Annotated in this window: 56 protein-coding genes (1 of these 56 running past the window's edge); 30 read left to right on the forward strand and 26 right to left on the reverse strand. The window is 70.5% G+C overall.

Annotation, left to right across the window (positions count from 1 at the left end):
• Positions 1-102: 102 nt before the first annotated feature.
• Genes HFP15_RS00005 through HFP15_RS00015 form a run of 3 tightly spaced genes read right to left on the reverse strand, consistent with a single transcriptional unit; the run spans position 103 to position 3,346 of the window.
• Entirely contained in the window at positions 103-1,371 is a 1,269-nt protein-coding gene (locus HFP15_RS00005) for a helix-turn-helix domain-containing protein (RefSeq protein WP_312871320.1), read from the reverse strand.
• A gap of 53 nt (positions 1,372-1,424) precedes the next feature.
• On the reverse strand, positions 1,425-1,856 hold the full coding sequence (locus HFP15_RS00010; protein ID WP_168510016.1) for an OsmC family peroxiredoxin: 432 nt from the start codon (positions 1,854-1,856) through the stop codon (positions 1,425-1,427).
• A gap of 26 nt (positions 1,857-1,882) precedes the next feature.
• Complete coding sequence (locus tag HFP15_RS00015) at positions 1,883-3,346, reverse strand: AAA-type ATPase lid domain-containing protein (protein WP_312871322.1); 1,464 nt, start codon at positions 3,344-3,346, stop codon at positions 1,883-1,885.
• A gap of 167 nt (positions 3,347-3,513) precedes the next feature.
• Here HFP15_RS00015 and HFP15_RS00020 point away from each other — a divergent pair, with 167 nt between their 5' ends.
• From HFP15_RS00020 to HFP15_RS00030, 3 genes are read left to right on the forward strand one after another with little or no spacing between them, the layout of a single operon-like run.
• Positions 3,514-4,527: an amidohydrolase family protein gene (locus HFP15_RS00020; protein WP_168510018.1), complete on the forward strand. Its 1,014-nt coding sequence runs from the start codon at positions 3,514-3,516 to the stop codon at positions 4,525-4,527.
• Entirely contained in the window at positions 4,527-5,249 is a 723-nt protein-coding gene (locus tag HFP15_RS00025; RefSeq protein ID WP_168510020.1) for an iron-sulfur cluster assembly protein, read from the forward strand. Before HFP15_RS00020 ends, HFP15_RS00025 begins: the two co-directional genes overlap by 1 nt.
• Positions 5,246-6,271, forward strand: a complete 1,026-nt coding sequence (locus HFP15_RS00030; protein ID WP_168510022.1) for an NAD(P)-dependent alcohol dehydrogenase — start codon at positions 5,246-5,248, stop codon at positions 6,269-6,271. Before HFP15_RS00025 ends, HFP15_RS00030 begins: the two co-directional genes overlap by 4 nt.
• 75 nt (positions 6,272-6,346) lie before the next feature.
• On the opposite strand, the gene HFP15_RS00035 is transcribed toward HFP15_RS00030, so the two are convergent.
• Positions 6,347-7,147, reverse strand: coding sequence for a DUF1295 domain-containing protein (locus HFP15_RS00035; protein ID WP_168510024.1), 801 nt, complete (start codon positions 7,145-7,147; stop codon positions 6,347-6,349).
• Between the two features lie 38 nt (positions 7,148-7,185).
• Here HFP15_RS00035 and HFP15_RS00040 point away from each other — a divergent pair, with 38 nt between their 5' ends.
• The 4 genes from HFP15_RS00040 to HFP15_RS00055 all read left to right on the forward strand — a co-directional run bounded on the left by HFP15_RS00040 (position 7,186) and on the right by HFP15_RS00055 (position 10,089).
• The gene (locus HFP15_RS00040; protein WP_168510026.1) at positions 7,186-7,773 is read left to right on the forward strand and encodes a hypothetical protein; all 588 of its coding nucleotides are present in this window, start codon (positions 7,186-7,188) and stop codon (positions 7,771-7,773) included.
• Positions 7,774-7,787: 14 nt separating this feature from the next.
• Positions 7,788-8,588, forward strand: a complete 801-nt coding sequence (locus tag HFP15_RS00045; protein WP_168510028.1) for a class I SAM-dependent methyltransferase — start codon at positions 7,788-7,790, stop codon at positions 8,586-8,588.
• The gene (locus HFP15_RS00050; protein WP_168510029.1) at positions 8,585-9,781 is read left to right on the forward strand and encodes a hypothetical protein; all 1,197 of its coding nucleotides are present in this window, start codon (positions 8,585-8,587) and stop codon (positions 9,779-9,781) included. The genes HFP15_RS00045 and HFP15_RS00050 overlap by 4 nt, the downstream gene beginning before the upstream one ends.
• A gap of 101 nt (positions 9,782-9,882) precedes the next feature.
• Positions 9,883-10,089 (forward strand): hypothetical protein, encoded by a 207-nt coding sequence (locus tag HFP15_RS00055; RefSeq protein WP_168510031.1) that lies wholly within the window; start codon positions 9,883-9,885, stop codon positions 10,087-10,089.
• Here the strand turns inward: HFP15_RS00055 and HFP15_RS00060 are convergent.
• The 7 genes from HFP15_RS00060 to HFP15_RS00090 all read right to left on the reverse strand — a co-directional run bounded on the left by HFP15_RS00060 (position 10,086) and on the right by HFP15_RS00090 (position 16,271).
• On the reverse strand, positions 10,086-11,531 hold the full coding sequence (locus HFP15_RS00060; protein WP_168510033.1) for an MFS transporter: 1,446 nt from the start codon (positions 11,529-11,531) through the stop codon (positions 10,086-10,088). The two genes, HFP15_RS00055 and HFP15_RS00060, sit on opposite strands and share 4 nt — an antisense overlap.
• A gap of 102 nt (positions 11,532-11,633) precedes the next feature.
• Positions 11,634-12,269, reverse strand: coding sequence for an FMN-dependent NADH-azoreductase (locus HFP15_RS00065; RefSeq protein WP_210716574.1), 636 nt, complete (start codon positions 12,267-12,269; stop codon positions 11,634-11,636).
• A gap of 69 nt (positions 12,270-12,338) precedes the next feature.
• Positions 12,339-12,815 (reverse strand): YbaB/EbfC family nucleoid-associated protein, encoded by a 477-nt coding sequence (locus HFP15_RS00070; RefSeq protein ID WP_168511188.1) that lies wholly within the window; start codon positions 12,813-12,815, stop codon positions 12,339-12,341.
• A gap of 23 nt (positions 12,816-12,838) precedes the next feature.
• The gene (locus HFP15_RS00075; RefSeq protein ID WP_168510037.1) at positions 12,839-13,165 is read right to left on the reverse strand and encodes a type VII secretion target; all 327 of its coding nucleotides are present in this window, start codon (positions 13,163-13,165) and stop codon (positions 12,839-12,841) included.
• A 10-nt stretch (positions 13,166-13,175) separates the two neighbouring features.
• Positions 13,176-15,002: a PPE domain-containing protein gene (locus tag HFP15_RS43305; protein ID WP_312871326.1), complete on the reverse strand. Its 1,827-nt coding sequence runs from the start codon at positions 15,000-15,002 to the stop codon at positions 13,176-13,178.
• Between the two features lie 11 nt (positions 15,003-15,013).
• On the reverse strand, positions 15,014-15,412 hold the full coding sequence (locus HFP15_RS00085; RefSeq protein ID WP_168510039.1) for a hypothetical protein: 399 nt from the start codon (positions 15,410-15,412) through the stop codon (positions 15,014-15,016).
• 13 nt (positions 15,413-15,425) lie between these two features.
• Positions 15,426-16,271, reverse strand: a complete 846-nt coding sequence (locus HFP15_RS00090; protein ID WP_168510041.1) for an ESX secretion-associated protein EspG — start codon at positions 16,269-16,271, stop codon at positions 15,426-15,428.
• Positions 16,272-16,568: 297 nt separating this feature from the next.
• Between HFP15_RS00090 and HFP15_RS00095 the strand changes: the two genes are divergently transcribed.
• Both HFP15_RS00095 and HFP15_RS00100 read left to right on the forward strand, forming a co-directional pair.
• Positions 16,569-17,789, forward strand: a complete 1,221-nt coding sequence (locus HFP15_RS00095; protein WP_168510043.1) for an MFS transporter — start codon at positions 16,569-16,571, stop codon at positions 17,787-17,789.
• A gap of 9 nt (positions 17,790-17,798) precedes the next feature.
• On the forward strand, positions 17,799-18,404 hold the full coding sequence (locus tag HFP15_RS00100) for a YaaA family protein (RefSeq protein WP_168510045.1): 606 nt from the start codon (positions 17,799-17,801) through the stop codon (positions 18,402-18,404).
• Positions 18,405-18,406: 2 nt separating this feature from the next.
• Here the strand turns inward: HFP15_RS00100 and HFP15_RS00105 are convergent, their stop codons facing one another.
• Entirely contained in the window at positions 18,407-18,997 is a 591-nt protein-coding gene (locus HFP15_RS00105) for a TetR/AcrR family transcriptional regulator (RefSeq protein WP_168510047.1), read from the reverse strand.
• Positions 18,998-19,085: 88 nt separating this feature from the next.
• Between HFP15_RS00105 and HFP15_RS00110 the strand changes: the two genes are divergently transcribed.
• The 12 genes from HFP15_RS00110 (at position 19,086) to HFP15_RS00165 (ending at position 31,544) form a co-directional block, all read left to right on the forward strand.
• Positions 19,086-20,819 (forward strand): ABC transporter ATP-binding protein, encoded by a 1,734-nt coding sequence (locus HFP15_RS00110; protein WP_168510049.1) that lies wholly within the window; start codon positions 19,086-19,088, stop codon positions 20,817-20,819.
• Positions 20,820-20,884: 65 nt separating this feature from the next.
• Positions 20,885-22,735, forward strand: coding sequence for an ABC transporter ATP-binding protein (locus HFP15_RS00115; protein WP_168510051.1), 1,851 nt, complete (start codon positions 20,885-20,887; stop codon positions 22,733-22,735).
• Positions 22,736-22,872: 137 nt separating this feature from the next.
• Positions 22,873-23,820, forward strand: a complete 948-nt coding sequence (locus HFP15_RS00120; protein WP_312871327.1) for an acyl-CoA desaturase — start codon at positions 22,873-22,875, stop codon at positions 23,818-23,820.
• Between the two features lie 8 nt (positions 23,821-23,828).
• Positions 23,829-24,086: an acyl carrier protein gene (locus HFP15_RS43310; RefSeq protein WP_168510055.1), complete on the forward strand. Its 258-nt coding sequence runs from the start codon at positions 23,829-23,831 to the stop codon at positions 24,084-24,086.
• Positions 24,083-24,934, forward strand: a complete 852-nt coding sequence (locus HFP15_RS00130; RefSeq protein WP_168510057.1) for a class I SAM-dependent methyltransferase — start codon at positions 24,083-24,085, stop codon at positions 24,932-24,934. The genes HFP15_RS43310 and HFP15_RS00130 overlap by 4 nt, the downstream gene beginning before the upstream one ends.
• On the forward strand, positions 24,931-26,124 hold the full coding sequence (locus tag HFP15_RS00135) for a cytochrome P450 (RefSeq protein WP_246271240.1): 1,194 nt from the start codon (positions 24,931-24,933) through the stop codon (positions 26,122-26,124). Before HFP15_RS00130 ends, HFP15_RS00135 begins: the two co-directional genes overlap by 4 nt.
• Positions 26,121-26,795, forward strand: a complete 675-nt coding sequence (locus HFP15_RS00140; RefSeq protein WP_168510061.1) for a thioesterase II family protein — start codon at positions 26,121-26,123, stop codon at positions 26,793-26,795. Before HFP15_RS00135 ends, HFP15_RS00140 begins: the two co-directional genes overlap by 4 nt.
• Before the next feature lie 2 nt (positions 26,796-26,797).
• Positions 26,798-28,411, forward strand: coding sequence for a fatty acyl-AMP ligase (locus HFP15_RS00145; protein ID WP_312871328.1), 1,614 nt, complete (start codon positions 26,798-26,800; stop codon positions 28,409-28,411).
• Positions 28,412-28,422: 11 nt separating this feature from the next.
• The gene (locus HFP15_RS00150; RefSeq protein ID WP_168510065.1) at positions 28,423-28,851 is read left to right on the forward strand and encodes a PaaI family thioesterase; all 429 of its coding nucleotides are present in this window, start codon (positions 28,423-28,425) and stop codon (positions 28,849-28,851) included.
• A gap of 1 nt (position 28,852) precedes the next feature.
• Positions 28,853-30,064, forward strand: coding sequence for a cytochrome P450 (locus HFP15_RS00155; protein WP_168510067.1), 1,212 nt, complete (start codon positions 28,853-28,855; stop codon positions 30,062-30,064).
• The gene (locus HFP15_RS00160; RefSeq protein WP_168510069.1) at positions 30,051-30,833 is read left to right on the forward strand and encodes an alpha/beta fold hydrolase; all 783 of its coding nucleotides are present in this window, start codon (positions 30,051-30,053) and stop codon (positions 30,831-30,833) included. Before HFP15_RS00155 ends, HFP15_RS00160 begins: the two co-directional genes overlap by 14 nt.
• 60 nt (positions 30,834-30,893) lie before the next feature.
• Positions 30,894-31,544 carry a class I SAM-dependent methyltransferase gene (locus HFP15_RS00165; protein WP_246271241.1) on the forward strand — a complete coding sequence of 217 codons (651 nt, stop codon included), beginning with the start codon at positions 30,894-30,896 and terminating at the stop codon, positions 31,542-31,544.
• Positions 31,545-31,598: 54 nt separating this feature from the next.
• Here HFP15_RS00165 and HFP15_RS00170 read toward each other — a convergent pair whose 3' ends face one another.
• The 6 genes from HFP15_RS00170 to HFP15_RS00195 are packed head-to-tail and all read right to left on the reverse strand — an operon-like array spanning position 31,599 to position 36,968.
• A complete protein-coding gene (locus HFP15_RS00170; RefSeq protein ID WP_168510071.1) occupies positions 31,599-32,012 on the reverse strand; it encodes a GlcG/HbpS family heme-binding protein in 414 nt (137 codons plus the stop codon).
• Complete coding sequence (locus HFP15_RS00175; RefSeq protein WP_168510073.1) at positions 31,997-32,374, reverse strand: glycerol dehydratase reactivase beta/small subunit family protein; 378 nt, start codon at positions 32,372-32,374, stop codon at positions 31,997-31,999. Before HFP15_RS00175 ends, HFP15_RS00170 begins: the two co-directional genes overlap by 16 nt.
• Positions 32,365-34,173 (reverse strand): diol dehydratase reactivase subunit alpha, encoded by a 1,809-nt coding sequence (locus HFP15_RS00180; RefSeq protein ID WP_168510075.1) that lies wholly within the window; start codon positions 34,171-34,173, stop codon positions 32,365-32,367. The genes HFP15_RS00175 and HFP15_RS00180 overlap by 10 nt, the downstream gene beginning before the upstream one ends.
• A gap of 4 nt (positions 34,174-34,177) precedes the next feature.
• A complete protein-coding gene (locus HFP15_RS00185; protein ID WP_168510077.1) occupies positions 34,178-34,768 on the reverse strand; it encodes a propanediol/glycerol family dehydratase medium subunit in 591 nt (196 codons plus the stop codon).
• 11 nt (positions 34,769-34,779) lie between these two features.
• On the reverse strand, positions 34,780-36,462 hold the full coding sequence (locus tag HFP15_RS00190; protein WP_168510079.1) for a propanediol/glycerol family dehydratase large subunit: 1,683 nt from the start codon (positions 36,460-36,462) through the stop codon (positions 34,780-34,782).
• 20 nt (positions 36,463-36,482) lie between these two features.
• Positions 36,483-36,968, reverse strand: a complete 486-nt coding sequence (locus HFP15_RS00195; RefSeq protein WP_210716646.1) for a diol dehydratase small subunit — start codon at positions 36,966-36,968, stop codon at positions 36,483-36,485.
• A 101-nt stretch (positions 36,969-37,069) separates the two neighbouring features.
• Here HFP15_RS00195 and HFP15_RS00200 point away from each other — a divergent pair, with 101 nt between their 5' ends.
• The gene (locus HFP15_RS00200) at positions 37,070-37,981 is read left to right on the forward strand and encodes an MIP/aquaporin family protein (RefSeq protein ID WP_168510082.1); all 912 of its coding nucleotides are present in this window, start codon (positions 37,070-37,072) and stop codon (positions 37,979-37,981) included.
• Here HFP15_RS00200 and HFP15_RS00205 read toward each other — a convergent pair whose 3' ends face one another.
• Complete coding sequence (locus tag HFP15_RS00205; RefSeq protein WP_168510090.1) at positions 37,982-39,487, reverse strand: helix-turn-helix domain-containing protein; 1,506 nt, start codon at positions 39,485-39,487, stop codon at positions 37,982-37,984.
• Positions 39,488-39,697: 210 nt separating this feature from the next.
• On the opposite strand from HFP15_RS00205, the gene exaC reads away from it, so the two are divergent.
• From exaC to HFP15_RS00220, 4 genes are all read left to right on the forward strand, one after another.
• Positions 39,698-41,221, forward strand: coding sequence for an acetaldehyde dehydrogenase ExaC (exaC, locus tag HFP15_RS00210; RefSeq protein WP_168510092.1), 1,524 nt, complete (start codon positions 39,698-39,700; stop codon positions 41,219-41,221).
• A 3-nt stretch (positions 41,222-41,224) separates the two neighbouring features.
• Positions 41,225-41,599, forward strand: a complete 375-nt coding sequence (locus HFP15_RS42425) for a DUF779 domain-containing protein (protein ID WP_246271242.1) — start codon at positions 41,225-41,227, stop codon at positions 41,597-41,599.
• Between the two features lie 11 nt (positions 41,600-41,610).
• Entirely contained in the window at positions 41,611-43,488 is a 1,878-nt protein-coding gene (locus HFP15_RS00215) for a propionyl-CoA synthetase (RefSeq protein ID WP_312871330.1), read from the forward strand.
• A 186-nt stretch (positions 43,489-43,674) separates the two neighbouring features.
• Positions 43,675-44,472, forward strand: coding sequence for a formylglycine-generating enzyme family protein (locus HFP15_RS00220; RefSeq protein ID WP_168511196.1), 798 nt, complete (start codon positions 43,675-43,677; stop codon positions 44,470-44,472).
• On the opposite strand, the gene HFP15_RS00225 is transcribed toward HFP15_RS00220, so the two are convergent.
• On the reverse strand, positions 44,469-45,713 hold the full coding sequence (locus HFP15_RS00225; protein ID WP_168510096.1) for a cytochrome P450: 1,245 nt from the start codon (positions 45,711-45,713) through the stop codon (positions 44,469-44,471). The genes HFP15_RS00220 and HFP15_RS00225 overlap by 4 nt on opposite strands.
• Positions 45,710-46,222, reverse strand: a complete 513-nt coding sequence (locus tag HFP15_RS00230; RefSeq protein ID WP_168510098.1) for a hypothetical protein — start codon at positions 46,220-46,222, stop codon at positions 45,710-45,712. The genes HFP15_RS00225 and HFP15_RS00230 overlap by 4 nt, the downstream gene beginning before the upstream one ends.
• Positions 46,223-46,420: 198 nt before the next feature.
• Between HFP15_RS00230 and HFP15_RS00235 the strand changes: the two genes are divergently transcribed.
• Genes HFP15_RS00235 through HFP15_RS00250 form a run of 4 tightly spaced genes read left to right on the forward strand, consistent with a single transcriptional unit; the run spans position 46,421 to position 52,474 of the window.
• Positions 46,421-48,244 carry a peroxidase family protein gene (locus tag HFP15_RS00235; protein WP_168510100.1) on the forward strand — a complete coding sequence of 608 codons (1,824 nt, stop codon included), beginning with the start codon at positions 46,421-46,423 and terminating at the stop codon, positions 48,242-48,244.
• Positions 48,241-49,950 (forward strand): hypothetical protein, encoded by a 1,710-nt coding sequence (locus tag HFP15_RS00240; RefSeq protein ID WP_168510102.1) that lies wholly within the window; start codon positions 48,241-48,243, stop codon positions 49,948-49,950. Before HFP15_RS00235 ends, HFP15_RS00240 begins: the two co-directional genes overlap by 4 nt.
• A complete protein-coding gene (locus HFP15_RS00245) occupies positions 49,947-51,278 on the forward strand; it encodes a Dyp-type peroxidase (RefSeq protein WP_168510104.1) in 1,332 nt (443 codons plus the stop codon). The genes HFP15_RS00240 and HFP15_RS00245 overlap by 4 nt, the downstream gene beginning before the upstream one ends.
• The gene (locus tag HFP15_RS00250) at positions 51,275-52,474 is read left to right on the forward strand and encodes a catalase family protein (RefSeq protein WP_168510106.1); all 1,200 of its coding nucleotides are present in this window, start codon (positions 51,275-51,277) and stop codon (positions 52,472-52,474) included. Before HFP15_RS00245 ends, HFP15_RS00250 begins: the two co-directional genes overlap by 4 nt.
• Positions 52,475-52,514: 40 nt before the next feature.
• Here the strand turns inward: HFP15_RS00250 and HFP15_RS00255 are convergent, their stop codons facing one another.
• The 5 genes from HFP15_RS00255 to HFP15_RS00275 form a co-directional block, all read right to left on the reverse strand.
• The gene (locus tag HFP15_RS00255; RefSeq protein WP_168510108.1) at positions 52,515-53,354 is read right to left on the reverse strand and encodes an LLM class F420-dependent oxidoreductase; all 840 of its coding nucleotides are present in this window, start codon (positions 53,352-53,354) and stop codon (positions 52,515-52,517) included.
• A 64-nt stretch (positions 53,355-53,418) separates the two neighbouring features.
• Positions 53,419-54,609: an ROK family protein gene (locus HFP15_RS00260; protein ID WP_168510110.1), complete on the reverse strand. Its 1,191-nt coding sequence runs from the start codon at positions 54,607-54,609 to the stop codon at positions 53,419-53,421.
• A gap of 31 nt (positions 54,610-54,640) precedes the next feature.
• A complete protein-coding gene (gene xylA, locus HFP15_RS00265; protein ID WP_168510112.1) occupies positions 54,641-55,819 on the reverse strand; it encodes a xylose isomerase in 1,179 nt (392 codons plus the stop codon).
• A gap of 123 nt (positions 55,820-55,942) precedes the next feature.
• Positions 55,943-56,446 (reverse strand): flavin reductase family protein, encoded by a 504-nt coding sequence (locus HFP15_RS00270; protein WP_168510114.1) that lies wholly within the window; start codon positions 56,444-56,446, stop codon positions 55,943-55,945.
• Positions 56,443-56,684: the 3' portion of an EthD family reductase gene (locus HFP15_RS00275; protein ID WP_168510116.1), read on the reverse strand. Its footprint extends 67 nt past the window's final position; 242 of the gene's 309 nt are visible here — the last part of the coding sequence; its start codon lies beyond the right edge, outside the window; it ends in the stop codon at positions 56,443-56,445. Before HFP15_RS00275 ends, HFP15_RS00270 begins: the two co-directional genes overlap by 4 nt.

A 56,684-nucleotide genomic window follows, 5' to 3' on the forward strand; every position in this document is an offset into this window, starting at 1 on the left:
CGCGGTGCGGGCTGGGTTCGGGTGCAGTCGTGGTGCGGGAATGCCCGGTGCGGACGGAGGGCGAGCCGAACCGTGCCACCGCGGTACGCGCCGCGGGCGAAGTCAGCGCGAGGCCAGCACCGCGGGGGCGGTCGAGAAGGGCAGCAGGTCGGCCGGGTCGGCGGGGCGGCGCACGATGAGCTCGACCCGGTCGCTGAACCGGTACGGCCGGTGCTCGAGCACCCCGCCGAGATGACGTCGCAGCCGCGACATCTCGGCGCGCACCGTGACCGTGCGGCCCGCGTCGCCGAACAGGCCGCCGGCCAGTTCCGGCGCGCGGTATCCGGCGCGGTTCGAGGCGAGCAGGAACAGGATCTCGGCGTGCCGGGGGCTGAGCTTGTGCTCCCACTGCCCGCTCGCTCCGCTGACGTTCAGCGTCCACTGGGTGCGTTCGCGCAGGTCCAGCACCACTCGCGTGACCGGTGCGCCGTCGTCGGGGACCGGGCGCAGCAGCCAGCCGCCGGGCAGCGGCTCGGCGGTGCACGGTCCCACCGACGGCAGCCAGGTCTGCCCATCGGCGATGCGCTCGGGCACCAGCACCCGGTTGACCGGCGGCAACCCGGCGACGGCCGCGACCCAGCCGTGCGGATCGGTGACCAGCACCGGGCCGTCGATCCGGGCCAGCATCGGGCTGGCCACGGTGCGCAGCCGCTCCAGCTCCGCGTGATGCGCCGTGCGCAACTGGGCCTCGGCGAGCCTGGCGACCGCGTCGACCAGTGCGAGTGTGCTCGGATGGACGCTCGGCGCCGGGCCGCTCACGTCGATCGCGCCCAGCAGCGTGCCGTCCTTCGGGTCGTGCACCGGCGCCGCCGCACACGTCCACGCGTGGTGGGTGCGCACGTAGTGCTCGGCGGAATACACCTGCACCGGCTGCCGCACCACCAGCGCGGTGCCGATCGCGTTCGTGCCGACGGTGTCCTCGTCCCAGGACGCGCCCTCGACGAAACCGAGCCCGTCGGCGCGGCGCCGCACCGAGGCACTGCCGTCGCGCCACAGCACCCGGCCCTCGGCGTCGACCACGACCATGATGTGCGAGGCCTCGTCGGCGACGGAGACGAGGCCACCGCGCAGGACGGACAGCACGTCGGCGAGACCGGACGCGCGACGCCGCTGCTCGACCTCTTCGGCGGGCAGCGGTACGGCATCGCCGCCTCGATCGGGATCGACGCCGTGCCGCGCCACCCGGCCCCACGACTGCTCGATGACGGTGCGCGGGCGGGCGGGCGGCTGATCCCCGGACAACGCGGCCTCGTGCACGCGCGCGAGGATCCGCGCGTAACTGCGCGGATCCTCACCTACTCCCAGCGCGGGCTCCAGCGGTTCGAGGCGCACCAAGCTCCCTTGCCGTCACATCCTTGTGGGCCAGGACACATTCACGGTAACGCTCAGATCAGCGCCGCGTCGAGGGTGATCTCGGTGCCGGTGAGCGCGGCGGAGACCGGGCAGATCTGTTTCGCCTGCTCGGCGGCGGCGTTGAAGTCGGTCAGCTCGATTCCGGGCACGCTCGCGCGCACTGTGAGCAGGATCCCGGTGATCGCGAAACCCTCGCCGCGCTGACCGAAACTCACCTTCGCGTTCGTCTCGATCCGCTCCGGCGGGGTGCCCGCCTGGGTCAGTATCGCGGACAGCTGCATGCTGTAGCACGAGGAGTGCGCGGCCGCGATCAGCTCCTCCGGGCTGGTCAACCCGTCCGGTGCCTCGGCGCGCGCGGGCCAGGACACCGCGAACTGGGCCGCCTTCGACGATTCGAGGGTGACCGTGCCGGAACCGCTGGGCAGCGCGCCGGTCCAGGTCGTGGTGGCGATGCGATCGGTCATCTCGGGCTCCCTTCACTCATGTCGGATCACCGGCCGGGAAGCTTGATGCCGTACTGCGCGATCTTGCGGTACACGGTCGCGCGGCTCATCCCCAGCATCTGGGCGACCTGCGCGACCGTCACGCCCGGTTCGGTCAGGCAGCGCACGATCTCGTCGCGTTCGACGGCCTCGATCCTGGTCAGCCGGTGTCCTGGCCCAGTGAACACCTCGGGCGGCAGGTGCCGCATGTCGATCACGTCGGACCGTGCCGCCGCCTCGCGCACCACCCGGCGCAACTGCTTGGCGTTGCCCGGCCATTCGTACGCGGTCAGAGCGCGTGCGGCCTGCGCCGTGAACCGCACGTCGCGGCCGCGGCATTCGGCCGCGAAATGCTTCGCGAGCGGCAGGATGTCGTCGGGCCGGAACCGCAGCGCGGGCACCTCGACCACGGTCTCGACCAGCGTGCTCAGCTCTTCGGGGATCGAGGCGTAGTTCTCCGCCGTGATCACGAACGGCTGCATCCGCTCCGCGGTGGTGCGCACCGAGGTGAACTTGGCGGCCAGCTCGGCCGCCGCCCACGCGGGCAGTTCGTCCACCCCGGACACCACGACGCAGGTGTTCTCCTTGGCCAGCTCCGGGGTCCACAACGCGAGCCACGCGGCCGCGTCCTGAGGCGACGGCGGGCGGGCGTTGAGGATCCGCTCGCGGGTGCGGGCGGCCGAGCGCCGCGCCAGCGACACGAGCGCGGTCTTGCCCGCGCCCGCCTCGCCGACGACGCAGGTCACGCGGCCCTGTGCCAGCGCGGTGCCGGCCTCGCTCAGCGCGTCCCGCCAGCCACGTGACAGGGACAGGGCATTGCCGGGCAGCCGATCGGAGTAGACGCGGAACACCTCGCCACGCGGCTGGCGCGACGGGTTGCGGCCGTTCGCACGCGCCAGCATCAGCGCCGCGGTGTTGCCCGCCGCGGCCTGCGCGAGCGCCAGCAGCAGGTCCTGGGACGACCGCGACCAGGTGGTGAGGTTGACGCTGCCGATGAGCCGGTTGCTCGCCGGTTCCAGCACGGGCACGGCCGCGCAGGTGTAGCCCCACAGCCCGGAGCAGTAGTGTTCCTCGGCGCTGACCAGCGACGGAGCGCGGTCGGCGAGCGCGAGCCCGAGGCCGTTGGTACCGGCGTTGCGTTCGGAGTAGTAGAAACCCGGCGCGAGATGAACACGGTCGAGGGAGCGCAGGATGCTCGAATCGGCGCACAGCCGGCTGAGCACGAGGCCGTCACTGTCGGTGAGCATCAGGCTGACCGGCTCGTTCGCGAGGGTGGCGTGCAGACCCTGCAGCACTTCCTGGCCGCATTCATAGAACAGGGAGTCATGGTCGACCGCCCCGGTGAACACCGGTTCGACCTCGTCGGGCGAGACCCCGTACTGCGCGCTGCGCTGCCAGGACGCGGCCAGCCGCGGCGGCAGCACCGCCCGGTTTCCGCCGGTTGGCTGCTGTTCCTCCACTTCGACCTCCACTTCGGCGCCACGTTGCGTCGACCCAGACGAGGCTACCGCGCGCCTATAGCAGGTCCGGATCACCGCGTTGTCTCAAATTGAGACGCCGTGAGGCCGTGCGGGAGGGGTCTCGTTCCCTAGCTTCGTGCCAGAACGTGCCACGGTCGTCACGATCCGGAGGAGAACCTGTGTACACCAAAGACGGCGAGAACTACTTCATCGTCGATGCCCACGTCGCCCTGTGGGACGCGCGCCCGGAAAACCAGCGCAACATCCACGGCAAGCAGTTCATCGACTGCTTCTACGACTACCACCGCAACCTCAGCCCCGAGAGCGAGGTGTGGCCCTACGAGGACTACCTCTACCAGGGCGGCGAGCGGCTGATGAAGGACCTGTTCACCGACGGTTACGTCGATCACGCCATCTTCCAGCCCGCCTACCTCGGTGCCTTCTACAACAACGGGTTCGGGCAGACCGAGGAGGCCTTCGCGCTCGCGAGCAAGCACCCGGACAAGCTGACCTACAACCACAACTTCGATCCGCGCAACGGCGAGGAGGGCCTGCGGCAACTGCGCCGCGACGCCGAGCGCTTCGGTCTCAAGGGCGTCAAGCTCTACACGGCCGAATGGCAGGGCGACTCGCGCGGCTACAAGCTCGACGACCCGTGGGCATACCGGTACTTCGAGGCCTGCCAGGAACTGGGCATCCGCAACATCCACATCCACAAAGGACCGACGATCCGGCCGCTGGACCGGGACGCCTTCGACGTCGCCGACGTCGACAAGGTGGCCACCGACTTCACCGACCTGAACTTCGTGATCGAGCACTGCGGCCTGCCCCGGCTGGAGGACTTCTGCTGGATCGCCACGCAGGAGCCGAACGTGCACGCCGGTCTCGCGGTCGCGATCCCGTTCATCCACACCCGGCCGCGCTACTTCGCCCAGATCATCGGCGAACTGCTGTACTGGCTCGACGAGGACCGGATCCAGTTCTCCAGCGACTACGCGCTGTGGACGCCGCGCTGGCTGATCGAGCGGTTCGTGGACTTCCAGATCCCCGGCGACATGACCGAGTACGCGCCGCTGACCACCGCCCAGAAGAAGAAGATCCTCGGACTGAACGCGGCGAAGATGTACGACATCGAGGTGCCCGAGGCGCTGCGGCTGCCGGAGGTCGAGACGCGGGCTGTGTCGGTGGCGTGATGACGGATCTGCAGACAAGGGCGCGCGAAGCGCTCGGTACCGTCATCGATCCCGAACTGGACGAGCCGATCACCGACCTCGGTTTCGTGCGTTCGCTGGAGGTCGACGGGTCCACGGTGACCGTCCACCTGCGACTGCCGACGTCGTTCTGCTCGCCGAACTTCGCCTACCTCATGGCCTCCGATGCCAAGGACGCGCTCGCGCCGCTGGCCGAGCAGGTCACGGTGATGCTGGACGACCACCACGACTCCGAGCTCATCAACCGGGGCCTGGCCGCCGACGCCGGATATGTCGGGACGTTCGGGCACGAGGCCGAGACCAGCCTGGACGAACTGCGGCTCACCTTCCGGCGCAAGGCGCACACCGCGGCGATGGAACGGGTGCTGACCCAGATGTTGCGCCGGAACAAGGACCTGCCCGAGGAGGACCTGCACGACGTGACGCTGGGCGATCTGCCCGACGAGAAGTCCAGCCGCGCGCTGCTGCGGCGGCGCGAGGCACTGGGCCTGAGCACCGAACCGTCCGCGCCGGTGCTGGTCGACGACCACGGAAATCCCTATCCCCGCGAGGAGGTGCCGTTCCGGCTGCGGTTCGCCCGGTCGATCCGCATCTCGATGGACGGCAACGCCCACTGGTGCCGTGGCCTGCTGCGGACCCGCTACCCGGGTTCGGAGGCCGACCAGGCGCCGCGCAGCAACGATGTCAAGGAGAAAGCTTCATGAAGGCAGTCCAGGTCGTCGGCTATCACGAGAACCTCCGGCTCACCGAGGTGCCGCAACCCGAGGTGACCGGTCCGTTCGACGTGATCGTCAAGATCGGCGGGGCGGGGGTGTGCCGCACCGACATCCACATCCTCGAAGGACAGTGGGCGGAGAAGTCCGGCGTCACCCTGCCTTACACGATCGGGCACGAGAACGCGGGCTGGGTGCACGCCGTCGGCAGCGCCGTGACGAACGTGTCCGAAGGCGACAAGGTCATCGTGCACCCGCTCATCACGTGCGGGCTGTGCCGCGCCTGCCGGTTCGGCGACGACGTGCACTGCGAGAACAACCAGTTCCCCGGAATCGACACCGCGGGCGGGTACGCGGAGTACCTCAAGACCTCCGCCCGCAGCGTCGTGAAGATCGACGACGCGCTCGAACCGTCGGACGTCGCGGCGCTGGCCGACGCGGGGCTGACGGCCTACCACGCGGCGGCCAAGGCGGCGCGGCGGCTGCGGCCCGGCGACAAGGCCGTCGTGATCGGCGCGGGCGGCCTCGGGCACATCGGGATCCAGGTGCTCAAGGCGATCTCGGCCGCGGAGCTGATCGTGGTGGACCGCAACCCGGACGCGGTGAAGCTGGCCGTGTCCATCGGTGCGGACCACGGCGTGGTCGCCGATGGACGGCACGTGGAGGAGGTGCTGGAGCTGACCGGCGGGCACGGCGCCGAGGTCGTGGTCGACTTCGTCGGCGAGGGCGGCGCCACGTCCGAGGGCGTGCGGATGCTGCGGCGCGCGGGTGACTACCACGTCGTCGGTTACGGCGAGAACATCGACGTGCCGACCATCGACATCATCTCCACCGAGATCAACTTCGTCGGAAACCTCGTGGGCTCGTACAACGACCTGTGCGAGTTGATGGTGCTGGCCGCGCAGGGCAAGGTTCGCCTGCACACCAGCAAGTATCCGCTGGAGCGGTTCCAGGACGCGATCGACGACCTGGACGCCGGCCGGATCCGCGGCAGGGCGATCCTCACGCCGTAGCGACACGCCGTGGGGGATTCCCTCGTGGTGCCCTGCGCCGTGAGGGATCCCCCACGGACTCCGCTGGTGGCGTGATCATCGACGACTGAACCACGGGATCAGCATGGACGTCTCGCGCTGGTAGCCGGCGTACTCCGGATAGCGGCCGAGGCTGATGCTCTCGGTGAACCGGGTCGAGCCGATGAACAGCAGCGTGAGCAGCACCGGCCCGATGACCGTCCACTGGAGAACGGAACCCGCGGCCGCCACGCCGAAGAAGAACATCGCCCACCACTGGGCCTGTTCGAAGAAGAAGTTGGGGTGCCGCGAGTAGCGGAAGAGACCGGCGGTGAGGAAGCGGCGCTCCGGCTCGCGGCCCTCCGCGATCCGCGCCCGCTTCCACTGCTGGAAGTTCCACTGCTGCTGGTCGGCGACCGTCTCGCCGACCAGGAACGCCACAAACGCGACGGTGACCACCGCGTCCCAGATTCCGTAGGAGGACCGGTGGTTCAGTGCGGTCCAGGCGGGCAGCGTGATCAGCAGGAGCAGCAGGTTCTGGTAGAAGCTGATGAACAAAAAATTGAACACCTGGAACTGCCACGGCGCCATGCGGCCGCGCAGGACCGCCCACCGGTAGTCCTCGCCGCCGGGCGCGTACCCGCCCTTACGCGCGAAGTTGAACGTCAGCCTTGCGCCCCACAGCACGCCGAGCACGAGCATGACGTCCAGGCGCGCGTCGGCGAACCCGGCCGCGCCCGCGAAGATCGCGAGGTAGGCGATGGGCACGAGCGACCAGATCCGGTCCACCCAGCTGTACTCGCGCGTGGCCACCGAGGCCAGCCACGTCGCCGCCGTCACCCCGGCGAAGATCCACAGACACAGCACCAGCGCGCTCATGGATCGCACTCTAGAACCCAGGCGGTAGGTTCGGCCTCATGAACCCCACCCTGCGGTCGCTGCACGGAATCGCCGAGTTGCTGCTCGCCGGGCCGCAGTACCGGGCCAGCGGCACCGTCCGGCTCAAGGTCACCGGCGGCGGCTTCGGCACGACTCGGCAGCCGGAGTTGCGGCTCGACGGTGACCGGCTCGTCGCGGGGGAGCGGGTGGTCGCGCTGAACGGCCGGACCTACGCCGACGCGGCCTCCGCGGTGGGCATCGAGGCGGGCGCGCCCGACGGGCTGTACGCCGACGGCTCGGCCGCCGAGCCCGGCGAGACCATCGTGCTCGAACCGGAGATCACGGCCAGGGCGCTCAACGCCTTCGCACTGGGACAGCGGGCGCTGCCCGCCTTCGCACCGGGATGTGAACCCGTGCTGTGGCCCGAGCATTTCGACCTCGGCATCGTCCTCGGCGAAGTCAATTACGGCATCTCGCCCGGTGACTCCTACTCGCCCGAGCCCTACGCCTACGTCGGCCCGCACCGGCCCCGCGAGGGTGCTTTCTGGAACGCCCCGTTCGGTGCCGCGCGGCCGTTCGCCAGCGCCGAGGAGATCGTCGCGTTTTTCCGCGAAGCCCCGCTGTGAGCTATATTCGTCCGGTGCCGCCGCACGAATACAGCTACCCGGATCCCGGCGACCGGGTCACCCGATCCTTCATCGAGCGGCACGAACCATTCCCCGGATACTGGGCCGCCAGCGAAGGCCGCGCGCTCGAACTGCTCGGCGAACGGCTGACCGCGCCGCGCGCACGAACTCGTGCTCTCGACGCGGGCTGCGGCGACGGCCGCCTGCTGCCCTGGCTCGCCCGCTACGCCGCGCACGTCACCGCGGCCGACCCCGATCCGGACAGGCTGGCCCATGCCCGGGCGACCTCGCTTCCGGCGGACACCGAGATCGCGTTCCGGACGGCGTCGATGGCCGAGGTCCAGGGCGGACCGTACGACCTCGTGCTGTGCAGCCACATCGTGCAGCACATGCCGACCGGCGCGATCGAACCGGCGCTGCGCCACCTGCACGAGATCACCGCACCGGACGCGCTGCTCGTCATGTCCTACAGCCGCGCACCGGTCGGCGGCGGCGGCTACGTGCTGGAATGGCGCGAAAACGGCGAAATCCGGTACGAATCCGTCGACCGGCACCGCTTCGACGAGGCGCTCACGACCGGCGCGCGCACGGGTGTGCTGCCGGTGCGGCTGCTCGACCCCGAGGAGTTCGGCAAGGAGGTCGCGGCCACCGGCTGGAGCCCGGTCTGGGAGTGGACCTACCACGTGCTCGACGACTTCGGCGTGCTCGACTCCTACGCCGACCGCGACGACCTCGTCAACGGGCACCCGGCCCTGCGGCACCACCTCGGCCGCGACATCTTCACGCTGTGGCGCCGTGACGGGAGACGTGCGTGAGCGTTCCGCGCAAGGACGGCAAGCTGCTGCTGACTTTCGCGTGGGCGCTGACCCTGACCCGCACCGAATTCGACAATCTGACCGTGGCGGGCGACGAGACCGGACTGCTCGTCCCGCCGCCCGGTGAGTTCACCAGTGCCGAAAAGTTCTTCGGGCTCACCGGCATCCGGCGCACCGCCATCGTCGAAGACCTGTTCGAGATCGTGGCCGGCGGGCGCGTCCTGCCGACCCGGGTGGTGCTCGGCTGGCACGAACGGTACGAGGCGCTCACCGTGCTCGTCTCCGTCCGGATCGCCGAAACCGTCGTCACCGCCGACGAAATCGACCTGACCATCGCGGTGCTCCAGAGCTTTCAGGGACGTCCGGGCGGCAACGGTGACGGCGAGGTGCACGGCCGGTTCCGCGGCGAGCGGTACGCCTCCGCGCGTGACGCGCTGAGCGCCGCGATGACGGCCGTCAACCACGGGCCCCAGATCGAGCTGGTGCGATACGGCTGGTGCGCCGAACTGCGCGCCCACCACGGCGGTCCGGCCGCCGCGACGGCACGCGGCCTCGCGAAACCGTTGTACGGACTGGCCGAGGCCGACGAGGGCTGGCGGTTCGTGAACGAGGAGTGGGCCGCCACGAGGCTCGGGCAGCACTGGGGTTCGCGGGACTTCTTCGCCATCTACGCCACCGACAACGGCGCCCTGTGCATCAACAACAAGGGCGGCGACTATGTCGAGCACCAGCGTGCCTACACACAACGTCATCGCGGGCGCGTGGAGCCGTTCTTCGAACTGGACTCCGCGACCGCCGGACTGGACCACGGCGTGCTGTTCTTCGTCGAACGCGTCCTCATGCAACTCGCGCGAGCCGACCAGTGGCTGCGGCAGGCACGGCAGGTGATGCCCGGCAAACCGCGCCGCGTGCTGATCACCAGCGGGCAGTCGCTGCGCCGGTCGCTCAACGACGTGGTGCGGCTGCTGGATCTGCTGGTACCGCCCGAAATCGGGGCGCTGGAACGCAAACTCGAATCGTCGATGGGGCTGGAGCGGCTGATCAACCGGCTGGACCGGCAGGCCGAGGCGATCGACGAGGAGAGCAGGCACGTCTACCAGGTGCGGATGAACTTCCTCATCGCGATCCTGACGTTCGTGACCATCCTGCTCGCCGTGCTGCAGGTCGTGGTGCCGCTCGTTACCGGGAAATGAGCATGCTCTGTCTCAAAGTGAGACAGGCTACCGATTCCCGGCCAGCGCCGTGCTGTTCAGCGTCGTTCCCGGAAAGTGCCGATGCCCTCACACGGGACGCGGTGGGTGGGAAAGCGGGCGGGCCCGGCACGACGCCGGCGTCCACTGTGGCCGGTCTGGTGCGGGGCAGGCTCATCTTGTGGGTGGCCATACAGCTGGACTCCGGCTCGTCCGCGGTGCTGGTGCTGTATGTCGCGGTCGGTGCTTTCGGCATATGTGTCCAGGCGTCGTGGGCGCCGCTGTCGTTCACCGCCGAACGAACCGCCTAGCGGGCAACGGTCGTAGCCTTCTCCGGCACCGCGGGGGTGCGCATCGCACGCCCGCGGCGGCCGGGGATGAACGCGGTGACCGCCGCCGCGGCCACGCACGCCGCGCAGCCGATCACGAACGCGGTACGGAAACCCGCGAGGCTGGGCACCGAAACCGCCCCGAACGACGTCGTCATGTGCGCGAGCACCGTGCCGACCACGGCGCTGGAGGACGACGTGCCGATCGAGCGCATCAGCGCGTTCAGCCCGTTGGCCGCGGCGGTTTCGGTGTCGGGCACCGCGTCGATGATCAGCGCGGGCAGTGACGCGTACGCCAGGCCCACACCGGCGCCGGCGATCGCGGAGAACACCGCGAGCTGCCACGGCGCCTCCAGCAGCATCAGCCCGGCCGCGTAGCCGGCGCCGAGCACCAGCACACCGGACAGCAGCGACGTCTTCGGTCCGCGCCGCGCGATGATCCGGGCGCCGACCGGCGACACGAGCATCATCAACAGCCCGCTCGGCGCGACGCACAGCCCGGCCATCAGCATCGACTGGCCCAGCCCGTACCCCGTCGTGCTGCTGAGTTGCAACAACTGCGGCGGCACGAGCTGTGTGGCGTACAACGCGAACCCGACCAGGATCGAGGCGACGTTGGTGAGCAGCACCTGCGGCCGCGCCGTCGTACGCAGATCCACCAGCGGCTCGGCGATGCGCAGCTCGAACCAGCCCCACACCAGCAGCACGCCGGCGGCGGCGCCGAAGAACCCCAGTGTGCGGCCGCCGCCCCAGCCCCAGTCGCCGCCCTTGGAAATCCCGAGCAGCAGGCAGACCAGCCCCGCCGACAGCCCGATGGTGCCGGGAATGTCGAAGCGGCCCGGGGCCCGCACCGGCGACTCGGGCACCACGAGCAGCACCAGCAGCAGGCTCAGCCCGCCGAGCGCGGCCGCGCCGAAGAACAGCATGTGCCAGTCGAAGTGCTCCGCGACCAGCGCCGCGGCGGGCAGCGCGAGCGCGCCGCCGACGCCGAGCGAGGAACTCATCAGGCCCACCGCGGCGCCGAGGCGCTCCGGCGGCAGTTCGTCGCGCATGATGCTGATCCCCAGCGGGATGGCGCCGATCGCGAACCCCTGCAGACCGCGGCCGGCCATCATCGGCAGCAGCGCGGAGGAGAGCCCGCACACGACCGAGCCCACGATCATCAGGGACAGCGACAGCAGCAGCATCCGCCGCTTGCCGCACATGTCGCCGAGCCTGCCCAGCACCGGGGTGCCGACGGCGGCCGTGAGCAGGGTGATCGTGATGGCCCACGTGGCGTCCGAGCGGTTGGTGCGCAGCAGGGACGGCAGATCGGCCAGCAGCGGAACCATGAGCGTCTGCATCACCGCGACGACCACGCCCGCGAACGCGAGCACCGTGGTCAGCAGGCCGGTGCCGTGAGCTTTGGTACGGAACGCGCGCACCAAAACTCCTTCCGCCACCTAACTACTTGTCTGACAAAGGTAACGGCGGGAAGGACGTAATTCCAGGAACGTGACGAAAACCCTTGCCGGGAACAGGGCGGGCTAAAGCGCTCCGCTGAGCTTCCCGGCCAGCTCCCGTGCCTGCTCGTGAGCCGCGGCGAGGCTGTCGCGCGCCTTGCCTGCGAGCGGCGCCAGCGGCGGGAGACGTTCGGCCAGTGTCAGGTCGGCGACGAGGGCCGTGACGTCCATGCCCATCGAGACGCCGAGGATCTGCACGATAGGCGGCAGCGTGTGGTCCTTGCCCTCGTCCGGCGTGCCCGGCCCGTACTCCAGGCCGCGGCTGGAGAGCACGACCACCGGTTTCCCGGCCAGCGGCTGGTCCTGCGTGTCGAACGGGACCGTCGTGCCGAGCACGTGCACGTAGTCCAGCCAGGCCTTCAGGGTCGAGGGGATCGACCAGTTGTACATCGGTGCGCCGATCACGACCGCGTCGACGGCCAGCAGTTCCGCGACGAGCTGCTCCTGCAGCCGCTCCGCCGCCGCGCCCGGCTTCTCGTCCCCGGTGCGCAGCCGTGGCGCGTAGTGCAGTGCCGCGTCGGGCAGGTGCGGCAGCGGGGAGGCGTGCAGGTCGCGCTCGACGACCTCACCACGCCAGGCCTCGGTGAACACCCCGGTCAACTCCCGCGAGACGGACTTGCGGCCAGCGGCGGACGAGTCGAGACGCAGCAACGTCGGCACGGAACGGCTCCTTTTCGTGGACGAACCCCGGCCCGTGATCATAGGCCGGGGTTGCGTCTCAACGCGGGGTCACCACGGGTTGTTGTCCTCGTCCTCGCTGTCTTCGGCCCGGTTGTCGGCGCCGCGGGTGTCCTCGGCGGGCGGTGGCTCTTCGTCCACGGTCTCGGTGTCGTCCTCGTCCAGCGCCGGGAACCGGCTGCGCAGGTTGTCCACCATGAGCGAGCGCGTTTCGGGGTCCTGGTCGCCGATCTCCTCCGCCATCACGTCGGAGACCTCATCGGCGATCCCGGACTGCGCACGCCGCATCGTGGCCAGGATCTGCGCGGACAGCTCCTCCAGCGGCATCGAGCGGGCCCGGCCGGAGAGGGCCAGATCAGTGACCGAACCGTCGGCTCGCACTGTAACGCGTACCGAGCCGTCGGTGTTGGTGGAGCTGAGCCGGATCGACTCGGTGCGTTCCTGCGCCGCGCGGTAACGCTCGGCCTTCTCGGCGAGACCGTCCGCCCAGGCCTGCACGCTCGCCGCGGCCTGGTCCGGATCCCGCATCAGACCGCCGAGCCCGGGGGTGCTCACGGAGCCACCACCGTGCCCTCCCGCAGCTGCGCCTGGAACGGCTGGGCGTTGGTCTGGTCCTGATCGTCGTAGCTGGTGGCCGCCGTGCGCACGTTGTCCGCGATCGTGCTCACGCCTTCGACGGCCGCGTTGAGCGTGTCGGTCGCGTCGTCCTGCGTCGTCGCGTTGACGATCGGCGGCAGGAATCCGCACAGCAGGCCGTAGGCCTCGTCGTCCAGCGTGACGGTTTTCGCGGCGTCGACAGCGGTGTGCAGCCGGTCGACGAGCCCGTCGAGATGGCTCCCGTGCGCCCGGAGCTCGTCCGGTACGACCTCGAATGACATGCGGTGCCTCTTACTTCTTCTTCGGCTTCTTGGTGTTCTTCCAGTCCCCGATGACGGGCGGGGCGATCACCTGGTCGCCCTCGAACAGCTCGGGATCGCCCTCGAGGTAGTCGGCGACGCGGTGCTCCTTGTCCTCGCCGCCGCCCTGCTTACCGCCGTGCGCCATCGGCGCGCCACCGGCCATGCCGGACCGGTTCCCGGCCCCGGCGGCCGCACCGGCCGCGCGAGCCGCCGCGGCCTCCTCGGCCGCCACCGCACCGGACGCGGCGCCCGCGGCGAGCCTGCCCGCCGAGGCGGCCGAGCCACCGGCGCCCCCGCCGCCCTTGAGCCCGGCACCGCCGACGCCCTTGCCGCCGCCGGATTCGCCGACACCGCCGAGACCTTTGCCGGCGGTACCGGACTCGCCGATACCGCCGATGCCCTTGCCGCTGCCGATACCGCCGAGCCCCTTGCCGGTGCCCGTGGTGCCGCCGAGCGGGGGAGCGTTGAACGTGCCGCCGTTGATTCCGGACGGCGGGTCGTAGGAGCCGGACGAGCCGCCGAGCCTGCTGGCGATGCTGTCGCCGTTGATGCCGCCCGAGTACCCGATGGTGGGGGTGCGGCCGGTGCCGAAGCCGGTGGTCGAGGACGCGATCGTGTCGTCGGGCAGCGGCACACCCTGGTACGAGCCCCCGCCGCTGCCGGAGACCCCGCTGGTGCCCGGGGAGGAGGACCCGGTGCCGAGGGGCGCTCCGCTGTACCCGGAGGTCCCGCCGGCGGACGAGCCGCCGCTGTACCCGGACGAACCGCCGCCGAAGCCGCCACTGGCCGCGGCCAGGCCACCGCCGGGGATCGACGCGCCGCCCGGCACCGCACCGCCGTCGGGCATCGAGGCGGCGGTGACCGAGCCCGTACCGGTGGCCGAACCCGCGAACTGCCCCGCCGCCGGGGTGGCCGGGGCCTGCGGCGTCGTAGCCGTCGCGCTCTGCGCCTCGACTCGGGCCAGCATCGGCGACGCGGTGTTGCGCGCGGCCATCCCGCCGGTGGTCGCGGAGCCGGGCGCCGCGAGCTTCGGCGGCGCGGGGAAGGCGGGAGTGGTGATGGCGCCACCGATGGTCTCGTCGTACTGCTTCATGATCCGCGCGGCCTGCTGCCTCGCGGCTTCCTGCTCCTGCTGCGTCTGCTGGTACTGCTGCGCCTGCTGGGCGAACCGGACCGGATCGGTGATCGTCTGCAGCTGCGCGTTGGCCGCCTGCGCGTCGAACTGCACGGGCGGGTTGGCCGCCATCTGCTTCTGTGTCTCGTTGAGCGCCTGCGAGTGGATCTCCTGCTGACGGCCGGTCAGCTTGGCGCCCTTCGCGGTGGAGCTCAGCCACTGGCCCACCGACGCGAGGTGCTGGCGGGCCGCGTCGCCGCCGGACCCCTGCCAGTCCGAGAGGCTGTCGTCGATCGCGCTGGCGAGGTTGCGCTGGTGCTCGGTGAGCTCGTTGCCGAGCGCCACCCATTCCTCGGAGGTCACGGCCACGGACGCCGAGTCCGCGTCCTGGGTGACGGCGTCGATCATCTGCTGGTGCGAGGCGTTCTCCCACATGGTGGTGGGCGGCGTGCCGGGGTCGCGCACGTCGATCTGCTCGTCGAGCCCTTCGCGGGCCTTGGCGATCCGCTCCTCGTAGCGGTCCTGGATCTCCTTGTCGCGGGCCAGCGGCGTGACCACGTCGCCGAGCCAGCCCTTCGCGATGTCCTCGTCGACCTGCTTGGTGACCTCGGCCCGGATGTCGTCACCGGAGAGCAGGTCGTGGCCGATCGGGCCGACGTAGTAGGGCGAGTCGGGATCGGCGGTCACGTCGAAGAAGGACACTGGTCGCCTCCTCAGGCCTGCGTGTCGTATGTGGACAGTGTGCTGCCGGTGTTCTCGTCCTGCCGCCGGTAGTTGGCCTTGGCCTGCTTGATGGCGTCGATGTAGGTGGGCAGCTCGTCGCGTGCCGCCTGCAGCTGGGTGAGCAGGCCCCGGTCGTCGTCGGCGGTGCGCACCATCAGATCGGAGACCCAGCGCGCGCTCGGGGAGGTGCCCATCATCGGCGACTTCCGGAACTGCTCGAGCGCGGACCAGCGCGTCTCGAGGCTGTCGATGATGCCCTGCAGCGCCTGGATCATGCGGTCGCCGGTGTTCTCGTCCACCGCGAAACCGCCGCCCGAGGCGAGTTTCCTGAGCTCGACACCGCTGAGCACCCGCGCCCGCGGCGGCTGCTGTTGCTGTTCGTCGCTCATGGCTACCCCCCGATCAGTAGACGGTCGCGATCATGCGCTTGATGGCATCGGCGACGTCGGCGCTGCTCGTCGGAACATACCTGATGATCATCGTGCCATCGCCCGCAGAGGTGGTCTCGACCAGATAGCGGCCGTCCTCGGTGTGCAGCCAGGTCAGCGGCTGTGCCGAGCGGCTCTCGCCGTGCCTGCCGACGCCGGTGGCGAGGAAGTAGCCGCTGCCGAGCCTCGGTGCGGCGAGGATCTCCTCCAACCGCTCGGCGTCGGAGGGCCGCCGCGGGCCACCACCGCCGCCACGCGCGCGCAGCACCCGGTTGACCTGCAGGCTGTCGAAGGCTTCGGTCTCTTCGTCGTCGAACTCACGTTCGGCCTCGCGCAGCGCGGCCATCGCCGATTTCGGCCGGTCCTCGTTGTGCTCGATGGATAGCGGGCCGCCCGCGGCGGGCGCGGTGCCCGGCAGCGTGCCGGCCAGCGCGCCGACCAGTTCCTCGTCGGGGAACAGCGAAAACCACAATTCGTCCGAACCATCGCCCTGGCCGATCGTCAGCGCCTGCGCGCCGTCGGTGGCCGCCACCATGGCGAGCTCGCCGCAACGCTCGTCGTGGCCGCCCAGGGCCAGCGACACGCGCGCCCGCCCCAGCAGTTCGAACGCGAGCACGACGAACTTGTGCAGCTCACCGGACACCGACAGGCGCCGTCGTTCCAGGTCGTCGTGAACACGGCGGGCCATGTGCGCGTAGCGGACGGGGTCGATCGTCGTATCGCTGACGCGCAACGGAAACCGGCGGATGTCGGCATTCATGGCGCGGCCGACGACGGAGGCCTCCACGCTTCCCATGGTGAAGTCGAACCGGGACACCATCGGTGAAAATGTCACCTTTCTAAGAGGCCACAGCCTTGATCATCGTTAGTTTCCCCCGTGGCGGTGATGCTTGTCGAGTGGGCCCCGCCCGGGAGACCCGAATCACATCCGAAAGTAGTTCTGGTCCTCAGTGGACTGATCCGCTGGGTTACCGGTGGGCGAAGCGCGGGTGACCGGACGGGGTATCGAACTGGTCCATACCGCTTGTCCTGGGCCACGCCCGAACGGGGCGGAAAATCACTCGCGCCCGCTCCTACTGTGGAGTTCGGGTTACTTCGGCGACTGGGGGAGTGCGCGTTGCGCGACAGATGGGTGCGGCTGCAGGCCGTGGCGGTCTCCGGTTCCGCCGGTGAGGGACTGCTGCTGGCGGCGCTGCCGCTGCTCGCCGTCTCCGTCACCACCGATCCGCGTGAGGTGTCGTGGGTCAACGTCGCAGGCCAGGCGCCGTGGCTGCTGTTCTCGCTGTTCGCCGGGGTGCTCATCGACCGGGTCCGCCGCACCACCGTGCTCGCCTGGGCCTACGGCATCCAGGTGTGCGCCGCGCTGGCGCTGGCGGTGACCGGCACCCTGCACGCGCTGAGCCTGCCGCTGCTGCTGATCGTGGCGTTCACCGTCACGTCCTCGCAGGTCCTCGGCGACGGCGCCAGTGGTGCGCTGGTGCCGGAGATCGTGCCGCCGGAGCGGTTCGCGGCGGCCAACGCGCGCCTGCAGGTGATCGACCGCGGCGTCGTGCAGTTCATCGTCCCGCCGCTGACCGGCGGGCTCATCGCGTTGAGCGCGGGGGCACCGGCGTGGCTGGCCTGCGTCATGGCCGCGACGGCGCTGTCGCTGGCCCGCGGCATCCGCTCTTCGGCGCTCGTCGCCTCGGGGCGGCATCCGCTGCGGGACATCGCCGAGGGGCTGCGTTACCTGGTCGCCACGCGCCTGCTGCGGGCCATCACCATCACGGTGGGGCTCGGGTCGTTCGCGGCCAGCGGGATCAGCGCGCTGCTCGTGCTGTACGTGACGCAGTTGCTGGGGCTGGGCAGCGTCGGATACGGCGTCATGCTCGCCTGCCTGGCCGCCGGGTGGGTGATCTCGTCGTTCTTCGTGAACCGGCTCGTGCGGTGGGCGGGCTACTCGTGGGCGATGCGGATCGCGCAGACGCTCGCGGCGGTGTTCCCGATGCTGCTCGTGATCGTGCCGCCCTGGCCGTGGCTCGCCGGCGGGCTGCTGGCCCTGACCGCGGCGACGGTGCTGGTGTGGAACGTGTGCTCGCAGTCCAGCCGCCAGCGCTTCACCCCGCCGCGGCTGCTGGGCCGGGTGCTGACCAGCCACCGCGCGCTGGCCTGGGGCCTGACGCCGCTGGGTGCGCTGACCGGCGGGTTCGTCGCCGCGCGTTTCGGGCTGCGCGCGGTGTGGCTGGAGGCGGGGATCGTGCACGCCATCGGTGCGGCGATCGTGTGGATCGCGCTGTCGCCACGGGCGTTCGCGGCCGCGGAACGGGAGGCGGGGATCCGTGATCCGGCGTCGGCGTAGGGTTCTGCCGTGCATCCGCTGACCTCGATCGATCCGCGTGAGGCGGTGCTGATCGTCGGCCCGTCGAAGCGGAAGTCGCGGGGCGGACGGCTCGGCGCTCCGGCACGGGCAGGCTGGTCCCCGGACCTGCTGCGGGCGCGGGAGGACGTGCTCGCGCGGGCGAAGGTGGAGCAGCCGCTGCTGCTGCCCGCGTGGCGGCGTTACGACGGCACCTTCTACCGCGCCGCCCGCGAGACGCTGGCCGAAGCCGCGGACAACGGCAGGCTCATCGTGCTCAGCGGCGGCTATGGCCTGCTGCGCGCGGACGAGCCGATCGCGTACTACGACCGCAAGCTCAAGCTGCGCGACTGGCCGGACGGGGTGCTCGAACGAGCGCTCAACGACAAGGTCCGCGCGATCGGGGCGAAACGCGTGGTGAGTTTCGTGTCCGCGAGTGCCGATTACGCGAAACTCGTGCGCCGCACCGCGTGGGAGGTCCAAGCGACGCTGGTGACGATGGAGTTCCACGGGGGCGGCGCGCAGATCGAGGTACCCAGACGGCTCGCGCGGGCGTTCACCGCGTTCTGGGCCGGCGGTGACTTCCCGCCGGGCACCGTCGTCGAAGAGCTGTCGTGAGCTCAGCCCGCGGCCAGTCCGCGCAGCAGCGGAAGGTAGACGTCGTCGACGAGTTCGGTGATCGCGGTCCGGCTCGTCTCGCCGTTGAGGATCGTTTCGTTGCGGACGAGGTCGAAGGGCAGCCGCGCGGCGCGCGGGGTGATGGTCACCGGCGGCATTTCCCCGCGCTCGGCCGCGCGGTCGATGATGGATTGGATCACCTGCGGAAACGGTGCGGAGGCCAGCCTCTTGCGCATCAGCTCGGCGATGTCGGGATGGCGGAACGCCTCGCCCATGACCCCCGCGATCGATTCGGACATGATGCTGTCGGCGCGTTTGGTCACGCGCGTGAACAACGCGAGCAGATCTCCGCGCAGCGAGCCGGTGTCAGGGGCGACGGGCCGTGTGGGCATCTCGCGGTGCCACGCGGCGATCACCAGTTCGGCGCGGGTGGGCCAGCGCCGGTAGATCACCGGTTTGCTCGTGCCGGCGCGCGCCGCGACGGCCTCCATGGTCAGCGACGCGTAACCGCTCGCTTTCAGTTCCTCCCACGCGGCATCGAGAATCGCCCGTTCCAGCTCCTCGCCGCGGCGGCGGGACCTCCGCTCGGTCACGCTGCTCCTAAGATACGTTGCGTTTCTTACCATGGTAGTCTAGGTTGCACGATATTAGATACGGTTCGTTTCTTCAGCTGGGGGACCGGTGCTGATCCGTTTACTGCGCGTGTACTTGCGGCCGTATCGCCGCGAGCTGACGGCTGTGTTCGTCCTGCAACTCATCGGCACGATCGCGTCGCTGTACCTGCCGCGCCTCAACGCCGACATCATCGATCACGGTGTCGCGACGGGAAACACGAGCTACATCCTGTCCACCGGGGGCTGGATGATCGCCGTGACGCTGCTGCAGATCGTCTGCTCGATCGGCGCGGTGTACTTCGGCGCGCGCAGCGCCATGGCCTTCGGGCGGGACGTCCGGTCGGCGATCTTCCACCGGGTCGGGGACTTCTCGGCCCGTGAGGTCGCCGGGTTCGGCGCGCCGTCGCTGATCACCCGCACCACCAACGACGTGCAGCAGATTCAGCTGCTGGTCGTGCTGGTCTGCACCATGCTCGTCATGGCGCCGATCATGTGCGTCGGCGGGATCGTGATGGCGCTCAACGAGGACGTCGGGCTGTCCTGGCTGCTGCTGGTGTGCGTGCCGGTGCTGGTGATCGCGATCGGGCTGATCGTGAGCCGGATGGTGCCGCAGTTCCGCCGCATGCAGGAGCGCATCGACGAGGTCAACCGGGTGCTGCGTGAACAGCTCTCCGGCATCCGCGTGGTGCGCGCGTTCGTGCGTGAGCGCGCCGAAACCGGCCGTTTCGCCGATGCCAACACGTCGCTGACGAACACCGCGCTGCGGGTCGGGCGGCTGCAGGCGATGATCTTCCCGGTCGTCATGTTGATCCTCAACGCCTCCAGCATCGCGGTGCTGTGGTTCGGCGCGCACCGCGTGGACTCCGGCGAGATGCAGATCGGCGCGCTGACGGCGTTTCTCAACTACCTGCTGCAGATCCTGATGTCGGTCATGATGGCCACGTTCATCTCGACGCTGATCCCGCGTGCCGCGGTGTGCGCCGAGCGGATCAACGAGGTGCTCGACACCGAGCCCTCGGTGCGCCCGCCCGCCGCGCCCGTTCGCGAGCTGCGTCCCACCGCCGAGCTGGAGCTGCGCGGGGTGGGCTTCCGCTATCCCGGCGCGGCGGAGCCGGTGCTGCGCACCATCTCCTTCCGCGCGGAGGCGGGCAAGACGACCGCGATCATCGGCAGTACCGGTGCGGGCAAGACGACGCTGATTTCGCTGATCCCGCGGCTGATCGACGTCACGGACGGCAGCGTCCTGGTCGACGGCGCCGACGTGCGGGACATCGAACCCGACGCGTTGTGGCGCCGGATCGGCCTGGTCCCGCAGAAGGCGTACCTGTTCACCGGCACCGTGGCGAGCAACCTGCGCTACGGCAATCCCGAGGCGAGCGACGAGCAGCTGTGGCAGGCGCTGGAGATCGCGCAGGCCCGCGACTTCGTCGAGGCGATGGACGGCGGGCTCGACGCTCCCATCGCGCAGGGCGGCACCAACGTCTCCGGCGGTCAGCGGCAACGGCTGTCCATCGCGCGGGCGCTGGTGCGCAAACCGGAGATCTACCTGTTCGACGACTCGTTCTCCGCGCTCGACCTCGCCACCGACGCGGCACTGCGCGCGGCGCTGCGGCCTTACACCGCGGACGCGGCGATCGTCGTGGTGGCGCAACGGGTTTCCACGATTCTCGACGCCGATCAGATCATCGTGCTGGAAAACGGCGCGATCGCCGGCATCGGCACCCATCGCCAACTGCTGGACACCTGCCCGACCTATGTCGAGATCGTCCAGTCCCAGCTGACTCCTCAGGAGGCCGCGTGAACCACACCGGCGAAGCCCCCGCTCGCGCGGGCCGACCGGGCCCGGCTGACCCCGGAGCGGGCGGCATGACCACCACCGCACAGAGACCACAGGCGCCGGTCGGTCGCGGCATGACCGGCATGGGCATGCCGGTCAGCAAGGCGAAAAGCTTCGGCCCGTCCGCGAAACGGCTCGCGGGCCGGATGCGGCCCGAGCGCAATGCGCTCATCGCGGTCGTCGCGCTCGGCGTCACGAGCGTCGCGTTCAACGTGGCCGGGCCGAAGATCCTCGGCGAGGCCACCGACATCATCTTCGACGGGGTGCTCGCGCATCTGCGGCACGTGCCCGGCGCGGCGATCGACTTCGGCGCGCTGGGGCGGGTGCTGGCGTGGGTGCTCGCCCTGTACGTGGCGGGCTCGCTGTTCGCGTGGGCGCAGGGCTGGCTGCTGAACAACGTGGTGCAGCGCGTGGTGTTCAAGCTGCGCGCCGATGTCGAGGAGAAACTGCACCGGCTGCCGTTGCGCTACTTCGACGGCCAGCCGCGTGGCGAGCTGCTTTCCCGTGTCACCAACGACATCGACAACATCTCGCAGACCCTGCAGCAGACGCTGAGCCAGCTGCTCACGTCGGTGCTGACGGTCATCGGCGTCATCGTGATGATGTTCTGGATCTCACCGCTGCTGGCGCTGGTCGCGCTGACGGTGATCCCGCTGTCGATGATCGTCACGGCGGTCATCGGGAAGCGCTCGCAGAAGCTGTTCATCGCGCAGTGGCGCAACACCGGCACGCTCAACGCGCACATCGAGGAGGCGTTCACCGGACACCAGGTGGTCAAGGTGTTCGGCCAGCAGCGCGCGTCCGAGGCGGAGTTCCGTCGCCGCAACGACGACCTGTTCGGCGCGGCGCTGGGGGCGCAGTTCATCTCCGGGCTGATCATGCCGTCGATGATGTTCCTGTCCAACCTCAGTTATGTGGCCGTCGCGGTGGTCGGCGGGCTGCGCATCACGTCGGGTTCGATGAGCCTCGGTGAGGTGCAGGCGTTCATCCAGTACTCGCGGCAGTTCACGCAGCCGCTGACGCAGGTGGCGTCGATGGCGAACCTCATGCAGTCCGGGGTGGCCTCGGCGGAGCGGGTGTTCGAGCTGCTCGACGCCGAGGAGCAGGAACCGGACCCGGCGCAGGCGTCGCTGCCCGCCGAGCGCCGGGGGCGCGTGGAGTTCGAGCACGTGAGCTTCTCCTACCAGCCGGACCAGCCGCTGATCGAGGACCTCTCGCTGGTGGCCGAGCCGGGGCAGACGGTCGCGATCGTGGGGCCCACGGGTGCGGGGAAGACCACGCTGGTCAACCTGATCATGCGGTTCTACGAGCTGGACGCGGGGCGGATCACGCTCGACGGGGTGGACGTCACGCGGCTGCGGCGGGAGGACCTGCGCTCGCAGATCGGCATGGTGCTGCAGGACACGTGGCTGTTCGGCGGCACGATCCGGGACAACATAGCCTACGGCAAACCGGACGCGACGGAGGAGGAGATCGTCGCGGCGGCGAAGGCCACGTTCGTCGACAGGTTCGTGCGCACCCTGCCGGACGGGTACGACACGATCATCGACGACGAGGGCACGAACGTCAGCGCGGGGGAGAAGCAGCTGCTGACCATCGCGCGGGCATTCCTGGCCGCGCCGTCGCTGCTGATCCTCGACGAGGCCACCAGCTCGGTCGACACGCGTACGGAGTCGCTGGTGCAGCACGCGATGGCGGCGCTGCGTTCCTCGCGGACGAGCTTCGTGATCGCGCACCGCCTGTCCACGATCCGCGATGCCGATCTGATCCTGGTCATGGAGTCCGGGAGGATTGTTGAACAAGGCAACCACGAACACCTGCTAGCCGCCCGCGGTGCCTACCACCGCCTGTACAACGCCCAGTTCGCCGCGACGGCCTGATCGGGTACGTTCGAGGGCCGTCTCATGGTGCGCCGTGAGGCGGCCCCTCTAAGGCATACGGCCACCGCCTGCCAATGCCGCGATTGGCAACCGCTATCCATCTGGGCCGGGGGCGCCGGTTGGCGCACGATCATGCCGTGACCGAGCAGAGCGTCCGGCCGCAGCCGCGCCGCAAAGTTGTCAGCAGCCCGTACATCCATCGCTTGCAGCGCAGGCATTTCCTGCTGTTCGACGTCCTCCCGATCATCGGCACCGTCGCCGCGCCGGCGCTCCTGGCCGGGCACCCCTTCGGCGTCACCGAACTGGTGCTGCTGCTGTCGATGTGGCTGCTGACCGGCCTCGGCGTGACCGTCGGCTACCACCGCCTGTTCACCCACCGCACCTTCAAGGCCGCACCGGCCGTCGTCGCCGTGCTCGCGGTGCTCGGCTCGATGGCGGGCCAGGGCGGCGTGATCTCGTGGGTCGCGCTGCACCGGCGCCACCACGAGTACAGCGACCGCGAGGGCGATCCGCATTCGCCGAACCTCTCCGGCGGCGGCCTCGCCGGCCGCTTCAAGGGCCTGCTGCACTCGCACTTTCTGTGGATGCGCCGCCACGAGTACCCGAACATCGTGCACTACGCCCCCGACCTGCTCAAGAACCGCCTGCTGGTGCGCGTCGCGCGCCTGTACTACTGGTGGGTCGTGCTGGGCCTGGCGATTCCCGCGCTCATCGGCGGTCTCGCCGAGATGAGCTGGCTGGGTGCGGTGAGCGGGCTGTTCTGGGGCGGGCTCGTGCGCATCTTCGTGCTCGAGCACATCGTGTGGGCGATCAACTCGTTCCTGCACATGTTCGGCACCCGGCCCTACGAATCACGCGAGAACAGCCGCAACGGCGGCCTCTTCGCGCTGATCACCCTGGGCGAATCGTGGCACAACAACCACCACGCGTTCCCCGACTCGCCCTCGTTCGGGCTCGACTGGTACCGGCTCGATCCCGGCTTCTGGCTCATCAAGGCGCTCGCCGCGGCCGGCCTCGCCTGGGACCTCAAAACCCCCGGCCGCGACCGGATCGAAGCCAAGCGCATCACCAAACCCGCCGCGTAAGGAGACCCGTGGACACGAGCAAGGACGGCATCCTCACCTGGTGCCGCGAGTACGTCGCCGACCTGCTGGGCACCAAGGCCGAGGCGCTCGACCCGGAGGCCGACTTCGACAAGCTCGGCGTCGACTCCGCGCTGGCGGTGTCGCTGCTGATGGAGGTCGAGGAACGCTACGACGTCGACCTGCCGCCGGAGGCCCTGTTCGACAACCCCACGCTGGACGCGGTCGCCGAGTACCTGCACCAGCGCGCCGGGCGGCGCGTGGCATGACCACCGACGCGGCGGCGGCCATCCGGCACCACTACGACGTCGGCAACGAGTTCTACCGGCTGTGGCTGGACGAGTCGCTGACCTACTCCTGCGCCCTGCGCGAGCAGCCGGGCGAAACGCTGCACGCCGCGCAGGAGAACAAGCTCCGCTTCCACCTCGACGCGATCCGCCCCGAGACCGCAGGGACCGTGCTCGACATCGGCTGCGGATGGGGTTCGATCCTGGAACGCCTCGCCGCCAAGGGAATCCGCGCCGTCGGCCTCACCCTCAGCGACGAACAGGCCGCGCACGTCCGCGCCCGCGCGTACCCGGGCGTCGAGGTGCGCGTCCAGAACTGGACCGACTACGAGCCCGGCAGCCGGTTCGGCGGGATCATCTCCGTCGGCGCCTTCGAGCATTTCGCCACGCCCGCGGACTCTCCCGAGGAGAAGATCGCGCGCTACCGGCACTTCTTCACCCGCTGCCGTGACTGGCTCACCGACACCGGAACCCTGTCGTTGCAGACGATCGCGTACGCGAACATGTCCCGCGACGCCGCGAGTTCCTTCATGCAGCGGGAGATCTTCCCCGGTGCCGATCTGCCGACGCTCGCCGAGATCACCGTCGCCGCGGACGGCATCTTCGAACTCGAGAAGTTCCACAATGGACGGCTCGACTACGCCTGGACGTGCGGCGAGTGGGCCCGGCGCCTGCGGGCCCGCCGCGACGAAGCGATCGAGCTGGCCGGTCCCGAAATCGTCGAGCGCTACGAGCGGTACCTGAAGATGTCCGCCATCGGCTTCCGGATGGGCAAGATCTCCCTGTACCGGCTCGTGCTGCGGCCCTGCACCAGTGGATGGTCACGATGACGGTCCGGTTCAACCCGTTCAGCGCTGACTTCCGCCGCGATCCCTACCCGGTGTACGCGGCCCTGCGGGAAGACAAGCCGGTGCACAAGACGCTCGGCATGTGGGTGCTCACGCGCTACGCCGACGTGCGTGCCGTCCTGCTGGACCGGGGCTTCAGCGCCGGGCTGATTCCGCGGCTGGTGAGCCAGCAGGCCGACCGCGTGTCCGGTGAGGATGTCGCGCGGATCGAGCGGCTGGGCCGCAAATCGCTGGTGTTCACCGACAATCCCGAGCACGCGCGGCTACGCGGGCTGGTGAACCGCGTGTTCACCGCGCCCGCCGTGGCGAAACTACGCCGGCTCGTCACGACGATCGCCGGGGACCTGGTGGACAAGGCGCTCGCGAACGGCGGCATGGACGCGATCGCCGACTTCGCCGCACCGCTGCCCGTCGCCGTGCTGTGCGAATGGATGGCGCTGCCCTCCGGACTGCGTGAGCACGTGACACAGTGGACACACGACATCCGTTTCCTGCTCGAACCCGGGTTGATGAAGCGCGAGGACTTCACCCGCGTCGCCGCGGTCACCGAGCGGTTCGCCCACGCACTGGACGCGGTGGTCGCGGCGCGGCGCGACCAGCCGGGGGAGGATCTGGTCAGCCAGTTGCTCGCCGCGCGCACCGGCGGCGGCGACCGGCTGCGCGACGAGGAAGTGGTGTTCGTCTGCATCATGTGCTTCGTCGCGGGCAACGAAACCACCAAAGCCCTGATCGGCAACGGAATCCTTGCCCTGCTGCGGCACGGCGCGCGGCCCGAGCCCGCGAAGGCCGCGGTCGGCGAAGCGCTGCGCTACGACAGCCCGCTGCAGCTGACCAAACGGCTCGCGACCCGCGACACCGAGATCGGCGGGACGACGATCCGCGCGGGTGAGCAGGTGTTGCTGTGCCTCGGCGCCGCCAACCGCGACCCCGCGGTGTTCGGCGACCCGGACACCTTCGACCCGGGCCGCGACACGACCGGTCACCTCGCGTTCGGGTACGGGATGCACGGCTGTCTCGGCGGGCTGCTCGCCGGACTGCAGGCCGAGACAGCGTTCGAAACCCTCTTCCGGCACGAAGTCGCGCTGCGGAAGCAACCGCTGGAGTGGCAGGACCACAGCTTCATCGTGCGCGGCCTGGCCAGGCTGCCGGTGTCGGTGCGGAGCGCGGCATGACCACCCGGCTGCTGTGCGTTCCGCACGCGGGCGCCGGTGCGTCCTCGTTCGCGCGCTGGCTCGAGCTGTTCGGCGAATCCGTTGTGCCGCTGCGGATCCAGTTGCCCGGTCACGAGAACCTCGCCAAGCGGGAACCGCTGCGCCGCGTCGGCGACGTCGTCGGCTGGCTCCTGCCGCGCCTGCCCGCCGGCGGACCGGTCGCGCTGTACGGGCACAGCATGGGCGCGCTCGTGGTGTACGAACTGGCGCGGGCACTGACCGCGGCGGGTACGCCGCCCGTGCACGTGTTCGTCTCCGGACGGCGCGCGCCGCACCTGCCCGCCCGGAGGGCACCGGTACACGACCTTCCCGACGACGAGTTCCTCGCCGCCGTCGAGGGTATGGGCCGCCTCGCCGAGGCGAGTCCGGCGCTGCGGACCTACGCGATCCGGGTGACCAGGGCCGACCTGGAACTGTCCGAAGTGTACGAGCATCTGCCGGTGCCCCGGCTGCACTGCCCGCTCACCGTCTTCCACGGCACCGCGGACCGGTACGTCACGCTGGACGAGGCGACGGCGTGGAAAGAGCTGACGGACAACGACTTCGCGATCCACACCTTCCCCGGCGACCACTTCTTCCACCAGCGTCACCGCGCGGCACTCGCGGCGACCATGACCGAAGCGCTGGAGTGACCGTGCTTCCCGACATCCTCCGCAGGCGCGCCACCGAGCAGCCGGAGGGGACCGCGTACATCTTCCTCGGCGAGGACGGCGAAGAGAAGACCTCGATCACGTTCGCCGGACTGGACGCCCGCGCCCGTTCGGTCGCCGCCGAGCTGAGCAGGCACTGTGAACCCGGGGACCGGGCGCTGCTGATCTTCCCGCAGAGCCTGGACTTCATCGTCGCCTACTTCGCCTGCCTGTACGCGCAGGTCGTCGCCGTGCCGGTGAACCCGCCGCGCCGCACCCGGATCCAGGACGCCACGCGCTCGATCATCGCCGACTGCGAACCCGCCGTGGTGCTCACCGTCTCCGGCATGGCGGCGCTGGGGTCCACTGTGGAATCCGCGCACCGGATCGCCGTGGACGAGGTGCCCGGCGGCGACTTCGCACCGGTGCCCTGCACCGCGGAGACGCTGGCCTTCCTGCAGTACACCTCCGGGTCCACTGCGGAACCCAAGGGTGTCATGGTCTCGCACGGCAACCTGATGGCCAACGAGGAGATGATCCGGCGCGCGTTCGGGCACGACGAGCGGTCCACTGTCGTCGGCTGGGCACCGTTCTTCCACGACCAGGGGCTGATCGGCAACGTGCTGCAGCCGCTGTACGCCGGCGCCACCGCGATCCTCATGACGCCCGCGGCGTTCATCCGGCGGCCGCTGTCGTGGCTGACCACGATCTCTCGCTACCGCGCCCACACCAGCGGCGGCCCGAACTTCGCGTTCGACGCCTGTGTGGCCGCGGCGGCCAGGGGAGTGCCCGAGCTGGATCTGTCCAGCTGGCGGGTCGCGTTCAACGGCGCGGAACCCATCCGGGCCGAGACGCTGCGCCGCTTCGCCGACACATTCGGACCGTACGGCTTCGACGAGAAGGCGATGTACCCGTGCTACGGCCTGGCCGAGGCCACCCTGATCGTCAGCGGCAGCGGAAAGGGACGCGGCCCGCGCACGATCGAGGCGGACGTGACCGAACTCCGCCGCGGACGCCTGGTCGAGGCGGCGGGAGGCCGCACGATCGCCGGATCGGGTGTGGTACTGCCCGGCGAGGACGTGCGTATCGTCGACCCCGCAACGCACGAGCCGTGCGCCGAGGGCGAGATCGGGGAGATCCGGGTGGCCGGTGACCACGTGACGCAGGGGTACTGGAAGCGGCCCGAGGCGGCCGAGTTCACCGGCTCGCACCTGCGCACGGGCGACCTCGGCGCGCTGCTCGACGGTGAGCTGTACGTCGTCGGCAGGCTCAAGGACCTGATCATCATCCGGGGCCGCAATTTCTATCCCCAGGACATCGAGCACACCGCGCAGCAGGCGCATCCCGCCCTGCGGCCCGGCGGCTGCGCGGCGTTCTCGGTGCCCGGTGCCGCCGGCGAGAAGCTCGTCGTGGTGGCCGAGATCCGGCGCGAGTACCGGCACGAGGCAGATACGCCGGCGCTGGCGGGCACGATCCGCGCGGCCGTCCTGCGCGAGCACGAGGTGTCGGCCGGTGACGTGCTGCTCGCCCGCGTCAACCAGCTGAGCAGGACCAGCAGCGGCAAGATCAGGCGCGCGGCCGCGAGAAAGCGCTATCTGGAGTCCGGATTCGACGTCTAGGAGGGATCTTCATGGAAGCCGCGAACCCCGATTTCGCGCAGGCGGTGCGGGCCGTGGTGCTCAGCATGCCCGCCGCGAAGCATCTCGGTTTCGACTTCGGCCGGATCGAACCGGGTGCGGTCGAGGTGGTGCAGCCCTACCGGCAGGAACTCACCGAGCACAACGGGTTCTTCCAGGGCGGTGTGCTCGGTTCGCTCGCGGACTTCGCCGCGGGTTCGGCCGCGGGCACGCTGCTGCCGCCGGGCTGGGTCAACATGACGATCGACTACACGGTCAAGATCGTCGCCCCCGCCAAGGGCGAGCAGGTGATCGCACGCGGCCGGGTGGTCAAACCCGGCCGCACCACGACGGTCGCCGCCGCCGACGTGGTCGCCGTCAGCGGGCCGGAAGAGACCTTGTGCGCCACGGCCCTGGTGACGATGCGCAACATCAAGGTGTGACATGACCTTCGTGTTCGACCCGTTCGCGCCCGGATTCACCGACGACCCGTACCCGCAGTACGCGCGGCTGCGCGAGAGCGCGCCCGCGCACGAGCATCCGCTCGGGTTCTGGATCCTGTCCAAATACGACGACGTCGCGCGGCTGCAGCGCTCGGCGCAGTCCGTCGACGAGCGGTACCTGACGACGCTGCCCGCCTGGAAGAGCGACTCGGCCGAACTCGGCAAGCGGAACCGGATGATGGGCGGACTGTCCATGCTGGACCAGGATCCGCCCGACCACACGCGCCTGCGGCGGCTGGTGTCGAAGGCGTTCACCCGCAAGGCCGTCGAGGCGCTGGAGCCGCGCGTCCGGTCGATTGTGGACAGCGCGCTGGACAGGATCGGTGCAGCCGGGACCGCGGACGTCGTGGCGGAACTGGCGTTCCCGCTGCCGTTCACGGTGATCTCGGAGTTGCTCGGCATCCCGGTGCTCGAGCACACCAGGCTGCGCGAGCTGACCTCGGTGCTGGTGCTGGGCCTGGAACCACTCGCCGAGCCGGAGCTGCAGGCCGGCATCCGTGCGGCGAACTCCGAACTTCTGGCCATGGTCGGCGAGCTGACCAGGTGGAAACGGGACCATCCCGGCGACGACGTGCTCACCGCGCTCATCGCCGCCGAGCACGACGGTGACGTGCTCAGCGAGGAGGAACTCGTCGCGCAGGTCATGCTGCTCTACATCGCCGGGCACGAGACCACCGTCAATCTGGTCGCCGGCGGGATACTCGGGATGCTGCGGTATCCCGGTCAGGCACGGCTGTTACGCGAGGATCCCGGTCTCGCCGCGAACGCCGTCGAGGAACTGGTGCGCTACGACAGTCCGGTGCACCTGATGCGGCGCGTCACCGTCGAGCCGTTCCCGGTGGGGGACAAGGAGGTTCCGGCCGGGGTGTTCGTCCTCGCGTGTCTCGGGGCGGCCAACCGGGATCCGGGCCACTGGGGCGAGGACGCCGACGAGTTGCGCATCGACCGGCGCGACGCGCACCAGAACCTCTCCTTCGGCGCGGGCATCCACCACTGCCTCGGCGCGGCGCTGGCCAGGATGGAGGCGCGGATCGCGGTGGAGCGGTTCGTACGGCGTTTCCCGGACGCGGAACTGGAGAGCGTGCGCTTCAACGGGCGCGTCAACGTGCGGGGACCCGCCGAGGTGAAGGTGCGGGCACGTGCCGGCGCTTGACGTGGACGGCGCCACGATCGCCTACACCGACAGCGGTCCCCGCGACGCACCCGCCGTCCTGTTCGGACACGGCCTGCTGTTCGGTGGCTGGATGTTCCAGCCGCAGATCGAGGTGCTGCGCGCACGCTACCGGTGCGTGGCGATCGACTGGCGCGGGCAGGCGGACAGCCCGCGTGCGGCGGGCGGCTACGACATGGACACCCTGGCCGCGGACGCGGTCGCGTTGATCGAGGTGCTCGGCATCGCGCCGGTGCACTGGGTGGGCCTGTCGATGGGCGGTTTCGTCGGGCAGCGGGTCGCCGCGCGGCGCGGTGACCTCGTGCGCTCGCTGACGTTGCTGGACACCAGTTGCGGGCCGGAGAACCCGGAGAAGGTGCGCGAGTACAAGCGCCTGGCGCTGTTCCAGCGCCTGTTCGGGATCAGGCCGGTGCTGGGCACGGTGGAGCCGCTGTTGTTCGGGCGCGCCGCGCCGGCCGAGGTGGTCGCGGTGTGGCGGCGGCGGATCGTGCGCGCCGATCGTGCGGCGTTGCGCGATGCGGTGCTCGGCGTGGCGGAGCGCAAGCCGGTCGAGCACGAGATCGGCGCGATCACGGTGCCCACGCTCGTGGCGGTCGGCGCCGACGACCGGGCCACGCCACCCGCGGAGTCCGAGCGGATCGCCGCAGCGATTCCCGGCGCGCGCCTGCACGTGCTGCCGGACTGCGGGCACACGAGCACGCTCGAACAGCCCGCGGCCGTCAACCGCCTGCTCACCGGCTTCCTCGGCTGAGGTTTGCGGTTTCGGCAAAGAATGTTGCCGGGTTTTCGCGCCGGGGGGCACTGTGGGCTCATGACGCGACAGCACGACATCACACCGTTCACGCACGAGAACGAGGCCCGGCTCAGCGAGCAGGCCATGGGCGACGCGCGCCACGGGATCGTGCGCCTGGACCAGCGATTCTGGGACGAGCTGTACGGCAGCGCCGGCCGGCTGTGGAGCGGGCGGCCGAACGACGCGCTCGTCGCCGAGGTGACCGGGATCCCCCCGGGGCGGGCGCTGGACGTCGGCTGCGGCGAGGGCGGCGACGCCCACTGGCTCGCGCGGCAGGGCTGGCAGGTCACGGGAATCGACATCTCCCGCATCGCGCTGGAGCGTGCCGCCGCGCTCGCCGGTGACCTGGACATCACGTGGCGTCGGCTCGACCTGCGCACCGAAGCGCCCGACACGGGCTACGACCTCGTGTCGGCGCACTACTTCGCGTTCCCGCGCGATCAGGAGCAGGTCCTCCAGCGCGTACTCGCCGCGGTCGCACCCGGCGGTTCGCTGCTGATCACCAGCCACGCCGGGATGGAGGAACGGCATCAGGGCCTTTACCGCCCCGAAGAGATCGCCGCCCGCCTCGGCGAGGACTGGCGGATCGTGGTCGACGAACAGCGCACCCGCACCCTGCCGGCGAACGGCCACACCGAAGACGTGGTGCTGCGCGCCCGGCGACGGTGATGGTGGTGACCCCTGGCGCGGCGCGGCGTTCGCACACGCCACGCCAGGGGTGGTTCAGCGTTTGCGCAGCGCGGCGGCCCCGGCCTCGGCGACGGTGGTGTCCTGCTCGACGGAGCCGGCGCTGACGCCGATCGCGCCGATGACCGCGCCGCGGGGCTTGGCCAGCGGAAGGCCGCCGCCGAAGATGACCAGTCCGCCGTTGGTCACCTCGATGCCGTAGAGCGGTGCGCCGGGCGCCGCGGCCTCGCCGAGGTCCGCGGTCGACATCCGCAGCAGCGCCGCCGTGCGTGCCTTGCGGATCGCGATGTCGATGCTGGCCAGGATCGCCCCGTCCTGGCGGGAGAAGGCGAGCAGATGCCCGCCGTCGTCGACCACCGCGACGTTCATCGGCTGTTCGATCTCCACCGCCTTGGCCAGCGCGGCGTCGAGCACGCGCTGGGCGTCGGCGAGAGTCAGTTGTCCGGCCACATCTCCTCCTTCTCGGGAAACGCTTTCAGTGGCAGCCCGACGACGAGCCGGGCCGCGTTGTGCCCGCACACGCGGGCATGCGCCAGTGCGGCGGTCAGCACCGGCGAGTCTGGCGGCCGCTTGGCGTGATGCACGCACACGGTGGTGGCGTCGAGTCCGATCCCGACACCGAGCGAGGACGCGCGTGCCGCTGCGAAGGCCAGTTCGGCCGCGCTCCCGTCGCCGTCCTCCACCCGCAGCGGCACGCCTTCTTCCTCCATGCCCGCGCGGACCTCGCGCAGGCCCGACGACCGGGCACACCGGACGACGACGCTGGGCGGGGCGTGGCGGGCGCGGTCGGCGCGGCGATCGGTCACCGGCATCGCAGCGCCTCCACCAGACCCGTGGCCACGGCGTTGCGCGGCCCTTCCGTGCCACGCACATTCCCGGTGCCGCACACGATTCCCGCGTCCGCGACCGCCTCGGCGATCAGGTCCGGGATCTCGAAGTCCAAAGCGGACCCGCCGAGCACCACGACGAACCCGATCTGGCGCAGGTTCCCGCCTGGCGCGACCTGTTCCAGCGCGCGCACCGCGTTGACCACGAACACCTTGTGCTTGGCCGAGCGCCGCACCTGGCGGATCTTGTCCAGCGAATGCCGCGTCGGCACCGGGCGCATGCCCTCGTCGCCGAGCACCACGACCCGCGCGAACGTCTCGGTCGGCAGCGGTTTCTCGAAGAACCGCGCCGTGCCGTCCTCCATCCGGACGTGGAAGAAGCTCTCCGCCTTGGCCAGGGGGTGCTTCTTGATGTCCTCGGCCAGCTCCCTGTCCTCGAGGCCCAGCTCCGAATCGATCAGTTTCGTCACCAGATCGCCCGCGCCGGCCAGGTGCACCGAGCGCACCACACCGTCCGAAGTGGCCAGTGCGGCGTCCGTGGAACCGCCGCCCAGGTCCAGGATCGCGACCGGCCGGTCGGTGCCGGGCGTGGTCAGCGCGCCGAGCACGGCCATGTCCGCCTCGACCCCGCCGACCCGCACCTCCACGTCCAGTGCCGCCGCCAGCTGCGCCGCCAGCGCCTCCATCGGACCCCGGCTCGTGCGCACCATCGCCGCCAGCGCGACCGCGTTCTCCAGCGCGAACTCGCCCGCCAGCGCACCGGTCACCTTCTGCGGCACGAACGTGTCCACCGCGAGCACGTCCTGGATGCGGACCTCGCCGGACCCCGCCAGCTCCGCCATCGTGTCCCGCACGGTCGCGAGCATCCCGCCCACGTGCGTGCCCGCCTCTCCGGTCGCGTCCTCCAGCGGCCGCACCCGGCGCAGCGTCGCCATGATCTCGTCAGCGCCCGAGTCCATACCGACCGAGAGCCGCGCATGCTCGCCGATCAGCGTGAGCGTGCCGGCCGGGATGCGCCGGTCGGCGATGTCACCGGCCGGGGTGCGCACGACGACCGCGGACCGGTTGCCCACCAGCGCCCGCGCCACGGGCGCGATCATTCGTGTCTGCTCGGGGTCCAGTTCGAACAGCGTCGCGATGCCGTAGGAGTTGGACAGCGTGCGGACCGTGCGGCCGGGTTCGGCGACCTCGACCGCGGCGCGCATCCCGAGTGGCACCCGGTCGACGAGCGTGACCTCGTCCACGACCGGGATCGGCGTGCGCAGCCGGTTCGCGATCAGCGTCGCGTCGTCGGCATGGACCACCGCGCCCGTCACCTCGACGCCGCGGTCGGCGGCCGCGTTGATGCCGGCCGCCGCGTCCTCGAAGTCCACCCCCGCGCCCACGACGCAGATCACCGCCGGCCCTGGCTCGCACTCGCCGAGGTCGGCGAACGCGACCGTGGTGCCGACGCCGAGCCCGGCGCCGCCGGGGGTGTCCGGGTTGTGCCCGATCATCGTGGACTCGGTGATGATCGTTTCGGTGATGGTCTCCATGGCCAGCCCGCTGATCACCGGCGTGGCCTCGTTGACCAGCACCGCCGACACCTCGGCCTGGCCCCGGCCCGCGGCGGACAGCGCTTCCTGCACGACCTTGACCACGCCGGGCACGTTGTCCGCGGTGCCCTTCACGCCCGAGGTGGGCGCCAGCGCACCCGCCAGATATTCGGGTCCGTTCCCGCCGATCTCGGCCACACACGCCTCGGTGGTCGAGTTGCCGATGTCGACGCCTACGACGAGTGCCACGGCGTCAGCCGGCGTCGGCCAGCTGGATCCGCACGTCCAGTTCCACCGGTGCCGCGCCCTGGGTCACGAACTCGGTCTCCTTGATGTGCAGCAGCGCGGCCTTGGCCTGCCAGCGGGGCCGGGCCATGAAGTCGTTGCGCGCGGGCACCGGCTCCGGCGACTCGCCCTTGGCGTAGCGGGCGGCGTTGCGGCCCACCTTGCGGAAGGTCTCCAGGTCCATGAGCGGCGCCTGCGGGAACAGCTCCAGATTGGACAGCCGGACCAGATCCTTCTGGTGGATCATGGTGGTGCCACGGGAGAGCACCCCGATCCCGATGCCCGAACCGGACAGTTTCGCCGCGGCGTGCGCGATCACCGCCAGGTCCGAACCGCCGCGGTAGCGGATGACCCGCGCCTGCACGCCCTGCTCCTCGATGCCGGCGAGCAGCTCGCGCAGCACCTCCGCGTGCGGAATGTCCACAATGGTCTTGGTGAAGAAGTCCCCGAATGCGGGCGAGATGCCGATGACCACCTCGTCCGCGCGGGTGCCCGGTCCCGCCTCGCCCCGCTCGCCGAGCTGGAGCGTGCGCCGGGTGCCTACGCTGGTGTCCGCCATTTCGCCTCTCCTCAGCCGACTTCGGTTTCCGGGTTCTGCGCGCTGACCACGTGCCGCAGCCGCTTCATCTCCTCCCAGCGCGCACCGCTGGGCCGGTAGCCGGTGCCGGGACCGGCGTAGTCGTTGGCGTCGTTGACCGCGGACAGGGTCTCCAGCTCCGGGGTCAGGATCGCGGAGGTGTGCAGCAGATCGCCGGAGACGCGGTGGCGCAGGATACCCAGCAGCGTGTGCGCCATATCGCTGTACCCGGCGCCCTCCAGCGCCTTCACGATGTCGAGCCCGGTCACACCGCGGTCCATCACCTGCTGGGCCGCCTTGAGATCCTCCAGCACGTCGCGCAGCGGCAGGTCCTGGCTGCCGTGCGCGTACGTCGCGGCTTCGACCTCCTTGTCGGTGATCGCCGGCAGCCCCAGCTGCGCGAACACGCCCTGCAGCGCGCGTGCGGCCCGGTTGCGCGCGGCCAGCAGCTCGGCCTCGGGCACGTGCCGCAGCCCGCCGTCGACCTGCAGGTCCCGCTGGATCGTGTTCCAGTCGTCGTAGTCCGCGGCGTCCAAATTGGACCCGGCGAACATGTTGTCGTAGTTGGGCACCGCCGAGTAGCCCGAGCACACGAAGTCCGTGCCGGGCAGCAGCTGGGGCAGCAGCCGTGCGGTGCGCCGCATGTCCGAATGCGAGAACGACTGGTCGTTGCCGGAAGCGCTTTCCAGGTCCACGGTGCTGGCGATGAGGTTCTCGGCGAGCACCGCGCGGATGCCGCCGGGCACCGCGCCGGGCACGCCGATGCAGCTGATCGACCCGTTCTGCAGGCCCTGCACGCCCGCGCCCTTGGTCACCAGGATGCAGCGGATCTCCAGGTACAGCATGGACTTGCCTTCGGCGTTGCCCATCTGCACTTCCGAACCGGTGCCCGAGGTGAAGCGCATCTTGATGCCGCGCGAGGCGTAGGCCGAGGCCAGGAACGCCTTGGACCACGGGGTGTCGTCGCCGTCGCAGAACACCGGTTCGGTGCCGTACACCGAGATCGTCTCGGCGTAGGCGGTGATGCCGCGCATGCCCAGTTCCAGCTCGGTGGCCTCCTCCAGCGCACACTGGGTGAGCACGCCCGGTTTGCCCGCGAGCGCGCCGACCTGCAGCGCGATCGCGACCAGCGGGGCGTAGCGCACGACGCCGAGGGTCGTCTCCAGCTCGCGGAAGCCGCGCAGCGCCGCCTCCGCGGCCTCGGCCGCGACCTGCACCGGGTTGTCCCGGGCGCTGGTCGAGTGCGCCTGGTTGGCGATCGTGCGGCGGGCGCGCATCTTCTGCACCGCCTGCATCATCTCGACCACGTTCATGGTCTTGACGACTTCCAGCAGCGCGGCCGGCGTGAGCCCGCGCGACACGGCGAGCACCTCGCCGCGCGAAACACCGGGGTCCACCAGCATCCGCGCGATCTGTACCGGCTCCATCGCCATGGCCGCCTCGGTGGCCTCGGCGTCGATCGCGTGGTCGGCGATGAACTGGTCGAGGAAGTCGAACTCCGCCCTCGGCTTGCCGTCCATCTCGACGATCACGCCGTTCTCGACGCGCACGCTGGGCTCCGGGTCGTACGGGCTGTCCATCGCGACCATGCCGACCTCTGGCCACTCCTCGACGAACCCGTCGAGGTTGACCGGGCGCTGCTCCAGGATCTCGGTGCGCCGGGATTGCTTCGCCATATCAGCTCCCTTTTCGGCGATCAGGCCAGGATGTTCCGGCGCTCGTACACGTCGGCGGCCTCGCGGACCAGTTCGGCGCACAACGTGGCCGAGTAGTCCCGCTCCAGCTCGTCGGCGATGTCGGTGAGTTGCTGTTTCGTGGACGCCCTCGGCCGCAGTGCGTTGTAGAACGAGAGCACCAGCTCGTCGGGCAGCGCGGTCAGCTCGGCCGCGCGGCGGAAGTTCTGCGCGAGCTGCGGCCTGCCGACGCGCTCGGCGATCTGTGCCTGCAACCGCAGCGTTTCGGGCGCGATCCGCAGGTCCTCGGCCGAGACCTCACCGGAGAGCACGGACTGCATGGTGAGCTCGTCGATCCGCTTGCCCGTCGGGGTCCGCAAGAGCTCGGGCCGTCGCGCCGCGAGCGGATAGTCGCGGTCCGGATCGAGGTCCACCTGGCTGGGATTGGGCACCGCCGCCACCGGCCCTTCGTCGTCGAAGTTCAACTCGGACGCCGAAACGCTAGGCATGGTCACGTTGCACCCACGTTGCATCGTCGCAGCGCAACGCCGATGCAACCCTGGCCCGCAGAAGGTGGGGCCACCCTGTCACGTCGGGTCAAGGAGGACCAGTGACCGACATAGCACCTTTACGCAAGCCACGGGCGATCGCCCGGCTCCGGGGCGGGTACGGCGACCTGCTCGCCGAGTTCTTCGGCACGTTCCTGCTCATCGCGCTCGGCGACGGCTGCGTCGCGATGGCGGTGGCCGGCCTGCCCGGTTCGGGCCGCACGGCCGGGCCCACCGTGATCTTCCAGGGCGCGGGGGACTGGCTGCTCATCGTGTGGGGCTGGGCGTTCGCGGTCGCCTTCGCCGTCTACCTGGCCGGCGGCGTCAGCGGTGCGCATCTCAACCCCGCGGTGACGTTCGCGATGGCGCTGCGGCGCAAGTTCCCGTGGCGCAAGCTGCCCGGCTACTGGGGCGCGCAGCTGCTCGGCGCGTTCGCCGGGGCGGCGCTGGTGTTCGCGGTGTACCACCCGGCCATCCGCGCGTTCGAGGCCGCGGCGGGCGCCGGTGCGAAGAGCAGCACGTTCTCGATCTTCGCGACTGCTCCCGCAGGCTACTTCGACGGCTGGTTCGGGCCGCTGCTGGACCAGGTCGTGGGCACCGCCGTGTTGCTGGTCGTGGTGCTCGCGCTCATCGACGGGCGGATCAAGGCCGCGTCGCCGAAGATGGCGCCGCTGCTGATCGGCTTCACCGTCGCGGCGATCGGGCTGTCCTACGGCGCCAACGCGGGCTACGCGATCAACCCGGCCCGTGACTTCGGGCCGCGGCTGTTCGCGTTCTTCGCGGGCTGGGGCGACACGGCGATCCCCGGTTCCGGCGGCTACCTGTGGATCCCGATCGTGGGTCCGCTGGTCGGCGGCGCCATCGGCGCTCTGCTCTACGACTTCTTCATCGGCGACGTGCTGCACGCGCGGGAGACCGCGGTGCCGGTGTTCCCCGACGAGTTCGAGATGTCGGCCGCCGTCCGCGACGGCTGATCAGTCGTCCTCGCTGAGCAGCCAGGACAGCCGGGCCACGGCGACGGCGTGCCGCGGGTCGCTCGCGGGCAACGCGGCGGCGAGGCGTTCGTGGACCTCCAGGTCGTCGCGGCCCGGCTCGCTCCCGGCGAAGGACCACAGCGCGCCGAGGTCGCCGTGGTCGAGCACGGCGGCGCGCAAGGCGCCGACCTGCTGGTCGCGTTCGGCCCGGATCGCCGGGGACTCCGAACGGGCCAGCAGCGGCGCCGTGCCCGCCGCGGCGGCCGCCGCCACATCCCCGGTGGCCAGCGCCGACCGCACGGTCAGGAAGTCCGCCTCCACCTCGGCGCACAGCCGGTACGGCTTGGCCCGCATCACGGTGTCGCCGAGCTGGCCGCGCAACCGGTGGATCTCCGCGCGCACCGTCGTCGGGTTGCCGTCCTCGCCGTAGAGGTGCAGCGCCAACTGCTCGGCGGTCAGTCCCGGCGGATGCAACGCCAGCAGCGCGAGGATCTCGGCGCGGCGCAGGGTCAGCGGCAGTTCGCGGCCCTCCAGTTCGGCCGCCGGGCTGGCGCCGAGGAACGACAGGCGCAGCCGCGGCGCGCGGGCGACGCGTGGCCGGGGCAGCCGCAGCAGATAGCCCTCGGCCAGCGGTTCGAGCAGACCCTCGCGCCCGTCGTCGAGCTGCACCCGGTCGGTGCCGGGGACCACCGCGACGCGCCGCGGCCAGCGCCCGAGCGGCTCGGCCGCGATGACCCGGCCGGTCGGGGTGAGCAGCGCCCCCGGCTCGCCGCGCAGCCGCTGGAGATGCGGCATGTTCCGCGCGAGCAGCCGCTCGTCCCGCTGCTCCATCCGCATCCGCAGGTGGCCTTCCGCAAGCTGTGCGGTGGCGTTGACCAGCGACACCATCGCCGGATGCAACGTGTCCAGCCGCCCGCTGATGTCGATCGCGCCCAGCACCTCGCCGGTGTCCGGATCGTGGATGGGCGCCGCCGCGCACGTCCACGCGTGATAGGTCCGTACCAGGTGCTCGGCCGAGTAGATCTGCACGGGCGCGTCCACCGCGAGCGCGGTGCCCATCGCGTTGGTGCCGATCGCCGCTTCCGACCACGCCGTGCCCTCGTACAGGCCGACCGGATCGGCCTGCCGGCACAGCTCCGACGGGCCCTCGCGCCACAGGATCGTGCCCCCGGCATCGGTCACGATGGTGATGTGCTGGGACTCGTCGGCGATGCTGACCAGCAGTTCCCGCAGCGGCGCCAGCACCGCGTGCAGCGGATGCGCGGCGCGCACGTCCTCGACCTCGTCGGTGGCGTACACGACGGGCGGCAGGTACTCCTCGGGGTCCACATGCGCCGCCAGTGACCGGCGCCAGGATTCCGATATCACCTGACGGGGTGAGGTCGGTGGCCTGCCGCCACTCATCGTCGCCTCGTGAACCTGCTGCAACAGCTTGAACTGTGCGACCGGATCGGACGACAAGCGCGGCGCGATCGACCCGGCGGTGGCGATGGGCTTGACGTTCATTCGGGCACTCCGCGGCGGCGTTGACGGGGCGTCATTGTGGACCGGATCTACCGGCCTACCAGGCAGCATGCCTGGCAGGCAGCGAGTCGGCAAGGTTGACACCAGCCTGGCGTTTCGTCACCCGTCTGTCGAGCATGCAACGGGGCTGCAACGTCGCGGGCACTAGCTTTCCGCTCCACGCATCGTCAACGGGAGCAGGGAGGCTGCCACATGACCACATACGCGGCACCGGGTGAAGCCGGCAGCGTAGTCGCGTTCGAATCGCGGTACGACCACTTCATCGGCGGCGAGTACGTCGCGCCGGCGAAGGGGCAGTACTTCGAGAACCCCACCCCGGTCACCGGGAAGGTGTTCACCGAGATCGCTCGCGGCACCGCCGAGGACGTGGACCGCGCGGTGGCCGCCGCGACGGGCGCGGCCGCGGCGTGGGGCCGGACCGCCCCGGCCGAGCGGGCCGCCGTGCTCAACAAGATCGCCGACGCGATGGAGGCCAACCTCGAGAAACTGGCCGTCGCCGAGTCGTGGGAGAACGGCAAGCCGGTCCGCGAGACACTGGCCGCCGACATCCCGCTGGCGATCGACCACTTCCGCTACTTCGCCGGTGCCATCCGGGCGCAGGAGGGCGGGATCTCGCAGATCGACGCCGACACCGTCGCCTACCACTTCCACGAGCCGCTCGGTGTCGTCGGGCAGATCATCCCGTGGAACTTCCCGATCCTGATGGCCACCTGGAAGCTGGCGCCCGCGCTCGCGGCGGGCAACTGCGTCGTGCTCAAGCCCGCCGAGCAGACCCCGGCCTCGATCCACGTGCTGCTGTCGGTGATCGCGGACCTGATCCCGCCGGGCGTGGTCAACATCGTCAACGGGTTCGGTGTCGAGGCGGGCAAGCCGCTGGCGCAGCACAAGGACATCCGCAAGGTCGCGTTTACCGGTGAGACCACCACCGGACGGCTGATCATGCAGTACGCCAGCGAGAACATCATCCCGGTCACGCTGGAGCTGGGTGGCAAGAGCCCGAACATCTTCTTCGCCGACGTCGCCTCCGCCAACGACGCGTTCTACAACAAGGCGCAGGAGGGCTTCGCGATGTTCGCCCTCAACCAGGGCGAGGTCTGCACCTGCCCGTCGCGGGCGCTGGTCCAGTCGGCGATCTACGACCGGTTCATGGGCGACGCCGTCAAGCGCGTCGGCAAGATCAAGCAGGGCAACCCGCTGGACACCGACACCATGATCGGCGCGCAGGCCAGCAACGACCAGTTCGAGAAGATCCTGTCCTACATCGACATCGGCAAGCAGGAGGGCGCGAAGGTCCTCACCGGTGGCGAGAAGGCCGACCTCGGCGGGGACCTCTCCGGCGGCTTCTACATCCAGCCGACGGTGTTCGAGGGCGACAACAAGATGCGGATCTTCCAGGAGGAGATCTTCGGCCCGGTCGTGTCGGTGACCAAGTTCGACGACTACGACGACGCCATCAAGACCGCCAACGACACCCTCTACGGTCTCGGCGCGGGCGTGTGGTCGCGTGACGGGAACACCGCTTTCCGTGCCGGACGGGACATCCAGGCCGGTCGCGTGTGGACGAACTGCTACCACGCCTACCCGGCGCACGCCGCGTTCGGTGGCTACAAGCAGTCCGGCATCGGGCGCGAGAACCACAAGATGATGCTGGAGCACTACCAGCAGACCAAGAACCTGCTGGTGTCCTACTCGCCCGACGCGCAGGGCTTCTTCTGAGCCATGACAGCGAACCGGGTGGAGCTGACCGAAGCCGCGGAAGCATTGCTGCGCGAGCTTCACGAACAGCACGGGCCGTTGATGTTCCATCAGTCCGGCGGATGCTGCGACGGAAGCGCGCCGATGTGCTACCCGGCGGGGGAGTTCCGCACCGGGAATTCGGACGTGCACCTCGGCGACCTCACCGTCGCCGGGGTGCCCGACCCGATCGCGGTGTGGATGTCCTCGGCGCAGTTCGAGTACTGGAAGCACACGCACCTCACGATCGACGTGGTCAAAGGGCGCGGCAGCGGTTTCTCGCTGGAGGCTCCCGAAGGCGTGCGGTTTCTCATCCGGTCTCGGCTGCTCACCGACGAAGAACTCGACTCTCTGAACTGAAGGCGGTACACGTGGGCGACTACGCCGATACCTACGAGCGGAGCATGAAGGATCCGGAAAGCTTCTGGCTCGCGGCGGCCGAGGGCATCGCCTGGTCGCGGAAACCCTCGCGGGCGCTGGATTCCGGCAATCCTCCGTGGTATCGGTGGTTTCCCGGCGGTGAGCTCAACACGTGCTACAACGCCCTGGACCGGCACGTCGAGGCCGGGCACGGCGACCGCACGGCGTTGATCCACGACTCACCGGTCACCGGCACGACCGCCCGCTACACCTACGCCGAACTGCTCGACCAGGTCGCGCGGTTCGCCGGGGCGCTGCGGGATCTGGGTGTCGGCAGGGGCGATCGCGTCGTGATCTACCTGCCGATGGTGCCGCAGGCCGCGATCGCGATGCTCGCGTGCGCCCGGCTCGGCGCGGTGCATTCGGTGGTGTTCGGCGGGTTCGCGCCGCGCGAGCTGGCGGTGCGCATCGCCGACACGCGGCCGAAGGTCGTGGTGAGTGGATCCTGCGGGATCGAGCCCAACCGCGTGATCGCCTACAAACCCATCGTGGACGAGGCGATCGAACTGGCCGGCGGGGATCGTCCGTCCATTGTGGTCTTCCAGCGGGACACGCTGCGTGCCGAGCTGGGACCGCGCGACCACGACTGGGACGAGCTGATGGCCTCCGCGCGCCCCGCGGACTGTGTCGACGTCGCCGCGACCGACCCGCTGTACGTGCTCTACACCTCCGGCACGACGGGAAGACCGAAGGGCGTGGTGCGCGACAACGGCGGGCACGCGGTGGCGCTCGCGTGGAGCATGACCGGCATCTACGACATCGGCCCCGGCGACGTGTGGTGGACCGCCTCGGATGTCGGCTGGGTCGTCGGGCACTCCTACATCGTGTACGGGCCGCTGCTGGCCGGCGCCACAACCGTGCTGTACGAGGGAAAACCGGTCGGCACGCCGGACGCGAGCGCGTTCTGGCGCGTCCTCGCCGAGCACCGCGTCAAGGCGCTGTTCACCGCGCCGACCGCGATGCGCGCGATCAAGAAGGCCGACCCGGACGCGTCATCGCTGGCGGGTCACGATGTTTCGAGCCTGCGCACGCTGTTCCTCGCGGGGGAGCGGCTCGATCCGGAGACCTACCACTGGGCTTCGGACAAGCTCGGCGTGCCGGTGGTGGATCACTGGTGGCAGACCGAGACCGGCTGGGCCGTGGCCGCGAACCCGCGCGGGGTGCAGCCGCTGCCGATCAAACCCGGCTCGCCCACCGTGCCGATGCCGGGATACGACGTGCGGATCCTCGACCAGGACGGCACCGAGCTGCCGCGAGGGCGCGAAGGCGCGATCTGTGTCAAACTGCCGCTCCCGCCGGGCACACTGCCGACACTGTGGGGCGACGACGAGCGGTTCGTGAAGTCCTACCTGTCGCGGTACGCGGGCTACTACCTCACCGGCGACGGCGGCTACTTCGACGAGGACGGCTACCTGTTCGTCATGGGCCGCACCGACGACGTGATCAACGTGGCCGGGCACCGGTTGTCCACGGGGTCGATGGAAGCGGTACTCGCGGCGCACCCCGCCGTCGCCGAATGCGCGGTGATCGGGGTGCGGGACGAGCTGAAAGGGCAGCTGCCACGCGGGCTCGTGGTGCTCAAGTCCGGAGTGGACATCGACGAGGAACGCCTGCGGGACGAGCTGATCGCCGCGGTGCGCCGGGAAATCGGGCCGGTGGCGGCGTTTCGCCAGGTGTCCGTTGTGGACGCGCTGCCGAAGACGCGGTCGGGCAAGATCCTGCGCAAGAGCATGCGCGGCATCGCCGAAGGCCGCGACGAGCCGGTGCCCTCGACCATCGAGGACCCGGCGGTGCTGGAAGCGCTGCGCGAGGTGCTCTCCGGCCGGTAGCGGCGTTCAGCCCGTGTCGGTGCGCGGGGCCGCCTTACCCCGGGTTTCGCGGCTCCGGGTTAGGCTGGAGGCGCGAGAAGGAGGTAACCGCGCGTGTCCAGTTGCTGTCCGCCGCCGCGATCTGCGGGGCCCGGGGTCGTCCAGTCCGTGCCGGAATCGCCGAAGTCGCACGCGGGCACCGACGGGATGATCGTGCTGCCCGGCGGGACGTTCCGCATGGGCACCGACGCCGCGGACGGCTTCCCCGAGGACGACGAGGGCCCAGTCCGCGAGGTCACCGTCGGGGCGTTCGCGATCGACGCCCGCGCCGTGACGAACGAACGGTTCGCCGAGTTCGCCGACGCCACCGGTTACCAGACCGACGCGGAACGTTTCGGCTGGTCGTACGTGTTCGCCAAGTTCCTGCCCGGCCCGGTGCGCAAGGCCTCGCCGCGCCCGGAGGGCACCCCGTGGTGGTGCGGCGTGTCCGGCGCGTACTGGCGGCATCCGGAGGGACCGGGCACCGGCGTCGAGGACCGCTGCAACCACCCCGCCGTGCACATCTCCTGGCACGACGCCGCCGCCTACTGCGAATGGGCGGGCAAGCGGCTGCCCACCGAGGCCGAATGGGAGTACGCCGCGCGCGGTGGCCTCGACCAGGCGCGTTATCCGTGGGGCGACGAGCTGACGCCCGGCGGCGAGCACCGGTGCAACATCTGGCAGGGCAGGTTCCCGGTGACCGACCTGGCCGAGGACGGCTATTCCGGCACCGCGCCCGCCGACGCGTACGAACCCAATGGCTTCGGGCTCTACAACACCTCCGGCAACGTGTGGGAGTGGTGCGCGGACTGGTTCAAGCCGGGCATGGCCGCGCGCGCCATGCGTGGCGGCTCGTACCTGTGCCACGAGTCGTACTGCAATCGCTACCGGGTCGCCGCGCGCACCGCCAACACGCCCGACAGCTCCAGCGGCAACCTCGGCTTCCGCTGCGTCGCCGACCTCTAGGCCAGCAGGACGCTGATCTCGAAGAAGTCGAGCATGTGCGGCATCGGTGCGTCCAGCTCGACCACGGGCGCGCCGACCCGCAGCGTGTGCTCCAGTGCCGCGCGCACCAGGGCGCGGCCGGCCAGCAGCGCCAGATCGATGCCGGGACACACCTGCGGGCCGCGGCTGAAGTGGGTGAACTGCGGCCGGGAACCGGACAGCCACTGCTCCGGGGCGAAGGCGTCCGCCCGCGGCACCCGGTCGGGATCGCGATGCAGGTACGTGTTCACGATCAGGATCTGCGTACCGGCCGGCACTGTCTCCTCCCACGGGACGTCGACGAGCGTCTCGCGGGCCAGCAGCTGCGTGGTCGGCCACAGCCGCATCGTCTCCTGCAGGCAGGCGAGGAGGAAACCGTCGTCGGCCAGCGCCCGGTCCCGGTAGCCGGGCCACTGCCCGAGCAGCGCCACCGTGCGCAGGGCGTTGACCGCGAGCGTGTCGCCGAGCGCGAACAGCCAATGCGTGACCTGGCCCGCCGGATCGGTGGTCGCGTCGGTCGGCGCGTGCGGGAACTCCGCTGCGAGGCTGCCCGGTTCGGCCCGGTTGGCATACGCCGCGATCCTGGTGTGGAACGCGGCCTGGTCTTTCGACGGTTTGCCGGGCAACCGGTTCGCCCCGTCCATCATCCGTTCCAGCGTGTCGGACAGGGCCCAGTCCCCGGCCGCGGTCTCGCCGAGCACGACCCGGCGCGCGAGGCGCTGCACCATCGCGTTCCACGGCTCCCACGTGAGGTTCGCGGTGTCCGCGGCCAGCCGTTTGACCTCCTCCCGGGCGCGGTCCTCGATCGAGGTGGCCAGCCGCGGCACGCTGCCCAACACGGCCTCGGTGAAGCGCCGCCTGCTGTGCCAGCGCGCACCCCGCGAGATGGTCAGCGCGGTGGGCTGGAAATACACCATGCCCGCCCGTTTCGCGCCGGGATCGGCGGCGTAGTCGTGCACCGGCCCGTCCAGCGCCCGCGCCACGTCGGCGGGATCCAGCACCAGCAGGGCCCGGCCGAGCCCGGCCCGCACCCACACCGGCCCGCCGTCGTAACGCCGCGACATCGTGGTCAGCAACGCGACGGCGTGGCGGTCGACGTCGGCGAACGTCGCGGCCCGCACCGGGCCGCGGTGCCGCCGGAACAGTCCTTGCACGAGGTTCGGCATCAGCACCAGCGCGGTGAACGCGGCCGAGTCCTCGAGGCGCGCGCGGGGGAACATCATGCCTCCGGTGTCCGCAGCGTGAAGTACCCGAGGAACCGGTAGCCGGCACCGGCGCGGACGAACACCTTGCCAAGACACTGCCCCGGCGCCAGTTCGACCAGCTCGTCCCGGATCCGGCGCAGCGGGGCGGGGTTGCTGCGCACCGGTGCGTAGTCGGCGACCAGCACGTCGGTGTCGGGATCGGCGACCCCCGGTTCGATCCGGGTCTGGAACCGGGCCAGCTCCGGCAGCGGCCGCACCAGCAGGTCGTGCCCGCCGCCGGTGTCCGGCTCGAAAACCTTTCCCCGCCAAGGCATCCACCGCCGGCTCAGTGCCCGCACGAGCCTGCCCAGCGGTGGCCGCGCGTCGAGCGCGACGAATGTTCCCGTGGTGCGGCCGCGCAGGCCGCGGGGCGGGACGCCGTGCGCGAACAAGGTGTCCAGTGCGGCGAGGGCGGCGCGGCGGTCGCGGACGGCGAGCGCGGACAGGTCGGCCAGCCGCCCGGTCGTGGGAATAGCGGTGACGCTCATCGGAAAAATCCTCCGGCGAAATTGGCTGGAAATGGAGTGTAGACCCGTTGACGGGGTTGTCCGGCACACTTGTTCTTACGCCGTTCGGGTAGACAAGACCTCGATCATGGGTGGCCCTGGACTAGTCCTAGATCCTTTGCCAGGCTTGGAATTCCGCGGCCCGGGCAGGCGCGGAAAAAGGGCAGAAGAGGGGCCCTCATGGTCAATTCCGAACCACGTTCCCGCGGTTATCGCGATACGCCACCGTGGCGATTGTTCACCGCGCTGACCGAGATTGTCGACCGGCTCGTCGGCTGGGACCGGCTCCCGGTTCCACTCGGGGTGCTCGAGCTGATCGGGGTGCGCACCAAGCTGCGGCAGGACAACCTGCACGACACCTCACACCTCCCCGCGGTCAACACGCCGCCGGTGCCGGACTACTCCCCGGAGTTCCTCGTCAACCGCACCGCCGACGGCTCCTACAACGATCTGCGCGAACCTGCGATGGGCATGGCGGGCAGCCGCTTCGGGCGCAACATCCCGCTGGCGAAGGTCGTGCCCCCGGACAAGGCGGCGGTGCTGTCGCCGAACCCGCGTGAGATCAGCCGCGCCCTGCTCACCCGCACCAGTTTCGTGCCGGCCGGCCCGGTGAACTCGCTGGTCGCGGCGTGGCTGCAGTTCATGATCCGCGACTGGTTCAGCCACGGCACCGGCCCCACGGAGAACCCGTGGGAGGTGCCGCTGGCCGAGGACGACCCGTGGCCCGAGCGGCCCATGCACATCATGCGCACCCGCACGGACCCGACGCGCCCCGCGGGTCGCGAAGACCTGCCGCCCACCACGGTGAACGTGCTGACGCACTGGTGGGACGGCTCCCAGATCTACGGGATCACCCCGGACGAGCAGCAGTTCCTGCGGTCGGGCTCGGACGGCAAGCTGCGGGTGCTCGACAACGGGCTGCTGCCGATGCCCGACGATCCGGCGGCCGACCCCGCGCGCGTTCCGGGTTTCTGGCTCGGCGCCGAACTGCTGCGCACCGTCTTCGCACTGGAGCACAACGCGATCTGCGACCGGCTGCGCGAGCAGTACCGGTCGTGGAGCGACGAGGAACTGTTCCAGCGCGCGCGGCTGGTCAACTCCGCACTGCTGGCCAAGATCCACACCGTCGAGTGGACACCCGCCGTGATCAGCCATCCCACGACGGTCGCCGCGTTGCGCGCGAACTGGTTCGGCATCGCGGGCGAGCGGGTGCAGCGGCTGTTCGGGCGCATCGCCGACAGCGAGGTGATCAGCGGCATCCCCGGCGGGAAGACCGACCACTACGGCGTGCCGTTCTCGCTCACCGAGGAGTTCGTCGCGGTGTACCGGATGCATCCGCTGATCCGCGACACCTGGCACTTCCGGTCCGCGGCCACCGACGAGACGCTGCTGGACTGCGAATTCCCGGACATCGCGGGCGCCAACGCGGTGAAGGTGCTCAACACCATCGACATGACCGACCTGCTGTACTCGTTCGGCACGCTGCCACCCGGGCTGGTCACACTGCACAACTTCCCCAAGCACCTGCAGGAGTTCCACCGCCCGGACGGGCACGTACAGGACCTGGCCGCGACCGACATCCTGCGCTCGCGGGAACTGGGCGTGCCGCGCTACAACGAGTTCCGCCGGCTGCTGCACCTCGCGCCGGCCGCGGATTTCCACGCGCTGACCGGCAATCCGCACTGGGCGGAGGAGATCAGCAAGGCCTATCACGGCAAGATCGAGGACGTCGACCTGACGGTGGGCATGCTGGCCGAGCGCAGGCCCGAGGGATTCGCCTTCAGCGACACGGCTTTCCGCGTGTTCGTGCTGATGGCCTCGCGACGGCTCAACAGCGACCGGTTCTTCACCGAGTACTACACCCCGGCCGTCTACACCCAGACCGGGCTGGACTGGATCCGGGACAACTCGATGCTCACCGTGCTCACCCGCCACTATCCCGGTCTGCGGCCCGCGCTGTCGGGGCTGACCAACGCGTTCGCGGCCTGGCCGGTGCGGCCGTGAAGACGCTCGACGAGACGACGCTGCTGGGCTGGACCGACAGCGAACTGGACAAGCTGTTCCGCGCCAGCCCGCCGGGCGAGGTGCCACGTGGCCCCACCGACGGCACCGCGCTGCTCGCCGCGGGCACCGGGCTCACCAGGACGATCGCCGCCGCCGCCCGCCGGTTCGCCTGGCGCGGCAAGGTTTTCGAACCCGACGGCCGCAGGCTGCGCAACCGGATCACCCCGTTCGACCTGACCGCGATCGCGGCCACGGTGTCGCCGGGGGAGAGCTGGGTGGACCGCAAGCCCTGCATCGTCATCGACTACTCGCGCAGTTCGCTGGTCGCCCGCGGGGTGCGCGACGAGATCCGCCTCATCGCGCCCGGCCTGTACCTGGGCGTGGTGTGGCTGTGGCGGCAGCGCGCCGGCTGGTTCCTGCTCCGCAAACCGCCGGGCGGCCAGATCCTGACCGGACCCTCGCCGAACCAGGTCGCGCTGACCATCCGCGCGCCGCTGGCCGCGGGCCGTGCGGGCGACGTGCCCGGGCTGCTCGACGAGCTGCGCAAGAGCGTCGAACTCGACGGCGGGCCGTTCCGCGATCTCTCCGGCGTGCATTTCGCCAGGATGTTCCCGCTGCCACCGGAAACGGCCGGTGACGGCAACGCCCCGACGCTGGTCTACATGGCCGAACTCGACGCGCCCGTGCGCGCACACCTGCGCGAGCTGGCGGCGGTGCGGGCGGACGCGCTGTCGTCGCTGTTCGGGCTCTGCGAGGGCTATCCCGACACCGGCACGCTGGAGGAGCGGGTGCGCTGGCTGGGGCGGCACCGCATCGACCCCGCCGCGACCTACGTGCACCGGGTGGGCCGTGGCCTGAGCCAGATCCGGGAAGAGGCTCGGCTGCGCGAGCGCATCGAGGACTTCCTCGACGATCCCGGGCAGGACTGGTCCGGCGCGACCGGTGTGGAACTGCACCGCGCGATCCGCGGGTTCGTGGCCGCGCACCGGGACCTGTCGTGGGCGCTGCGCCCGCAACCGCGGCCGGGGCTGGCGTTCCGGACGCGCGAGACGGTGCACCGGCTGGTCCTGCCCGCCGCCGTTCCGGTCCTGTTGCCCGCGCTCCCGCTGTGGGCCGTGCTGATCCGCAGGCTGGAACAACGCGACGAACCGGAACGCGTCCGCGTCGGCCGGGACCGGCTGGAGGCACTGACCCGGCAGGAGGACGTGCTCACGCAGAACCCGTTCACCGCGACCGGTTTCGTCAAACCCGGGCTGGTCCGCCGGGCCACCCTGCGCACCGTGCTGACCGGGCTGGACTACTTCAACCGGCACGTCTACGCCACCGACAACCTCGCCGGCGTGCGCACGATCCACTTCGCCCGCTGGGTCTACATCGACCAGGGCAGGCGGCTGATCTTCGCCAGCAACTACGACGGCAGCCTGGAAAGCTACATGGACGATTTCATCGACAAGCTCGCGCCCGGGCTCAACGCCGTGTTCAGCAACGGGGTCGGCTACCCGGCCACGCGCTGGCTGTTGTGGGGCGGCGCGCGGGACGAACAGGCGTTCAAGTCCTACCTGCGCTCGCACCAGCTGCCGAGCGTCTGGTATTCGGCCTACGGCGATCTCTCGGCGCGCAACATCGACGACAACACCCGTATCCGCGACGGCCTCACCCGTGACCTCGACCCGCGGGAGGCCCGATCCTGGCTGGCGCTGCTGTGAAGACCACACTCGATCTCGCCGACACACAGGGCCTGGTGATGCGGGGCTACGGCAAGCTCCCGTACGCGACGTTCCTGCTGTTCACCGTGGACGAAGCGCACCCCGCGCGGGCGGCGCTCGGCCACTGGGCCGAGGAGGTCACGACGGCCGCGATGGGCACCGGCGCGTCCGCGCTCAACGTCGCCGTCACCGCCGCCGGGCTGCGTGCGCTGGGGCTGCCGGGCGAGGCCGTGGAGGCGTTCAGCCCCGCCTACGCCGAGGGCATGACCACCGAACACCGCAAACGGCTGCTCGGCGATCTCGGCGAGGCCGATCCGCAGCGGTGGGCGTGGGGCGGTCCCACGGGCGCGGCCGTGCACCTGCTGCTGCTGGTGTACGCGGCCACCGCCGCCGAGCTGCGCCGGCGCGTCACGGCGCTGCGCCGGGCCGGCGGCGGGCTGTCGCTGATCACGGAACTGCGCACCGACCAGCTGTCCGGGACCGAGCCGTTCGGCTTCCGCGACGGCCTGTCGCAGCCCCGGATCGAGGGGCTCGGCGGCACCCGTGACCGGGAGCTGGCGGTGGGGGAGTTCGTGCTCGGCTACCCGAATTCCTACGGCGAGTACGGCGAACGCCCGCTGCTGGCCGCGGCCGAGGATCCACGTGACCTGCTGCCGCTGGATCCCGCCGGATCCGGCAGACGGGATTTCGGGCGCGGCGGCAGCTATCTCGTGCTGCGGCAGCTCCAGCAGGACGTTGACGGGTTCTGGCGGTACATGCGCGAGCACAGCGACGACGCGACCTGGCTGGCCGCGAAGATGGTGGGCCGCTGGCCCAGCGGTGCCCCGCTCGCGCTGAGCCCGGAACAAGACGAACCCGGGCTGGCCGAACGCGATTTCGCCTACCACGCCAAGGATCCCGACGGCGTGGCTTGCCCGATCGGCTCGCACGTCCGCCGCGCCAATCCCCGTGACTCGCTGGAGCCCCGGCCGGGCTCGGCGGCCTCGCTGCGGGTCAACGACCGGCACCGGTTGCTGCGGCGGGCCCGCTCCTACACCGCGGGAGCCGAACGGGGGTTGTATTTCTTGTGCCTCAACGGAAACCTTGCGCGGCAGTACGAGTTCGTGCAGCACACCTGGATCAACTCGCCGCATTTCGACGGACTGCACGACGCCCCGGATCCCGTTGTCGCGCCGCGGAACGACGGCGGCCCGGTCTTCACCGTGCAGGCACGGCCGGTGCGCGAGCGGTACCGTTCGCTGCCCTCGTTCGTGCGGGTGCGCGGCGGCGCGTACTTCTTCCTGCCGGGGGCGGCCGCGCTGCGTTATCTCGCGGCGGTGCCGGGATGAACTGGAAACAGCGGCTGACCGACGCGGTGCTCGGCCTCGTCACGCTGGAACGGCGCATCGACCCGTACGTCCGGCCTGCCTTCGACGCGGTGTTCCGCGCGCGCGTCCAGGCCGCGGTGCAGACGCTGCTGAGCCTGCGCGTGCCGCACGGTTCGGCGCGGGCGGAGGAGACGACGCTGCCCGGCGAAACCGAAGCCATGGCGCAGATCATCGACCTGATGAGCCGGTTCCTGTGGCGCGAGTACGCGCCGGGACAGGCCGAACGTGCGGGCAACACGAAAACCTACGGCGTGGTGAAGGCGTCGCTGGAGATCGCCGGGCAGCTGCCCGTTCCGTTGCGCCACGGGCTTTTCGCCAGTGCGCGGACCTATCCGGCGTGGGTGCGCTTCGCCGGGCCCGGGCCGTCGGCACCGCCCGACCTGCAGGACAACGGGATCCTCAGCATCGGTGTCAAGGCGGTCGGCGTGCCGGGCCCGAAGCTGCTCGACGACGAACGGCACACGCAGGACCTCACCGGCATCAGCTCGCCCAGCTTCACCACCCCGAACGTGGTGGAGAACGCCAAACTGCAACGGCAGATCTGGAACCGCTCCCCGCTGTGGTACTTCGTCAACCCGTTCGACAACCACCTCGCGGATCTGGTGATGCAGGGGCTTTACGCGCGCACGCACACCAGTCCACTCGAGACACCGTACTGGAGCTGCGCGGCGTATCTGCTCGGCGAGGGCAGGGCGATGCAGTACCGGTTCGTGCCGCGCGGCCGCCGGCGCACCCGGGTGCCGTGGAATCCCGGTGACGACTATCTGCGCGACGCGCTGTGGGAGCGGCTGGGCGCGAGCGAGGCGTCGTTCGATCTGCTCGTGCAGGTGCAGACCGATCCGGACCGGATGCCGGTCGAGGACGCGTCGATCGTGTGGCCGGACCGGCTTTCGCCGCCGGTGCGGGTGGGGGTGCTGCGAATTCCGGTGCAGCACTACGACGCCGCCGAGCAGCGGGCGCGGGCGGCGAGCCTGTCGATCAACCCGTGGCACACCACGGCGGAGAATCGCCCGCTGGGCAACCAGAACCGGGCGCGGCGCGAGATCTACACGCACCTGTCGCGGCTGCGCCAGGACATGAACATGGTCGCCCACGTCGAGCCGGGTGCGGCCACGTTCTTCCCCGAACCGCACACCGAGGACCTGCACGTGCGGTGACCCGTTCGCGCCGCGGGCCGCGGCGCGAACGGGCCGGGCCTCAGGCCAGCGGCGTGAGCGCCTCGGCGAGCGGCTCCAGCACGGCCGGGGTGTGCGGCGGCGGCAGGTAGACGATCGCGAGGTCCAGCCCTGCCTCGCCGAGGGCCGCGACCTCGCCGGCGACCTTGCCGTAGTCGTGGTCGGGGCCGAGGCGCACGTGGCTGGAGAGCATGATCTCCTTGGGATCGCGGCCGATGTCGGCGCAGTGCTGGTGCAGTACCTCGCGCTTGCGGGCGAACTCCTCAGGGGTGCCGCCGACGAAGTTCCAGTGCTGGGCGTACTTCGCGGTGGTGCGCAGGGTCCGCTTCTCGCCGCTGCCGCCGATGCAGATCGGGGGGTGCGGCGTCTGCACGGGCTTCGGCTCGCACCGTGCGTCGTTGAGCTGGTAGTACTCGCCCTTGAAGGTGGTGGTCTCCTGCGTGAGCAGGCCGGTGATCACCTCGCAGGCCTCCTCGAACCGGTCGCTGCGCTCGCGTGCCGTGCCGAGGTACATGCCGTAGGCGCCGGACTCCTCCTCGTTCCAGCCCGCGCCGATGCCCAGCTCCAACCGTCCATTCGAGACGATGTCCAGCGTCGCGGCCATGTTGGCGAGCAGCGCGGGATGCCGGTAGTGGATGCCGGTGACCAGCGCGCCGATGCGCAGCCGCTTCGTGGCCTGCGCGAGCGCGGTGAGGGTGACCCAGCCTTCGAGGCACGGACCGGTCGAATCGGAGAATATCGGGTAGAAGTGGTCGAAAGTCCACCCGGACTCGAACAGCTCGATCTCGTCTGCCGCCTGCCAGACCGCGAGCATGTCCTGCCACTGGGTGTCCTGCGGTGAGGTCTTGAACGCGAAACGCATACCCGAAGCGTATCCCTGGAGTTACACCAGGTGCCCGCCTGCCCGCGTGGCGACCGTGGACGGGCTAGAGCCACCGGACCGGATCGGCGAGCACTGCGGCCAGTTCCCGGTACGCGGCACCGGTCGCGCCGGGCGCGGGCACCGGTTCGGCGGCCTGGATACGCGGCGGCGTCCACCGCGCGGACAGCACCCGCGCCCGCAGCTGCTCTTCGAGTTCCGGGCGCAGCGCCTTCACCAGATGCGCCAGGTGCCCGCCCAGCACGACGGTGGGAATGTCGAGCACGTTGATGACGCCCCCGAGCGCCACCGCCAAGGCGCGAGCCGACGCCGACAGTGCCGTGGACGCCCGCGCGTCGCCGCCGTGGGCCAGTTCCGCGAGCTGCGCCAGGGACGACTCCGAGGTCAGGCCCGCGGCGGCCAGCAGCGCGTCGCGACCGAGGTAGGTCTCCAGGCAGCCGGTCGAGCCGCACCGGCACGCCGGCCCCGCCGGATCCACGCACACGTGCCCGATCTCGCCGGCCCAGCCGTGCCTGCCGCGCATCACCTCGCCGCCGAGCACCGCCGCCCCGCCGATGCCGATTTCCCCTGACAGGTACACGAAATCGGCGAACGGACCGGGCCGTCCCGGCGCGAGTTCGGCCACCGTGCGGGCGGCCAGGCTCGCCTCGTTGTCGACGGTCAGCGGCAGCCCGCGCAGCGCCCGTCCGCCGAGCAGGTCCGCGGCCCGCACGTCCGACCAGCCGAGGTTCGGGGCGCGCAGCAATGTGTCCCCGGAGACGATTCCCGGCAGCGCGAGCCCGGCGCCGACCAGGCGCAGCCCGGCGGGCAGCCCGTCGAGCACCCGCGCGGACAGCTCGCCCAGCCGAGCGAGTGTCCGAAGTGGATCGCTGCCGACGAGATCGCCGTATTCCAGCGTTTCCGCCGCGACGCGGCCGCGCAGATCGATCACCCGCACGGCGATGAAGCCCGCGTTGATCTGCAGGCCCAGCGCGGCCGGCCCGGACCCGGGCACGAGAGGCGTGGCGGGGCGACCGCGCCCGGCCGCGGTGCCCGGCTCGGTTTCGCCGAGGACTCCCGCCGCGACCAGTTCGTCGACCAGGCGCGAGGCGGTCGCCCTGGTCATCGAGGTGGCGGCGGCGACGTCCGCTCGCGACAGCGGCCGCGCCGACGCGCACACCGTGCGGGCCACGAGCGCGAGGTTGCTCGCGCGCAATGTGGACTGACGGGCGCTCGTCGGCGCGGTCTCGGTCGTCACGGCGTGATCGTAGTATTACCGGTGAACAAACTCAGCCGATGAGGTGTTCGAGCGCGAGCTGCTGCAGCCGCACGAACCCGAAATCGCGTTCGGCGGCCTTCGCCGGATCGAATCCGTCGTCGGTGGCGAGGAAGTCCGCGACCGATTCGCCGGGGTTCAGCGTCGGCTCGGCGAGGTCGTACACCCCGGAGTAGGTCATGGCCTCCCGCACACGCGGATCGGCGCGGAACGCCCTCGCCTTGTCCGCGAGCATCAGGTAGGTCGCCATGTTGGCCCGCGCCGATTCCCAGACCCCGTCGAGGTGTTCGGTGCGCGAGGGCTTGTAGTCGAAATGCCGCGGTCCGGTGTAGCGCGGACCGTCCGGGTAGCCGGGGAAACCGTTCTCCAGCAGGTCCACGGTGAAGAACGCGGAGACCAGATCGCCGTGCCCGAAGACCAGGTCCTGGTCGTACTTCAGGCCGCGCTGCCCGTTGAGGTCGATGTGGAACAGCTTGCCGCTCCACAATCCCTGCGCGAGCGCGTGCGTGTAGTTGAGGTTGGCCATCTGCTCGTGGCCGGTCTCCGGGTTCAGCCCCACGATGTCGCCGTGCTCCAGCTGCGCGATCAGCGCGAGCGCGTGCCCCACGGTGGGCAGGAAGATGTCGCCGCGTGGTTCGTTCGGCTTGGGCTCCAGGCCGATGCGCAGGTCGTAGCCCCGGGACTTGATGTAGCCCGCGACCGTGTCCAGGCCCTCCTTGTAGCGCTCGAAGGCGGCGTAGAGGTCCTTCGAGCCGTCGTACTCCGAGCCCTCGCGGCCGCCCCACATGACGAACGTCGTCGCGCCGACCTCGGCGGCCAGGTCCACCGCCTGCAGGATCTTGCGCAGGCCGAAACGCCGGACGCCGCGGTCGTTGGAGGTCAGGCCGCCGTCCTTGAACACTGGATGGCTGAACGTGTTGGTGGTGACCATCTCGATCACCAGGCCCGCCTTGTCCGCCGCTTCCTTCAGGCGCGCGCAGCGCTGCCGTTTGGTCTCGGCATCGGCGTCGAAGGCGTACACGTCGTTGTCGTGGAAGGTGATGCCCCAGGCGCCGAGCTCGGCGAGTTTGTCCGCGTACTGCCAGGGATCCAGTGCGGGACGGCTCGGCCCGCCGAACGGGTCGGTGCCCGTCCAGCCCACGGTCCAGAGCCCGAACGAGAACTTGTCCCCGGCAGTGGGTTGCCGCACCATCGCCACTCCTTCGCTGATTTTGTTTTGCGGAATAACTTATTCCGCGGCGCGGCGGGGAGTCAAGCGGTGCGGACAGGGCGCCGTGGCGGGCGGCGGGGTCTGGGCCGCCCCGCCACGGCGGGCTCAGTAGAAGAACACGTCTTCGGTCAGGCCGACGTGCAGCGACCGGTACGCGCCGGTGTAGAACAGCAGCGGCGTGCCGTCGCGGTAGTCGAGGTGCTCGACCTCCCCGATGAAGAGCACGTGGTCACCGGCCGGATGCCGGTCGGCGATGCGGCAGCCGATCTCGGCGAGGCCGCCGGGCACGAACGAGTACTCGCCGCGGTGCGCGAACTCCACGGACAGTCCCGGCTGCGGGCGGCCGCCGAAATGCCGGGACAGCGTCTCCTGATCCTCCGACAGCACGGTCACGGCGTAGTGATCGCCCCGCTGCAGATGCCCGGCCATCGCGCACGCGCCCAGCGACACCAGGATCAGCGGCGGATCGAGCGACACGGACAAGAACCCGTTCGCCGTCATGCCGTGCACGCCGTCCCCGGTGCGCGTGGTGACCACGGTGACGCCGGTGGCGAACCGGCCCATCGCCGCCCGGAAGCGGTGCGGGCCGGTCCGCAAGGCGGTGCTCATGCCGGCGAGACCGGCTCGTAGTGCAGGATCTGCGCGCCTCCGGTGGCGTAGTTGGGCACGTCGGCGGCGACGGCCTGGCCCTGTTCCGAGGACATCGCCGCGGCCATCGCCTCGGCGCTGTCGAACTCGCCCTCCCAGATCGCGAAGTACGGGCTCTGCCCCCCCATCGCGGCCACGTCGAAGCTGTAGCGCATCGTCCGCAGCCCCGGCAGCTTCGCCGCCAGCGGCAGGTGGGTGG

It is taken from the genome of Amycolatopsis acididurans (assembly GCF_012328925.1).
Classification (GTDB): domain Bacteria; phylum Actinomycetota; class Actinomycetes; order Mycobacteriales; family Pseudonocardiaceae; genus Amycolatopsis_E; species Amycolatopsis_E acididurans.

Bases quoted from the DNA above. Each gene is read 5' to 3' on its own strand.
- HFP15_RS00115 (WP_168510051.1), top strand. From the start codon at position 20,885: ATGACCACCACCGCACAGAGACCACAGGCGCCGGTCGGTCGCGGCATG.
- HFP15_RS00130 (WP_168510057.1), top strand. From the start codon at position 24,083: ATGACCACCGACGCGGCGGCGGCCATCCGGCACCACTACGACGTCGGC.
- HFP15_RS00220 (WP_168511196.1), top strand. From the start codon at position 43,675: ATGATCGTGCTGCCCGGCGGGACGTTCCGCATGGGCACCGACGCCGCG.
- HFP15_RS00030 (WP_168510022.1), top strand. From the start codon at position 5,246: ATGAAGGCAGTCCAGGTCGTCGGCTATCACGAGAACCTCCGGCTCACC.
- HFP15_RS00035 (WP_168510024.1), bottom strand. From the start codon at position 7,147: ATGAGCGCGCTGGTGCTGTGTCTGTGGATCTTCGCCGGGGTGACGGCG.
- HFP15_RS00190 (WP_168510079.1), bottom strand. From the start codon at position 36,462: ATGGCGAAGCAATCCCGGCGCACCGAGATCCTGGAGCAGCGCCCGGTC.
- HFP15_RS00025 (WP_168510020.1), top strand. From the start codon at position 4,527: ATGACGGATCTGCAGACAAGGGCGCGCGAAGCGCTCGGTACCGTCATC.
- exaC (WP_168510092.1), top strand. From the start codon at position 39,698: ATGACCACATACGCGGCACCGGGTGAAGCCGGCAGCGTAGTCGCGTTC.
- HFP15_RS00185 (WP_168510077.1), bottom strand. From the start codon at position 34,768: ATGGCGGACACCAGCGTAGGCACCCGGCGCACGCTCCAGCTCGGCGAG.
- HFP15_RS00090 (WP_168510041.1), bottom strand. From the start codon at position 16,271: ATGGTGTCCCGGTTCGACTTCACCATGGGAAGCGTGGAGGCCTCCGTC.
- HFP15_RS00150 (WP_168510065.1), top strand. From the start codon at position 28,423: ATGGAAGCCGCGAACCCCGATTTCGCGCAGGCGGTGCGGGCCGTGGTG.
- HFP15_RS00140 (WP_168510061.1), top strand. From the start codon at position 26,121: ATGACCACCCGGCTGCTGTGCGTTCCGCACGCGGGCGCCGGTGCGTCC.
- HFP15_RS00155 (WP_168510067.1), top strand. From the start codon at position 28,853: ATGACCTTCGTGTTCGACCCGTTCGCGCCCGGATTCACCGACGACCCG.
- HFP15_RS00250 (WP_168510106.1), top strand. From the start codon at position 51,275: ATGAACTGGAAACAGCGGCTGACCGACGCGGTGCTCGGCCTCGTCACG.
- HFP15_RS00235 (WP_168510100.1), top strand. From the start codon at position 46,421: ATGGTCAATTCCGAACCACGTTCCCGCGGTTATCGCGATACGCCACCG.
- HFP15_RS00075 (WP_168510037.1), bottom strand. From the start codon at position 13,165: ATGTCATTCGAGGTCGTACCGGACGAGCTCCGGGCGCACGGGAGCCAT.
- HFP15_RS00205 (WP_168510090.1), bottom strand. From the start codon at position 39,487: ATGAACGTCAAGCCCATCGCCACCGCCGGGTCGATCGCGCCGCGCTTG.
- HFP15_RS00010 (WP_168510016.1), bottom strand. From the start codon at position 1,856: ATGACCGATCGCATCGCCACCACGACCTGGACCGGCGCGCTGCCCAGC.
- HFP15_RS00225 (WP_168510096.1), bottom strand. From the start codon at position 45,713: ATGATGTTCCCCCGCGCGCGCCTCGAGGACTCGGCCGCGTTCACCGCG.
- HFP15_RS00175 (WP_168510073.1), bottom strand. From the start codon at position 32,374: ATGCCGGTGACCGATCGCCGCGCCGACCGCGCCCGCCACGCCCCGCCC.
- xylA (WP_168510112.1), bottom strand. From the start codon at position 55,819: ATGGTGCGGCAACCCACTGCCGGGGACAAGTTCTCGTTCGGGCTCTGG.
- HFP15_RS00195 (WP_210716646.1), bottom strand. From the start codon at position 36,968: ATGCCTAGCGTTTCGGCGTCCGAGTTGAACTTCGACGACGAAGGGCCG.
- HFP15_RS00255 (WP_168510108.1), bottom strand. From the start codon at position 53,354: ATGCGTTTCGCGTTCAAGACCTCACCGCAGGACACCCAGTGGCAGGAC.
- HFP15_RS00230 (WP_168510098.1), bottom strand. From the start codon at position 46,222: ATGAGCGTCACCGCTATTCCCACGACCGGGCGGCTGGCCGACCTGTCC.
- HFP15_RS42425 (WP_246271242.1), top strand. From the start codon at position 41,225: ATGACAGCGAACCGGGTGGAGCTGACCGAAGCCGCGGAAGCATTGCTG.
- HFP15_RS00040 (WP_168510026.1), top strand. From the start codon at position 7,186: ATGAACCCCACCCTGCGGTCGCTGCACGGAATCGCCGAGTTGCTGCTC.
- HFP15_RS00085 (WP_168510039.1), bottom strand. From the start codon at position 15,412: ATGAGCGACGAACAGCAACAGCAGCCGCCGCGGGCGCGGGTGCTCAGC.
- HFP15_RS00070 (WP_168511188.1), bottom strand. From the start codon at position 12,815: ATGCGGGATCCGGACCAGGCCGCGGCGAGCGTGCAGGCCTGGGCGGAC.
- HFP15_RS00165 (WP_246271241.1), top strand. From the start codon at position 30,894: ATGACGCGACAGCACGACATCACACCGTTCACGCACGAGAACGAGGCC.
- HFP15_RS00135 (WP_246271240.1), top strand. From the start codon at position 24,931: ATGACGGTCCGGTTCAACCCGTTCAGCGCTGACTTCCGCCGCGATCCC.
- HFP15_RS00270 (WP_168510114.1), bottom strand. From the start codon at position 56,446: ATGAGCACCGCCTTGCGGACCGGCCCGCACCGCTTCCGGGCGGCGATG.